General features: G+C 65.6%; 45 protein-coding genes, 1 rRNA gene and 2 pseudogenes (1 of these 48 running past the window's edge). 17 read left to right on the forward strand and 31 right to left on the reverse strand.

Annotation, left to right across the window (positions count from 1 at the left end):
* Positions 1–253 precede the first annotated feature (253 nt).
* A 5S ribosomal RNA gene (gene rrf / locus BTE28158_RS04940) occupies positions 254–366 on the forward strand.
* A gap of 420 nt (positions 367–786) precedes the next feature.
* A complete protein-coding gene (locus BTE28158_RS04945; RefSeq protein WP_151050759.1) occupies positions 787–2,211 on the forward strand; it encodes a DHA2 family efflux MFS transporter permease subunit in 1,425 nt (474 codons plus the stop codon).
* 261 nt (positions 2,212–2,472) lie between these two features.
* Here BTE28158_RS04945 and BTE28158_RS04950 read toward each other — a convergent pair whose 3' ends face one another.
* The 3 genes from BTE28158_RS04950 to BTE28158_RS04960 all read right to left on the reverse strand — a co-directional run bounded on the left by BTE28158_RS04950 (position 2,473) and on the right by BTE28158_RS04960 (position 6,231).
* A complete protein-coding gene (locus BTE28158_RS04950; RefSeq protein ID WP_124629506.1) occupies positions 2,473–3,216 on the reverse strand; it encodes a 2OG-Fe(II) oxygenase in 744 nt (247 codons plus the stop codon).
* 290 nt (positions 3,217–3,506) lie between these two features.
* Positions 3,507–5,099, reverse strand: a complete 1,593-nt coding sequence (locus BTE28158_RS04955; protein WP_151050761.1) for an inorganic phosphate transporter — start codon at positions 5,097–5,099, stop codon at positions 3,507–3,509.
* Positions 5,100–5,322: 223 nt separating this feature from the next.
* A complete protein-coding gene (locus BTE28158_RS04960; protein WP_151050763.1) occupies positions 5,323–6,231 on the reverse strand; it encodes a LysR family transcriptional regulator in 909 nt (302 codons plus the stop codon).
* A gap of 127 nt (positions 6,232–6,358) precedes the next feature.
* Between BTE28158_RS04960 and metE the strand changes: the two genes are divergently transcribed.
* Complete coding sequence (gene metE, locus BTE28158_RS04965; RefSeq protein WP_151050765.1) at positions 6,359–8,653, forward strand: 5-methyltetrahydropteroyltriglutamate--homocysteine S-methyltransferase; 2,295 nt, start codon at positions 6,359–6,361, stop codon at positions 8,651–8,653.
* Positions 8,654–8,814: 161 nt separating this feature from the next.
* Here metE and BTE28158_RS04970 read toward each other — a convergent pair whose 3' ends face one another.
* Both BTE28158_RS04970 and speB read right to left on the reverse strand, forming a co-directional pair.
* The gene (locus BTE28158_RS04970) at positions 8,815–10,140 is read right to left on the reverse strand and encodes an MFS transporter (RefSeq protein ID WP_059464556.1); all 1,326 of its coding nucleotides are present in this window, start codon (positions 10,138–10,140) and stop codon (positions 8,815–8,817) included.
* A 53-nt stretch (positions 10,141–10,193) separates the two neighbouring features.
* Positions 10,194–11,150: an agmatinase gene (speB, locus tag BTE28158_RS04975; protein WP_124629501.1), complete on the reverse strand. Its 957-nt coding sequence runs from the start codon at positions 11,148–11,150 to the stop codon at positions 10,194–10,196.
* Positions 11,151–11,289: 139 nt separating this feature from the next.
* On the opposite strand from speB, the gene BTE28158_RS04980 reads away from it, so the two are divergent.
* Positions 11,290–12,201 carry a LysR family transcriptional regulator gene (locus BTE28158_RS04980; protein ID WP_059598734.1) on the forward strand — a complete coding sequence of 304 codons (912 nt, stop codon included), beginning with the start codon at positions 11,290–11,292 and terminating at the stop codon, positions 12,199–12,201.
* Positions 12,202–12,269: 68 nt separating this feature from the next.
* On the opposite strand, the gene BTE28158_RS04985 is transcribed toward BTE28158_RS04980, so the two are convergent.
* Positions 12,270–12,734 (reverse strand): Lrp/AsnC family transcriptional regulator, encoded by a 465-nt coding sequence (locus tag BTE28158_RS04985; RefSeq protein ID WP_044848788.1) that lies wholly within the window; start codon positions 12,732–12,734, stop codon positions 12,270–12,272.
* Positions 12,735–12,868: 134 nt separating this feature from the next.
* On the opposite strand from BTE28158_RS04985, the gene BTE28158_RS04990 reads away from it, so the two are divergent.
* The 3 genes from BTE28158_RS04990 (at position 12,869) to BTE28158_RS05000 (ending at position 17,082) form a co-directional block, all read left to right on the forward strand.
* On the forward strand, positions 12,869–13,492 hold the full coding sequence (locus tag BTE28158_RS04990; protein WP_059598733.1) for a LysE family translocator: 624 nt from the start codon (positions 12,869–12,871) through the stop codon (positions 13,490–13,492).
* A gap of 242 nt (positions 13,493–13,734) precedes the next feature.
* Positions 13,735–15,330, forward strand: a complete 1,596-nt coding sequence (locus BTE28158_RS04995) for a S53 family peptidase (RefSeq protein ID WP_151050767.1) — start codon at positions 13,735–13,737, stop codon at positions 15,328–15,330.
* Between the two features lie 75 nt (positions 15,331–15,405).
* Positions 15,406–17,082: a S10 family peptidase gene (locus BTE28158_RS05000; RefSeq protein WP_124629498.1), complete on the forward strand. Its 1,677-nt coding sequence runs from the start codon at positions 15,406–15,408 to the stop codon at positions 17,080–17,082.
* Between the two features lie 79 nt (positions 17,083–17,161).
* Here BTE28158_RS05000 and nadE read toward each other — a convergent pair whose 3' ends face one another.
* From nadE to BTE28158_RS05015, 3 genes are all read right to left on the reverse strand, one after another.
* Entirely contained in the window at positions 17,162–18,010 is an 849-nt protein-coding gene (nadE, locus tag BTE28158_RS05005) for an NAD(+) synthase (RefSeq protein WP_151050769.1), read from the reverse strand.
* Positions 18,011–18,241: 231 nt separating this feature from the next.
* Positions 18,242–19,111: a DMT family transporter gene (locus BTE28158_RS05010; protein ID WP_174919728.1), complete on the reverse strand. Its 870-nt coding sequence runs from the start codon at positions 19,109–19,111 to the stop codon at positions 18,242–18,244.
* Between the two features lie 253 nt (positions 19,112–19,364).
* Positions 19,365–19,550 carry a hypothetical protein gene (locus BTE28158_RS05015; protein WP_006752380.1) on the reverse strand — a complete coding sequence of 62 codons (186 nt, stop codon included), beginning with the start codon at positions 19,548–19,550 and terminating at the stop codon, positions 19,365–19,367.
* A 205-nt stretch (positions 19,551–19,755) separates the two neighbouring features.
* Between BTE28158_RS05015 and BTE28158_RS05020 the strand changes: the two genes are divergently transcribed.
* Both BTE28158_RS05020 and BTE28158_RS05025 read left to right on the forward strand, forming a co-directional pair.
* Entirely contained in the window at positions 19,756–20,514 is a 759-nt protein-coding gene (locus tag BTE28158_RS05020) for a DeoR/GlpR family DNA-binding transcription regulator (protein WP_059598728.1), read from the forward strand.
* Between the two features lie 104 nt (positions 20,515–20,618).
* Positions 20,619–22,445, forward strand: a complete 1,827-nt coding sequence (locus tag BTE28158_RS05025) for a phospholipase D-like domain-containing protein (protein WP_151050624.1) — start codon at positions 20,619–20,621, stop codon at positions 22,443–22,445.
* Positions 22,446–22,568: 123 nt separating this feature from the next.
* On the opposite strand, the gene BTE28158_RS05030 is transcribed toward BTE28158_RS05025, so the two are convergent.
* The 3 genes from BTE28158_RS05030 to BTE28158_RS05040 all read right to left on the reverse strand — a co-directional run bounded on the left by BTE28158_RS05030 (position 22,569) and on the right by BTE28158_RS05040 (position 26,343).
* Complete coding sequence (locus tag BTE28158_RS05030; protein WP_059464545.1) at positions 22,569–23,243, reverse strand: TetR/AcrR family transcriptional regulator; 675 nt, start codon at positions 23,241–23,243, stop codon at positions 22,569–22,571.
* Between the two features lie 115 nt (positions 23,244–23,358).
* Entirely contained in the window at positions 23,359–24,627 is a 1,269-nt protein-coding gene (locus tag BTE28158_RS05035) for an NAD(P)/FAD-dependent oxidoreductase (protein WP_151050622.1), read from the reverse strand.
* A gap of 135 nt (positions 24,628–24,762) precedes the next feature.
* The gene (locus BTE28158_RS05040; RefSeq protein ID WP_151050620.1) at positions 24,763–26,343 is read right to left on the reverse strand and encodes an amino acid permease; all 1,581 of its coding nucleotides are present in this window, start codon (positions 26,341–26,343) and stop codon (positions 24,763–24,765) included.
* Between the two features lie 653 nt (positions 26,344–26,996).
* On the opposite strand from BTE28158_RS05040, the gene amaB reads away from it, so the two are divergent.
* Positions 26,997–28,508, forward strand: a complete 1,512-nt coding sequence (gene amaB / locus BTE28158_RS05045; protein WP_151050619.1) for an L-piperidine-6-carboxylate dehydrogenase — start codon at positions 26,997–26,999, stop codon at positions 28,506–28,508.
* A 132-nt stretch (positions 28,509–28,640) separates the two neighbouring features.
* Here amaB and BTE28158_RS05050 read toward each other — a convergent pair whose 3' ends face one another.
* Positions 28,641–31,100 carry a DUF3772 domain-containing protein gene (locus tag BTE28158_RS05050; protein ID WP_151050617.1) on the reverse strand — a complete coding sequence of 820 codons (2,460 nt, stop codon included), beginning with the start codon at positions 31,098–31,100 and terminating at the stop codon, positions 28,641–28,643.
* 419 nt (positions 31,101–31,519) lie between these two features.
* Between BTE28158_RS05050 and BTE28158_RS05055 the strand changes: the two genes are divergently transcribed.
* On the forward strand, positions 31,520–32,938 hold the full coding sequence (locus tag BTE28158_RS05055) for an MFS transporter (RefSeq protein ID WP_124905556.1): 1,419 nt from the start codon (positions 31,520–31,522) through the stop codon (positions 32,936–32,938).
* A gap of 327 nt (positions 32,939–33,265) precedes the next feature.
* Positions 33,266–34,501 carry a hypothetical protein gene (locus BTE28158_RS05060; RefSeq protein ID WP_174919730.1) on the forward strand — a complete coding sequence of 412 codons (1,236 nt, stop codon included), beginning with the start codon at positions 33,266–33,268 and terminating at the stop codon, positions 34,499–34,501.
* Positions 34,502–34,579: 78 nt separating this feature from the next.
* Here the strand turns inward: BTE28158_RS05060 and BTE28158_RS05065 are convergent, their stop codons facing one another.
* Together BTE28158_RS05065 and pdxR are read right to left on the reverse strand one after the other, a co-directional pair.
* On the reverse strand, positions 34,580–36,778 hold the full coding sequence (locus BTE28158_RS05065; RefSeq protein ID WP_151050613.1) for a penicillin-binding protein 1A: 2,199 nt from the start codon (positions 36,776–36,778) through the stop codon (positions 34,580–34,582).
* Positions 36,779–36,875: 97 nt separating this feature from the next.
* The gene (pdxR, locus tag BTE28158_RS05070; RefSeq protein ID WP_174919732.1) at positions 36,876–38,429 is read right to left on the reverse strand and encodes a MocR-like pyridoxine biosynthesis transcription factor PdxR; all 1,554 of its coding nucleotides are present in this window, start codon (positions 38,427–38,429) and stop codon (positions 36,876–36,878) included.
* 123 nt (positions 38,430–38,552) lie between these two features.
* Between pdxR and BTE28158_RS05075 the strand changes: the two genes are divergently transcribed.
* Positions 38,553–39,191, forward strand: coding sequence for an FMN-binding negative transcriptional regulator (locus BTE28158_RS05075; protein ID WP_124905548.1), 639 nt, complete (start codon positions 38,553–38,555; stop codon positions 39,189–39,191).
* A 28-nt stretch (positions 39,192–39,219) separates the two neighbouring features.
* Here BTE28158_RS05075 and BTE28158_RS05080 read toward each other — a convergent pair whose 3' ends face one another.
* Positions 39,220–39,801, reverse strand: coding sequence for a thioredoxin family protein (locus BTE28158_RS05080; RefSeq protein WP_059598717.1), 582 nt, complete (start codon positions 39,799–39,801; stop codon positions 39,220–39,222).
* 228 nt (positions 39,802–40,029) lie between these two features.
* Here BTE28158_RS05080 and BTE28158_RS05085 point away from each other — a divergent pair, with 228 nt between their 5' ends.
* Both BTE28158_RS05085 and BTE28158_RS05090 read left to right on the forward strand, forming a co-directional pair.
* On the forward strand, positions 40,030–40,770 hold the full coding sequence (locus tag BTE28158_RS05085) for a response regulator (RefSeq protein WP_059532572.1): 741 nt from the start codon (positions 40,030–40,032) through the stop codon (positions 40,768–40,770).
* Positions 40,767–42,089, forward strand: coding sequence for an ATP-binding protein (locus BTE28158_RS05090; RefSeq protein ID WP_151050777.1), 1,323 nt, complete (start codon positions 40,767–40,769; stop codon positions 42,087–42,089). Before BTE28158_RS05085 ends, BTE28158_RS05090 begins: the two co-directional genes overlap by 4 nt.
* A gap of 45 nt (positions 42,090–42,134) precedes the next feature.
* Here the strand turns inward: BTE28158_RS05090 and BTE28158_RS05095 are convergent, their stop codons facing one another.
* The 4 genes from BTE28158_RS05095 to BTE28158_RS05110 form a co-directional block, all read right to left on the reverse strand.
* Positions 42,135–42,746: an alpha/beta fold hydrolase gene (locus BTE28158_RS05095; RefSeq protein WP_059598715.1), complete on the reverse strand. Its 612-nt coding sequence runs from the start codon at positions 42,744–42,746 to the stop codon at positions 42,135–42,137.
* Positions 42,747–42,799: 53 nt separating this feature from the next.
* On the reverse strand, positions 42,800–43,534 hold the full coding sequence (locus BTE28158_RS05100) for a metallophosphoesterase family protein (RefSeq protein WP_151050779.1): 735 nt from the start codon (positions 43,532–43,534) through the stop codon (positions 42,800–42,802).
* Positions 43,535–43,631: 97 nt separating this feature from the next.
* Positions 43,632–44,168, reverse strand: a complete 537-nt coding sequence (locus BTE28158_RS05105; protein ID WP_151050781.1) for a GNAT family N-acetyltransferase — start codon at positions 44,166–44,168, stop codon at positions 43,632–43,634.
* Positions 44,169–44,210: 42 nt separating this feature from the next.
* Positions 44,211–44,843 carry a LysE family translocator gene (locus BTE28158_RS05110; protein ID WP_151050782.1) on the reverse strand — a complete coding sequence of 211 codons (633 nt, stop codon included), beginning with the start codon at positions 44,841–44,843 and terminating at the stop codon, positions 44,211–44,213.
* Positions 44,844–45,157: 314 nt separating this feature from the next.
* On the opposite strand from BTE28158_RS05110, the gene BTE28158_RS05115 reads away from it, so the two are divergent.
* Both BTE28158_RS05115 and BTE28158_RS05120 read left to right on the forward strand, forming a co-directional pair.
* Positions 45,158–46,351: a porin gene (locus tag BTE28158_RS05115; RefSeq protein WP_151050784.1), complete on the forward strand. Its 1,194-nt coding sequence runs from the start codon at positions 45,158–45,160 to the stop codon at positions 46,349–46,351.
* 678 nt (positions 46,352–47,029) lie between these two features.
* Complete coding sequence (locus BTE28158_RS05120) at positions 47,030–48,952, forward strand: SMP-30/gluconolactonase/LRE family protein (protein WP_151050786.1); 1,923 nt, start codon at positions 47,030–47,032, stop codon at positions 48,950–48,952.
* Between the two features lie 34 nt (positions 48,953–48,986).
* Here the strand turns inward: BTE28158_RS05120 and BTE28158_RS05125 are convergent.
* From BTE28158_RS05125 to BTE28158_RS05175, 11 genes and pseudogenes are all read right to left on the reverse strand, one after another.
* Positions 48,987–49,322, reverse strand: a pseudogene (locus BTE28158_RS05125) (c-type cytochrome); the annotation flags it as partial.
* 246 nt (positions 49,323–49,568) lie between these two features.
* Positions 49,569–49,823: pseudogene (locus tag BTE28158_RS32885) on the reverse strand (RHS repeat domain-containing protein); the annotation flags it as partial.
* Positions 49,736–50,245: a hypothetical protein gene (locus tag BTE28158_RS05135; RefSeq protein ID WP_203249558.1), complete on the reverse strand. Its 510-nt coding sequence runs from the start codon at positions 50,243–50,245 to the stop codon at positions 49,736–49,738. The pseudogene BTE28158_RS32885 and the gene BTE28158_RS05135, both read right to left, overlap by 88 nt.
* Positions 50,246–50,272: 27 nt before the next feature.
* Positions 50,273–50,599, reverse strand: a complete 327-nt coding sequence (locus BTE28158_RS05140; protein ID WP_059598709.1) for an Imm58 family immunity protein — start codon at positions 50,597–50,599, stop codon at positions 50,273–50,275.
* A 7-nt stretch (positions 50,600–50,606) separates the two neighbouring features.
* Positions 50,607–51,167, reverse strand: a complete 561-nt coding sequence (locus tag BTE28158_RS33065) for a hypothetical protein (RefSeq protein ID WP_437340726.1) — start codon at positions 51,165–51,167, stop codon at positions 50,607–50,609.
* Between the two features lie 58 nt (positions 51,168–51,225).
* Positions 51,226–51,741, reverse strand: a complete 516-nt coding sequence (locus tag BTE28158_RS05145) for a hypothetical protein (RefSeq protein ID WP_151050788.1) — start codon at positions 51,739–51,741, stop codon at positions 51,226–51,228.
* 126 nt (positions 51,742–51,867) lie between these two features.
* Complete coding sequence (locus BTE28158_RS05155) at positions 51,868–52,188, reverse strand: hypothetical protein (protein ID WP_151050790.1); 321 nt, start codon at positions 52,186–52,188, stop codon at positions 51,868–51,870.
* Between the two features lie 18 nt (positions 52,189–52,206).
* Positions 52,207–52,683 (reverse strand): polymorphic toxin type 37 domain-containing protein, encoded by a 477-nt coding sequence (locus BTE28158_RS32895; protein WP_151050792.1) that lies wholly within the window; start codon positions 52,681–52,683, stop codon positions 52,207–52,209.
* A 228-nt stretch (positions 52,684–52,911) separates the two neighbouring features.
* Positions 52,912–53,259 carry a pentapeptide repeat-containing protein gene (locus BTE28158_RS32900; protein WP_151050794.1) on the reverse strand — a complete coding sequence of 116 codons (348 nt, stop codon included), beginning with the start codon at positions 53,257–53,259 and terminating at the stop codon, positions 52,912–52,914.
* A 297-nt stretch (positions 53,260–53,556) separates the two neighbouring features.
* Positions 53,557–54,030, reverse strand: a complete 474-nt coding sequence (locus BTE28158_RS05170; RefSeq protein ID WP_151050796.1) for a hypothetical protein — start codon at positions 54,028–54,030, stop codon at positions 53,557–53,559.
* Positions 54,031–54,038: 8 nt separating this feature from the next.
* Positions 54,039–57,671, reverse strand: the 3' portion of a protein-coding gene (locus BTE28158_RS05175; protein ID WP_174919734.1) for an RHS repeat-associated core domain-containing protein. It continues 1,191 nt past the right edge of the window; 3,633 of the gene's 4,824 nt are visible here — the last part of the coding sequence; its start codon lies off the right edge, out of view; the stop codon is at positions 54,039–54,041.

The raw sequence follows: 57,671 nt of genomic DNA on the forward strand, positions 1-57,671 counted from the left end.
CAGGTGTGTAAGCGCAGTAATGCGTTCAGCTAACTGATACTAATTGCCCGTAAGGCTTGATCCTATAACAAGTCTGTTTCGACAGTCGTTAGCGCTTCAGCGCTTTACGAATGTCGAACGTCGAGTGCAAGGCACTCGACGTACAGCGGTTGAACTACCGCGTATGTGTGAGATACAACCTCACAACCCAACGAAATTACTGCTTCTTCCAAGATTGGTTCTGTTGGCCACGCCAGCAGAACAACCCTCTTTGCCTGATGACCATAGCGAGTCGGTCCCACCCCTTCCCATCCCGAACAGGACCGTGAAACGACTCTACGCCGATGATAGTGCGGATTCCCGTGTGAAAGTAGGTAATCGTCAGGCTCCCTAAGCCAGAAACCCCCGCCCGAAAAGGCGGGGGTTTTTGCATTTCGGCGTCGAAAATGAATACGAGCGAAACGACGAGTGCAAGGCGGTTGGAGCTGGCATCCAGCCATGGTGCTGTGATGGCCGATGATGAGCGACATTGATCGATGATCGTCGAAAAATGTCACTTTCGAGCAAAATGCGCCCGAATTGATGTTTCCGTCCCTCGACGTGTCGTGCCGACCTGATCGCGTACGCCATTCGGTGACTGCAGCACGATATCGTCATAAAAATCTATGCGCATAAAGTCCATTCGCGCATGCCCGGCAGAGCAGACCAGCAGCCCATCAGGGTAATATCACCATTCATCCCGATTCCTGGCGTTCATCTGCATAGCCGGCACTCGGTGTCCTTCGTATTTCGTTTCCCGCACCATTCATGATTAATAGCCCTGCCCACCGTGGTAGGACGACCGACTTCTTGCCGTATCTGGTCGCTGCAACGTTCTTCATGGAGTATCTCGACACGACCGTGATCGCGACCGCGCTGCCTCAGATGGCACGCTCGTTCGGCGTCGGTCCGAACGCGCTCAGCCTCGGGATAACGGCCTATATGCTGGCGCTCGCGGTGTTCATCCCGATCAGCGGCTGGATTGCGGATCGTTACGGCTCGCGCACGGTGTTTGCCACCGCCATCTTCGTATTTACCGGCGCGTCGGTGCTGTGCGGGCTGTCCGAGGGCGTGATGACGTTTACGGCCGCGCGCCTGCTGCAGGGCGTCGGCGGGGCGATGATGGTGCCGGTCGGACGGCTGATCGTCGTTCGCAGCACCGAGAAGGCCGAGCTGATGCGCGCAATCGCGACGATCACGTGGCCGGGCATCGTCGCGCCAGTCGTCGGGCCGCCCATCGGCGGCTTCATCACGACCTACGCGTCATGGCGATGGATCTTCCTGCTGAATGTCCCGTTCGGCATTGTTGCGCTCGTCTGTACCTGGCTGATCGTCCGGAACACACGTGCTGACGAGCAACGGCCGCTCGATTGGGTCGGCTTCGTGCTGGGAGGCGCTGCGCTGACCTGTCTGCTGATCGGTACCGAAGCGGCTGGCCAGCAGGACGTCGACTTCACGCGCGCGGGTATTCTGGTGGGCGCGAGCGTGCTGTTCGGCATCGCCGTGTGGATGCACGGGCAACGCTGTGCGCATCCGCTGCTCGATTTCTCGACGCTGAAAGTGCCGACATTCTCGGTGACGGTGATCACCGGCTCCATCACGCGGATGGCGATCAACGCCGTGCCGTATCTGCTGCCGCTGCTGTTCCAGATCGGCTTCGGGCTGTCGCCATTCCAGTCCGGCCTACTGTTGCTCGCGAGCGCGCTTGGCAATCTTGGGATGAAGGCGGGAACGTCGCGGATCCTCGACCGATTCGGGTTCCGGCGCGTTGCGCTCGTCGACGTGACGATCGCAGGTCTCTTCACGATCGCGTGTGGCTGGCTGACAGCGTCGACGCCGCTGGCGGTCACGCTGTTCGTCGTATTCGTCTACGGGCTCACGCGGTCGATGCAGTTCACGACGCTCGCGACGTTGGCATATGCGGACATTCCTGCTCGACAGACGAGCGCGGCCAGCACGCTGTGGAGCGCGGCGCAGCAGATGACGATCGGGATGGGGATTGCATTCGGTGCGTTGTCGCTGCGGTTGGCGGCGTTGGTGCGTGGCGACGCGGCCGGCATGCATTACGTGCTCGACGATTTTCGCTGGGCGTTCGTTGCGGCGGGCGTGCTCGCGCTGCTGACGTTGCCCGGCTATGCCCGGCTGGCTTCCAATGCTGGCGATCACCTCCGGGCAAATGCGGCCCGCGGGTAAGCAGGATTTCTCATTGCATTGGCGTCGCGACGGGTGTGGGCTTCAGATTATTGAAGCTCACTCGAAACGTCGATCCGTCATGGCGACGATCGTCTGAAGTGCAGTGCGCCCCGTCGCCCGTTACCACCAATGATGCGCAGACCGTGCGGTGGCGGCACGGCACAACACAACGATCCTTGCGCAATGATGCGCGGTGCCTGTTGCGCCAACTCATCCGCATGCCGAATGGCGAGACAACATCACGTTGCACCCCGCAGGCCGTCACTGTGCGTCATGGAAGATGATGCCGACCGTGTGGCGGTGGCCGCTTCGGATTCTGCTCACGCCATGGCGCAGGTTGACGCGATAGACGCCGCGCGTTCCCTGCACGGGCCTGCCGTGGACGGCGAAGAACACCGCATCGCCTTGCGTCAGCGGCACCACTTCCGCGCGTGACTGCATGCGTGGTCGCTGTTCCGTCAACACGAACTCGCCGCCCGTGAAATCCCGACCAGGTACCGACAGCAGGATGGCGACCTGAAGCGGAAAGACATGCTCGCCGTACAGGTCCTGATGGAGGCAATTGTAGTCGTCGGGACCGTATTGCAGGATCAGCGGCGTCGGTCGTGTCTGTCCCGCCGCGTGGCAGCGATCGAGGAATGTCCGGTGCTCTTTCGGATAGCGGACGTCGATCCCGAGTGCCTGGTTCCAGCGATTGGCGATCGGCGCAAGATGCGGGTAGAGCGTCATGCGTAGCGCGGCGACGACGCCAGGCAGCGGATACGCGAAGTACTTGTATTCGCCGCGCCCGAAGCCGTGCCGTGCCATCACGATGCGCGAACGATAGAGCGCATCCCGCGGATAGAGCGAGGCGAGCGCGTCGCACTCGCTTGCGGAGATCAGGCCCGGTACTCGCGCACATCCGTAGCGACCGAGCTCGACATCGACGGTCGGCCAGTCGATTGTATCGACGCGTTGCGCGATGTCCGTCGATTCGACGGCAGGTTGCAGATTGGCGATATTCACGGGCGTACCTCGGTTCGTCAGCGATGTGGCGCCGTACGCTCGCACGGAATATTCGCAAGCGTCGCATGCACGGTTGAAGCCACGATGAAAGTTGATGAACCCAGTCTAGCGGCGTCCGTGTGCCGGCGCGCTCCAGATCTTGCGCTTCAATCTGGAAAGGCCGAAAAGGCAAGGACGTGGCACGAACCCATCGAATGCCGAGAAGTGTCGAAGCGGAAAAGCGGAGAAGCGACGGCGAAATCTTCCACGGCAGGCGACCGGCTCTCACCGGCCACCCACCGTTTGCCCGATCACGCCACTGACCGGAACAACCAGTAGAGCCCGCCTGCCAGCACGATCGACGCGGGCAGCGTCAGCACCCACGCGAGCACGAGGCTGCGCACCGTGCTCCACTGCAGCCCTGATCCGTTCGCGGCCATCGTGCCCGCAACGCCCGACGACAGCACGTGCGTCGTCGACACGGGTAGCCCGTACACGTCGGCGGCACCGATCGTCAGCATCGCGACGAGTTCGGCCGACGCACCCTGCCCATACGTCAAATGCTGCTTGCCGATCTTCTCGCCGACGGTCACGACGATCCGCTTCCAGCCGACCATCGTGCCGAGGCCAAGTGCGATCGCGACGGCGACTTTCACCCACGTCGGAATGAACTTGGTCGCGTGGTCGAGTTGCTTGCGATAGTTGTCGATGGCGAGTTTGTCGTCGGCGGCGAGCGCGGGCTGCCCCGACTTCTCGATCAGGCGAATCGCTTCGGATACCAGATACATCGTGTTGCGCACGTTGTCGACGTCGCGTTGCGGCACCGCCGCCATCGACCCCGACGTGCCGACCGCGGTCGCGAGCATCGTGGACAGCTGTTGCACGGCAGGCAGCACGGCGGGCGTCAGTTCACGATGCTGCACGTAGTGTTCGACGTCGGCGCGCGGGTTCGCGGACGGCGCGACGCCGTTCGTATACTTCCCGAACGTCGCGGCAGCCTGGTTCGCGACGGCGACGAACGTCTGCGTTTCGGCTGGCGTGACGGCCTTGTTCAGCGCATACGCGGTCGGCACGGTGCCGATCAGGATCAGCATGATGAGGCCCATCCCTTTCTGCCCGTCGTTCGATCCGTGCGCGAACGATACGCCTGTGCAGGTCAAGATCAGCAGGCAGCGAATCCAGAACGGCGGCGGCTGATCCTTCGGCGGCTCCTTGTACAGATCGGGAATCCGCACGAGCGCCTTCAGCACGAGCAGCAGCAGTGCCGCGCACAGGAAGCCCACGATCGGCGAGAACAGCAGCGACTTGCCGACACCGAGCGCCTGGCCCCAGTCGACGCCGCTTGTGCCGGACGGTCCGTGCATCAACTGGTTCATCAGACCGACGCCGATGATCGACCCAATCAGCGTATGCGAGCTCGACGACGGTAGCCCGAAATACCAGGTCGCGAGATTCCACATGATCGCGGCGATCAGCAGCGCGAACACCATCGCGAAGCCCGCGCCGCTACCGACCTGCAGGATCAGTTCGACCGGCAGCAACTGCAGGATGCCGAACGCGACGACCCCACTCGAGACCATCACGCCGAGGAAGTTCCACATGCCGGACCAGATCACCGCGACGTTGGGCGTCAGCGAGTGGGTATAGATCACGGTGGCCACCGCGTTCGCGGTGTCGTGGAAGCCGTTGACGAATTCGAAGCCGAGCGCGATCAGCAGCGCGGCGCCGAGCATGAGGTACGGGAACAGCGACCCTTCGCGGACCGGCGACAGATCGGCGATCAGGTGCGTGGCGATATAGGCGGCGCCGAATGCGAGCACCAGCAGGAACACGGCATAGCCGACCTGCCTGGTGCGTTCGACTGAACCCGAATTGTTCGGCGCGGACGAAGCAGGATGATTCATGACGGCATCTCGTAAAGGAACCGCGTCCGATCCTAGCTTTCGCTAGCAGTCAGTTTGATGACAGTACGGACGGCGAATCATGGTCTTACGGATGTGTAAGGGGGCGGTGCCGTAACGTCGTGACGCAACATGTCGTGCACGGCTCGCGTCGTCGTCCATATAGTGAACACGAGCCTGCGCACCGACATGCGGACTGCCGACAGTGCATAGTGTGCGAACGCGGCTAGCGCAGCATGCGTGGCGCACTCCACGTCGATTCGCGCGCCAGCGCGACGAATGCGGCCAAATAGTCGATCGACGCATCCGCCTCGCGGATGCCGAGGAAGATCTGTTTCGCAATGCCCTTCTTGCCGAGCTTGACCGGCACCACCGGCATCCGGTCCGCGTATTCATCCGCAAGCCACCTCGGCAGCGCGGCCACGCCCCGGCCGCTCGCCACCATCTGCAGCATGATGTCGGTCGTCTCGATCGACTTGTGGCGCCGCGGCACGATGCCGGCTGGCGTCAGGAACTGGTTGTAGATGTCGAGCCGGTCGGTTTCGACCGGGTAGGTGATCAGGACCTCGTCGGTCAGCTGCTCGGGCGTCACGTAGTCGGCGTTCGCAAACCGATGCGCATCCGCGACCACGAGCACCTGCTCGTAATCGAACACGGGATCGAAGCGCAGCCCCGGCTTGTTGAGCGGGTCGGGCGTCACGAGCACGTCGATGTCATGGCCGAACAGCGCGCCGATGCCGCCGAACTGGAAGCGCTGCTTCACGTCCACGTCGACGTCCGGCCAGCGCGACAGGTACGGCGACACGACCTTCAGCAGCCACTGGTAGCACGGATGGCACTCCATCCCGATGCGCAGCGCGCCGCGCTCGCCCTTCGCGTACTGCTTCATCCGCTCCTCGGCGAGTTCGAACTGCGGCAGCAGCCGGTTCGCCAGCTTCAGCAGATACTGCCCGCCCTGCGTGAGCCGAAGGCCGCGTCCTTCCCGGTCCCAGATCGGCGTACCGAGCTGCTGCTCGATTTTCCGGACGGTATGGCTGAGCGCCGATTGCGTGAGATGCAGCGCATTGGCGGCCGCGGTCAGCGAGCCTTGGCGCTCGACTTCGCGGATCACGACGAGATGGAATCGTTCCAGCATGGAGATCGTTCACCCAACAGATACATGAACAACTTTAATGGATGAATGAAATAATGCCATTTTATTTCATGGGATGAAATCCCTATGATGGCTGCCGGATCTTCAATTTCTTCTGGATGGCAGCTTCATGGTTACGACACACAACCTCGGTTTTCCGCGCATCGGCGCGAAGCGCGAACTCAAGTTCGGTCTCGAACGCTACTGGAAGGGCGAATCGTCGCGCGATGAACTGAAGGCCCTCGGCGCCGAACTTCGCCAACGCCACTGGAACGACCAGCGCGACCTCGATCTCGTACCGATCGGCGATTTCGCGTTCTACGATCAGGTGCTCGACATGAGTTTCACGCTCGGCAACTTGCCGAAGCGCGTGCAGGACTTCCATGGCGACGCGCTCGACAACTATTTCCGCGTCGCGCGCGGCCGTTCGGCGCAGTCGGCGGAAGAACACGCGGCATGCTGCGGCGGTGTCGCCGCCGGTGAAATGACGAAGTGGTTCGACACGAACTATCACTACATCGTGCCGGAGTTCCACGCGGACACGAACTTCTCGCTCGATCCGTCGCGCCTGCTCCAGCAACTGGCGCAAGCGCAGGCGCAGGGCGTGGCCGCGAAGCCCGTGATTCTCGGCCCCGTCACGTATCTGTGGCTCGGCAAGGCGAAGGACGATTCCGATCGCCTTGCGCTGCTGCCGAAGCTGCTGCCGGTATATGGCGCGCTGCTCGATACGCTGACCGCGCAGGGTGTCGAATGGGTGCAGATCGACGAACCGATCCTCGTCACCGAGCTCGACGCCGAATGGCGCCTGGCACTGCGCACCGCGTACGACACGCTCGAGACGCGCCGCATCAAGCTGCTGCTCGCGACGTACTTCGGCCAGCTTCAGGACAACCTGACGCTCGCGGCCTCGCTGCCGGTCGACGGCCTGCATATCGATGCGATCAACGCCCGCGACGAAATCGACGCGCTCGTGCGCGAACTGCCGGCCGACCGCATCCTGTCGGTGGGCGTGATCAACGGCCGCAACATCTGGAAGACGGACCTGAACGCGACGCTCGACTGGCTCGAACCGCTCGCGAAGCAACTGGGCGACCGCTTGTGGCTCGCACCGTCGTGCTCGCTGCTGCATGTGCCGGTCGATCTCGCGAGCGAGGAGAAGCTCGACGCGGAGATCCGTGCATGGCTTGCGTTCGCGCTGCAGAAACTCGACGAACTGAAGGTGCTCGCGACCGCGCTGAACGAAGGCCGCGACAAGGTGGCCGACGCGCTCACCGCGAACGCCGCCGCGATCGAAGCGCGCCGTCGCTCGCCGCGGGTGAACAACCCGGCGGTGAAGGCCGCGATCGCACGCATCGACGCGCAACTCGGCAACCGCGCGAGCCCATACACGCAGCGCGCGCCGAAACAGTCGGCGCGCCTGAGTCTGCCGGCGTTCCCGACGACGACGATTGGCTCGTTTCCACAGACCGCCGAGATTCGCCTGGCGCGTAGCCAGTTCAAGGCGGGCGCGCTGGATGAAGCCGGCTACCGCAAGGCGATGCAGGCGGAAATCGAGCGCAGCGTGCGCGAGCAGGAGTCGCTCGAGCTCGACGTGCTGGTGCACGGTGAAGCCGAACGCAACGACATGGTCGAATACTTCGGCGAGCAGCTCGACGGCTATGTATTCAGCCAGTTCGGCTGGGTGCAGTCGTACGGTTCGCGCTGCGTGAAGCCGCCGATCCTGTTCGGCGACATCAGCCGCCCGAAGGCGATGACGGTCGAATGGATCGCGTATGCGCAGTCGCTGACGAGCAAGCCGATGAAGGGCATGCTGACCGGCCCGGTGACGATCCTGAACTGGTCGTTCGTGCGCGACGACCAGCCGCGTTCGGTGTCGTGCTACCAGCTCGCGCTGGCGATCCGCGACGAAGTGCTCGATCTCGAGAAGGCCGGCGTGCGCGTGATCCAGATCGACGAGGCCGCGCTGCGCGAAGGGCTGCCGCTGCGCCGCGCGCAATGGGGCGAGTACCTGCAGTGGGCGGTCGAGTCGTTCCGCATCGCCGCGAACGGCGTGCAGGACGATACGCAGATCCATACGCACATGTGCTATTCGGAGTTCAACGACATCATCGCGTCGATCGCCGACATGGACGCGGACGTGATCACGATCGAGACGTCGCGCTCGGACATGGAGCTGCTCGACGCGTTCGACAGCTTCAGGTATCCGAACGAGATCGGGCCGGGCGTGTACGACATCCACTCGCCGAATATCCCGACGCAGGATCACATCGTCGGCCTGATGAAGAAGGCGGCCGAGCGGATTCCGGCGGAGCGCCTGTGGGTGAACCCGGACTGCGGGCTGAAGACGCGCCAGTGGGCGGAAGTGATTCCGGCGCTGACGAACATGGTCGCCGCCGCAAAGACGCTGCGCAGCCAGGTGCGATAACGCGCGAACGCTGGGTGTACGCCGTCGCGATCGACGATCGGATGGCAACAAGCGGCCCGCATGTGTGGGCCGCTTGTTCGGCGGGGGGGGGGGACATTGCGGCGTACCGCGGTACGCGCACCGCAAGCGGGCAGGCGATGCCGCCTGCCCGCTGCGTGAGGTTACGCGGTGCGTGCGCCGCGCGGCAGCGCTTCGTCCGCCTTGCCGGGCGCGCCGGCATCGTCGATGCTGACGCGGCGCGAGATCAGCCACACGCACACCGACGACAACACGGCGGCGCTCGTATACTGGATCGCGAGCGGCCACCATTGCGGCGCGGTGTTTTGTGCGATCAGCGTGGCGACGAGCGGCGTGAGGCCGCCGGCGATCGCGCCGCACACTTGGTACGCGATGGAGATCGCCGTGTAGCGGATGCGCGCGATGAAGATGCCGCTGACGAAACCAGCGACCACCGAGTAGTAGCCCGATTCCGCGAGCGTCGCGAGGCCGACGCCGACGGTGATCGACAGCGGCGTGCCCATGTGCACGAGGGGCAGCATCACGAACGGTACGATCGCGGCCCAGGCGCCGGTGATCAGCAGCACGCGGGTCGTGCCGAAGCGCTGCGCGATGAACGCGGCCGCGAGCTGCACGACGAACTGCAGCACGGCGACGATCGTCATGCAATGCAGCACCATCGACCGGTCGAGCGACAGGAACTGCGTCGCGTAGCTGATCATGAAGATGTTGCTGAAATACACGCCGGCGATCCCGTACACGTTCGCGCCGATCGCGAGCAGCAGCAGCGGCCAGTACTTGAGTGCCTCGCGCACCGGGTTCTGCGCGGTGTTGCCGCTCTTCCTGACTTCCTCGAACTCGGGCGACTCGGACACGCTCGCGCGGATCACGAAGCCGACCGCCAGCAGCACGGCGCTCGCGAGGAACGGCACGCGCCAGCCCCAGCTCATCATGTCGTCCTTCGACAGCGTGCTGATCGCGCCGAACGCGAGCATCGACAGGATCAGGCCGCTCGCGCTGCCGAGCTGCGCGAACGACGCGAAGAACGTGCGCTTGCCTTCGGGTGCATGCTCGCCGGCGAGCAGCACCGCGCCGCCCCATTCGCCGCCGACCGCGATACCTTGCAGCACGCGCATCAGAACCAGCAGGATCGGTGCGATCACGCCGGCTTGCGCATGGGTCGGCAGCAGGCCGATCGCGACCGTCGACACGGCCATCAGCATCAGCGTCGCGAGCAGCGAGCGCTTGCGGCCGAAGCGGTCTCCGAGATAGCCGAACATCACGCCGCCGAGCGGCCGCGCGAAGAAGCCGACCGCGAACGAGCCGAACGACGCGAGCAGGCTGACGAAACGGCTTTCGCCGGGAAAGAACAGCGGCCCGAACACGATGGCGGCGGCGGTCGCGTAGCTATAGAAGTCGTACCATTCGATCGTGGTGCCGACGAACGAAGCGAGCGCAGCCCGCTTCGGTTGCTTGATGGCAGTCCCCATCTGTTATGTGCTCCTCTGGAATCCTCTGATTTTGAATAGGTTGTGCGCCGGGATCAGTCGCGGTACGCGACGCCGGGCAGCACGCACAGCAACTCGTAGGCGAGGTTCGCGCCGAGCAGGGCGGTGGTGCCGAATGGGTCGTAGGGCGGCGCGACTTCGACGAGATCACAACCGACGATATTCAGCCCCTTCGCGCCGCGGATGATCTCGAGCGCCTGCGGCACCGTGAGGCCGGCGATTTCCGGCGTGCCGGTGCCCGGTGCGTAGGCCGGGTCGATGCCGTCGATGTCGAAGGTGATGTAGACGGGCGTGTCGCCGATGCGCGCGCGCACTTCTTCCATCAGCGGCGCGAGCGACTTGTTCCAGCACTCCTCGGCCTGGACCACGCGGAAGCCCTGCTCGCGGCACCAGTCGAAATCCTCGGCGGCGTAGCCGGTGCCGCGCAGGCCGATCTGCGTGACCTTGTCGCCATGCAGCAGGCCTTCCTCGACCGCGCGGCGGAACGGCGTGCCGTGCGCGATCTTTTCGCCCATCATCGTATCGTTCACGTCGGCGTGTGCATCGACGTGGATCAATGCAACCTTGCCGTGCTTGCGGTGGATCGCGCGCAGGATCGGCAGCGCGATCGTGTGGTCGCCGCCGAGCGTGATCGGCTTGCAGTCGTGCGCGAGAATCGCGTCGTACGCGGTCTCGATGCGCGCGATGGAATCGTGCAGGTTGTACGGGTTGATCGCGACGTCGCCGATGTCGGCGATCTGCAGCGAATCGAACGGCGCGGCGCGCGTGGCCATGTTGTAAGGGCGCAGCAGCACGGATTCCGTGCGGATCTGGCGCGGGCCGAAGCGTGCGCCGGTGCGATTGGAGGTGCCGAGGTCGAACGGCACGCCGACGAAACACGCGTCGAGGCCGGCAGCGCTCGTCACGTGCGGCAGGCGCATCATCGTCGCGATGCCGCCGCTGCGCGGCATTTCATTGCCGCCGAGCGGCTGGAAATGGGTGTGGTCGTTCATGGGCTTGTCTCTTCCGATGTGGGGTTGCCGTATCATTCGACGCGGCTTGGCGCATAGTTTTACGCGTCCGGCGGGAAAGAAGAATGCGAAGATATCGACGTAAACATCGATTTTCATCGATGTATGGAAGGGGAATAGCGTGCTGGGGAATCTGTCGACCCTCGATCTGCGGTTGATCCGCGTGTTTCTCGCGGTCACGGACGCGGGCGGCGTGTCGGCGGCGCAGGCGATGCTGAACGTCGGCCAGTCGACCATCAGCGCGCAACTGTCGTCGCTCGAGACGCGGCTCGGCTACCGGCTCTGCGAGCGCGGCCGCAGCGGCTTCCGGCTCACGCCGAAGGGCGAGCGGTTCCACGCGATGAGCCGCAAGCTGCTCGCCGCGCTCGACGAATTCGGGATGGCCGCGCGGCACATGGACCGCCAGCTGGTCGGTACGCTGAGTATCGGCCTGATCGGCCATACGCCGGTCAGCCAGAACGCGCGGATCGCGGAGGCGATCGCCGCGTTCCGCACACGCGACGAGGCCGTGCGCTTCTCGATCTCGGTGCGTGCGCCGGGCGATCTCGAGGAGAAACTGCTGAACGGCGAGATCCAGATCGCGGTTGGCTACTTCTGGCATCGCGTGCCGACGCTGCACTACACGCCGCTGTTCATCGAGCGGCAGGTCGCGTACTGCGGTCGCGGCCATCCGCTGTTCGAACGCGCTGGCGCGCTGACGCCGGCCGACGTCGCGGGATTCGAATGGGCCTGGCGCTCGTATCCGCTGCCGGAGGCGCAGATGTCGACGACGCCCGATCGCGTGAGCGCGACCGCAGACAACATGGAGGCGGTCGCGCTGCTGATCCTGTCAGGCCATCACCTCGGCTACCTGCCGCAGCACTTCGCGGCGCCGTATGTCGCGCAGGGGCTCCTCGCGCCGCTCAACCCGGATCGGCTGCATTACGAGGTCACGTTCCACATGGTCGTGGCGCGCGACGGGCGCGGCGATCCGCTCGTCGAGGCGTTCCTCGAGGATCTCGAGCGCGCGCACCAGTCGCCCGACGTCGTGTGAGGCCGCGTGAGGTCGGACAACGCCGGCAATGTGGACGAGTGTCACGCCGGAGCGAGCCGCTGTCTGCATCACGGCACCGGCAACCCCGCATCGTGTTTCACCTCCCGCAACGACAGCGCCGATTCGATCGACGTGACGCCAGGCAGCATCCGCAGCGAGTCGCGCAGGAACGTGCCGTAGTCGTCGAGATCGCGCGCGACCACTTGCAGCAGGTAGTCGGCCGTGCCCGCGACGTTGTGGCACGCGAGGATCCGCTCGATGCCGAGCACTTCCCGTTCGAACCGGTCGGCGACCTTGCGATCGTGCGTCGCGAACCGAACCAGCACGAACGCGACGACGCCGAAGCCGAGCGCCTGGCGTGACAACTGCGCGCGGTAGCGCTCGATGTAGCCGTCGTTTTCGAGACGTTTCAGGCGCCGCGCGCACGGCGTTTCGGACAGGCCGACGGAATCGGCGAGACGCGCGATCGGCAGGCGGCCGTCGCGCTGCACCGCGGCGAGAATCGCGCGATCGGTTTTGTCGAGTTCGGTCATGTTGGCGGAATCCTTGTCTGGATTCCGTGATTGTGGCGGATTCCGCTATGGATCGCCAATTCTGAGCCAAAGATGGCCAGTAATCCCTCTACCTTCAGCGGCAACATATCGTCATTGAAGGACGGGGGCAGACCATGATTTCCACGCATTTGCTGTTGATTTATCTCGCCGCGCTGGCGGCCATCTACGCGGTGCCCGGGCCCGACATGGCGCTCGTGCTGCAGACCAGCATCGGCCGCGGCGTGCGCCCGGGCATGGCGGCGGCGGCCGGCCTTTCGCTGTCGCGCACCGCGCACGTGACGCTCTCCGCGTGCGGCGTCGCGGCGCTGATCCGCAGCGCGCCGTGGCTGTACGAGGCGATCCGTTACGGCGGCGCGCTTTATCTCGCGTACGTCGCGATCCAGGTGTTCCGCTCCCCGGTGTTCACACTCGGCGACGGCGACGAGGCGGCCCCGGGCGAGCTGCGGCAGTCGTTCTTCAAGGGGCTGCTGACGAACTTGCTGAATCCGAAGGCGCTGCTGTTCTGCTCGGTGTTGCTACCGCAGTTCGTGCGCCCCGAGGCCGGGCCCGTCGTGTGGCAGATGTTCGAGCTCGGCGCGCTGCTGGTCGCGGCCGGCGTGTGCTTCGACCTCGCATGCGTGCTCGGCGCGTCGCGCATCGCGGCGTGGATGCGCGCGCATCCGCTCGCGCAGACGGTCCAGCGCTGGACGTTTTCCGCTGCGCTCATCGGGTTCGCGCTGCGGCTGTCGATGGATTGAGCCGCATCGTCACATCGCTGCCGCTCGGCAGCGATGTGACGATCGACAGAGGCCGCGTGCAATGCCGGCCTTCGTGGCCATGTCCCGCCGCAGAAGGGCGTGCGCGCAAATCGTCTGACTGATCTAAACTCCCTTCAACTTCGCGCATTCGCGAACCGACTGACCGAACGGAACCGACTTCCGCCGGCCATGTCCGATTTCCTGGCTGTTCCGTGCAACGCGGTACCAAGGAGGGTCTGAACATGGCAAGGCATCTTCACGCCGACCGTGAACCCCGAATCGTCGCCGAGTCCAAGTGCCTCGGCCCGTGCGATCCGGCAGAACGCATCCACGTCACGATCATGTTGCGGCGGCAGGAAGAAGGGCAACTCGATACGTTGGTTCACCAGCTCGCCGCCGGCGACGCGCAAGCGAAACCGGTGTCGCGCGAAACCTTCGCGCAACGCTTTTCCGCCAATCCCGACGACATTCGCAAGGCCGAGGACTTCGCGCGTCACCACCAGCTGACGGTCGATCGCGTCGATCCCGTTGAAAGCGTCGTCGTCCTGTCCGGCACGATCCAGCAGTTCGAAGCCGCGTTCAGCGTCAAGCTCGAGCGCTTCGAGCATCAGTCGATCGGCCAGTATCGCGGCCGCTCCGGCCCGATCGCGCTGCCCGACGATCTCGGCGATGTCGTCACGGCCGTGCTCGGCCTCGACAGCCGCCCCCAGGCGCGGCCGCACTTCCGGCTGCGACCGCCGTTCAAGCCCGCACGCGGCGGCGCGGCGGGCGTCACGTTCACCCCGATCCAGCTGGCGTCGCTGTACGGCTTCCCGGCCGGCGACGGTGCCGGGCAGTGCATCGCGATCATCGAGCTCGGCGGTGGCTACCGCGCGGCCGACATCCAGCAGTATTTCCACGGGCTCGGCATCAAGACGCCGCCGACGCTCGTCGACGTGAACGTCGGCACCGGCCGCAACACACCGACCGGCGACCCGAGCGGCCCGGACGGCGAAGTCGCGCTCGACATCGAGATTGCCGGCGCAATCGCGCCGGCCGCGAAGATCGCCGTCTACTTCGCGCCGAACAGCGACGCGGGCTTCGTCCAGGCCGTCAACGCGGCCGTCAGCGACAGGACCAACAAACCGTCGGTGATCTCGATCAGCTGGGGCGGCCCGGAGGCGATCTGGCAGGCGCAATCCGCGCAGGCGTTCAACCGCGTGCTGCAGGCAGCGGCCGCGCAGGGCATCACGGTGTGCGCGGCATCCGGTGACAGCGGCTCGGGCGACGGGCTGCAGGACGGCGCCGATCACGTCGACTTCCCCGCATCGAGCCCGTATGTGCTCGGCTGCGGCGGCACGCAGCTCGATGCATTGCCGGGGCAGGGCATTCGCAGCGAGGTCACGTGGAACGACGAGGCGGCCGGCGGCGGCGCGGGCGGGGGCGGTGTCAGCACGCTGTTCGACCTGCCGGCGTGGCAGCAGGGGCTGACCGTCACGCGCGCCGATGGCAGCAGCGCACCGCTCGCGAAGCGCGGCGTGCCGGACGTCGCCGGCGATGCGTCGCCGCAGACGGGCTACGAAGTGTCGATCGCGGGCACGGCCACGGTAATGGGCGGCACGAGCGCGGTCGCGCCACTGTGGGCCGCGCTGATCGCACGGATCAATGCGGCGGCGGGCGGTGCGGCCGTCGGCTGGGTCAACCCGGTGCTTTACAAGAACCCGGGTGCGCTGCGCGACATCACGCAGGGCTCGAACGGAGCGTATGCGGCCGCGCAGGGCTGGGATGCGTGCACGGGCCTCGGCAGCCCGAACGGCGCGCAGCTCGCGGCGATCCTGACGCGCAAGCCATCGAGCTGACGGCTGCGGTACACGGCTTTTCGTATGGCGCGGGCTTCCGGCCCGCGCCTTTTTCTCACCTCCAGGAGCAGCACGATGGGCATCGATTCCGCATCTTCCGGCGGCGTGTATCCGCTGCATCACGGCGACCACAATTCGCATGGCGTGCCGCCGACCATCAATCCGGTCGCGCTGAGCCACGGCCGCGACCAGCCGTTCTTCGATCCGGTCGCTTACGGCAATGGCCCCGACGACTCGGTCACCGACACGACCGAAGCGGCTGCGATCACGCACCACACGATCCTGATCGACGGCAAGCGCCTCGCGTACACGGCGACAGCCGGCCATCTCGTGACGGTCGATCCGAGCAGTTCGCAGCCGGCCGCGAAGATCTTCTACGTCGCGTTCACGGCCGACGGCGCGAAGGAGGAAACGCGGCCCGTCACGTTCTTCTACAACGGCGGTCCCGGGTCGTCGTCGGTGTTCGTGCTGCTCGGCTCGTTCGCGCCGAAGCGCATCAAGACCTCGATGCCGGGGTTCACGCCGCCTGCGCCGTACCAGATGGAAGACAATCCGGACAGCATGATCGACCACAGCGACCTGGTGTTCATCAACCCCGTCGGCACCGGCTATTCGGCGGCCGTCGCGCCGAACAAGAACCGCAACTTCTGGGGCGTCGACCAGGACGCGAATTCGCTGAAGCAGTTCATCAAGCGCTACCTGACGAAGAACAACCGCTGGAATTCGCCGAAATACCTGTTCGGCGAGTCGTACGGCACCGCGCGCAGCTGCGTGCTCGCGTACAAGCTGCACGAGGACGGCGTCGACCTGAACGGCATCACGCTGCAGTCGTCGATCCTCGACTACCGGCAGGCCGGCAACCCGGTCGGCGCGCTGCCGACCGCAGCGGCCGACGCGTGGTATCACAAGAAGCTCGGCGTCACGCCCGCGCCGACCGATCTCGGCACGTTCGTCGAGGAAGTCGCACAGTTCGCGCGTACCGACTACCTGAGCGCACTGCGCAACGTGCCGCATGCCGATCCGGCCGCCGTGCGGAAGCTGTCGGACTACACGGGCATCGACACCGCGACGCTGCAGACCTGGGGGCTCGACATCGCGGGCTACGACGCGCGTGGCAATTCGTTGTTCCTGACGACGCTGCTGCACGCGCAGGGGCTCGCGCTCGGTTCGTACGACGGCCGCGTGACCGGGATCTCGTCGGGCATCGCCGGCAAGATCGATCCGAACTCGGGCGGCAACGACCCGACGATGACGGCCGTGACGGGGGTCTACACGGCGATGTGGAACAGCTACCTGAACGAGCAGTTGAAGTTCACGTCGAATTCCGCGTTCACGGACCTGAACGACCAGGCGTTCCAGAACTGGGACTTCAGCCATATCGATCCGACCGGCGCGCAGCAGGGCATCGATGCGAAGGGGAACGTGATCCTCTATACGGCCGGCGATCTCGCCGCGGTGATGGCGCTGAACGTCGACCTGAAGGTGCTGTCGGCGAACGGCCTCTACGATTTCGTCACGCCGTTCTACCAGACCGTGATCGACCTGCAGCAGATGCCGCTCGAGGATCAGAAGGTGCGGCAGAACCTGTCCGCGCGCTTTTATCCGTCGGGGCACATGGTGTATCTCGACGGCGGTTCGCGCACCGCGCTCAAACGCGATCTCGCGACGATGTACGACGCGACGGTCAGCGATACGGGCGCGCGGATGCGGATTCGCGCACTCCAAGCGAAGAAGACGGGCGGGCACGCGTAGCGTTGCCCGTCGTGCATGTGCCGCGCGTAACCGCCAGGTTCCGCGCGGCGCGGCATGGTGTTGCGGCGACGGCGCCGGCTTACGCGGCCGGCCAGTCGAACGGCGTATACGGCAGCGCGCGCTTGTGGCGCGAGCCGTCGTAGAAGCGCAGCACCGTTTCGTACACGCTGTCGGCCACGGGTTTGCCTTCGAGGAAATCGTCGATCTCGTCATAGGTGACGCCATACGCGTGCTCGTCGGGGCGCAGCGGACGCAGTTCCTCGAGGTCGGCCGTCGGCACCTTCATCACGATCAGTTCGTCACCGCCAAGCGCGCGGGCGACCGCACGCACACGGCGCTTGCTCAGGCCGGCGAGCGGCAGCACGTCCGCGCCGCCATCGCCGAATTTCGTGAAGAAACCCATCAGCGATTCGGCCGCGTGGTCGGTGCCGATCACGATGCCGCGTCGCGCGCCGGCGACCGCGTACTGCGCGATCATGCGTTCGCGTGCCTTGATGTTGCCGTGCACGAAGTCCTGCTGTGCCGGGTTTTCGAACGCATGGCCGGAGGCGACGAGCGATGCGAGCATCGCGTCGGCGGCCGGCTTCACGTCGACCGTGAACGTCTCGTCCGCGTGCACGAACGCGAGCGCGCGCTGTGCATCGGCTTCGTCGTTCTGCACGCCGTTCGGCAAGCGCATCGCGATGAAGCGGGCGTCGTAGCCGTCGGCGCGCAGCCGTTCGACCGCCAGCTGCGCGAGCCGTCCGGCCGTCGAGGAATCGACGCCGCCGCTGATGCCGAGCACGTAGGTCCGCAAGCCGGTCGAACGAAGGTACTGCGCGAGGAAGTCGACGCGCCGGGCGATCTCGGCATCGACGTCGAAGTGCGGGGTGACGTTCAGTTCGGCGATGATCGCGCGTTGGCGGCTGGCGTAATCGGCGGATGTCATGGAGGGTGGTTCCGGAACGAAATGCAAGGCGCCCATCATAAGCGCAATCGCGGTCCGGCGCCGCGCCGGGCATGCGATCCGGCGACCGCGCGTTGCATTGGCGAGACGCGCTGCATCGTCATGGGGCAGCGCGCGGGGCGCGTCGACTCCGGCGTGCACGCGGATGCTTCGTTTCGATGCATGGAAGGGGCGCGGTGACGGACGCTTCCTGCTTTCGCTCGCTCGCCCGCGTCAGCGCCGCGCGAGCACGACGCCCGCCAGCGCGAGCCCGAAGCCGGCGAGCTGGACGGCCGCGAGCGTTTCGCCAAACAGCAGATAGCCCTGCAGGGCGGCGAGCGGCGGCGCGAGGAACAGCAACGACGTCGCGCGCGCGGCGTTGCCGCGCCGCAGCATCCACATCAGCATCGTGACCGCGCCGCCGGACAGGAACACGACGCCCCACACGAGCGATATCCACAGCGCCGGCGCGCCGATCCAGCGCGTTTCGTGCAGCAACGCGACGAAGACGGCCGCGACGATCGCCGCGCCGAGGTTCTGCACGGCGACGGCCGTGCGCAGGTCGTTCTGCGCGAGCTTGCCCTTCTGATACAGCGAGCCGGCGGTGATCGAGCCGACCGACAGGATCGACACGGCCACGACGAACCACGCGGGCGCGGCGCACGGTGGCGGCGCGACGCCGCCCGCGACCTTTGGCGCGAGCACGAGCGCGACGCCGGCGAGCCCGAGTGCCATCCCGAGCCAGCCGCGCGCGGGCAGGCGCTCGTTGAACAGCGGCACTGCGAGCACGGCGGTGGCGAGCGGCTGCAGCGCGCCGAGCAACGCCATCACGCCCGCATTCAGTCCCTGCGCGACGGCCCAGTAGCTGGCGCCGAGATAGACGCCTTGCAGCAGCGCGCCCGCGATCAGGTGGCGCGGCCATTCGCGGCGGGCCGGCCACGGCGCGCGCGCGGCGAGCGCCACCGCGCCGAACAGCACGGCCGTGCCGGCGAAACGTGCGAGCAGGAACAGGTTCGGATCGGCGTAGGGCTTGATTGCCCGTGCGACGATGAAGCCGGTGGACCACAGCGCGACGAACGCCGCGGCGACGAGCGAGGTAAACATGCGTGGCGGGCCGCGATACGGCCGGACGAATCGTGAAGTCGGCCAGTATCGGTCGAACCGGTGCCGCCGTCTTGTCGGATTCTGCACTTGCTCGTGGCGCGTGCGCGCTGCATGCGGTTGCCGTGCGCGGCGCGTTGGCCGTGGGCGTGACGTGCCGCGAGCGCGGCGGCGCGCCGGCCATTCCGTTACCGGCCAGCCGGATGAAGGTGCTGCGGCATGAAAGCGCGCCGTGGTGCGCGGACAGGACGGGCGATCAGTCGAGCGAGAACGTGTCGAGCGGCTGGTTCGCGCGCGCGTCGGTCGCGAAGCGCGCAGCGAGCTGTTCGTAAAGCCGGCGCGCCTCGTCGAGCGTCAGGTCGATCCAGTATGGATCGCCCGCTCCGTCGTTGAGTCGTTCTGGCGAAAACTGGATTTCGAGCACACTGCCTTTGCGATACATTCCCCAAGCCCCTTTATGGTTTGTCGTTCGGCGAAACGCAAAGTGTAGCAACCGCTTGCCGTGCCGATTCGCGCGCATCGGGCAATACAGAATTTCGCTTTCGTGAAACGCGACGACCGCCAGCCGCACCGCCGTCAAATGGCGGTCAAGCGGCCGTAATACAATGCTCGGCTTACCCATTACCAGTCGCCTCGGGCGCATTGCGATGCTGGCGGAACAACGTCATCAATACATTCTGTCGGAGCTCGGACGATCGGGCGCGCTGTCGGTAGCCGAACTCGTGCGCTCGCTCGACGTGTCGCGCGAGACGATCCGGCGCGACCTGAATGCGCTCGCGGCGCGCGGTCTGCTCGTGATGACGCATGGCGGCGCGCTGGCAGCGGACCGCCGCGAGCCGAGCCTGTCCGAGCGTGAAGCGGCGAACGCCGAAGCGAAGCGCACGATCGGGCGACGCGCGGCCGAATTCGTGCCCGACGACGCATCGGTGCTGATCGACTCGGGCAGCACGCCGCACGCGGTCGCGCTCGCGCTGGCCGACCGGCACCGGCTGTCGATCTACACGAACGACTGGCGCACGGCGTTCGTGCTCGCGCGGCGCAACGGCAATCGTGTGACGCTGCTCGGCGGCGAACTGTCCGACGACGAGGACGCGACGTTCGGGCTCGATACGATCCAGCAACTCGCGCAATACCATGTCGATTTCGCGTTCGTCGGCGCGGGCGGCATCACGGCCGACGGCGACTGCACCGACTACTCGCGGCTCGCGGCCGAAGTGCGCAGCCGGATGATCGCGGCCGCCGGCACGGCGATCATCGTTGCCGACCATTCGAAGTTCGGCCGCGTGACGCCGGTGCGGATCAACGGCACGTCGGCCGCGCGCTACCTCGTCACCGAGCGCGCGCCGGACAAGGCCGTGCGCCGCGCGCTGACCGCACGCGGCATCGAGCTGCTCGTGTGCGATTGACGCGCGTCCGACATACAAGGTTCATCGAACCGTCATCGCACGGGAAGAACCACCGTCAACACTGACTCATTCATCTCGACCGGGCCGCCCGGCAGGAGCAACGAATGACCGTCAGCGTACGCAGCTATCTTTCTCCGACCCTGGTCCTGCTGGCCTTCGACTGGCCCGACGCGGCGTCGCGCACCGACTTCCTCGGCTTCGCGATCCGGCGCACGCCCGGTTTCTGGGCGGCCGACGGCAAGACGCGGGCGCCGTACAGCTGGCTGCCGAACCGGCTCACGTTCGACGGCCCGGCCGCCGACACGCAGGGCGACGCACCGACCGACCAGGCGCCGATCCAGAAATTCATGTGGTGGGACGCGCGCATCGATCCGCAGGACCGCGATGCGTCATTCCGCTATGACGTCTATCCGGTCGTCGGCACGCCGGAGCACCTGCAGGTGCTCGATGCGGAGGCCGGCGTGTGCGAGGTCGAGTTGCCCGCTCATGTCGTGGATGGCGTCGGTACGTGGTTCAACCGTGCGGTCGTCAGCTCGCAGGCGTTCGCGAAGCAGGTCGCGGCACTGGGTCTCGCGCCGGATGCTGCGCCGAGCGCGGACCAGGCACTGAAGCTGCGCACGTGGCTCGCGAACGACATGGAACAGGTGTTCGCGGCGATGCTCGACCCCGCGTCGCGCGCGGTGTCGGCCGTCTATCATCTGACGGACACGCTGTGGGCGCTGCCCGCATTCGAGGCGTTCGGACGGCAACATGGCGAAGCGTCGCTCGCGATCGTCTACGACGCGCACGAGACTGCGCGCAAGGGCAAGCCGCCGCTGCCGTCGCCGAACCAGCCGGCCGTCGACGCGCTGCAGGGCCTCGCGACGCTCGCGCCGCGCGACCGGACGCACATCATGCACGACAAGTTCATCGTGACCGACGCACCGGCGAATGCGACGACCGCGGTGACGCCCACGCGCGTGCTGACCGGTTCCGCGAACTTCACGACCGAAGGACTGACGGAGCAGGCGAACGTGCTGCACGCATTCGATTCGCCGGCGCTCGCGGCGCTGTACAACGCGCGTGCGCACGCGCTGGCTGCGAATCCGCCGATCGCGGAGACGGCGAAATTGTCGGCGGGCTGGTCGGCGCCGATGACGATCGGCAGCGCGCAGGTGCGCGTCGCGTTTTCGCCGGAGCCGGCGGGGCAGCGCACCGAGATCGATACGATCGTCGCCGCGATCGCGGCCGCGAAGCATTCGGTGTCGTTCTGCCTGTTCATGCCGACCGACGCTGCGCTGCGCGACGCATGCTTTGCAGCCGGCGACCGCGGCCTGATGATGTTCGGCCTGGTGAACCGCATCAACGTCGGTAGCGCGACGAAGGCTGATGCCGCGCAGCACGACGGGCAGTCGCTCGATGCGGCGACGCTCGCGAACCTCGAGCTTTACCATCGCCAGCGCGATCGGCGCGACGTGATCGATGCCGCCTATTTTTCGCCGGCAACGGTGCCGCAGGGTTTCGAACCGGAGCTGCGCCTCTTTCCGGGCGAGCCGGCGCCGATGTATCCGCCGGTCGTGATCCACCACAAGTTCATCGTGATCGATGCGGAAGGCGCGAACCCGATCGTCTATACGGGCTCGGCGAACATGAGCCGCAACTCCGAGCAGTACAACGACGAGAACCTGCTCGAGATTCACGACACGCGGATCGCGGCGATCTATCTCGCGGAGTTCCTGCGGCTCTACGAGCACTACCGCGCGCGCGCCCTGTCGATCGAAACGAAACGGCATGGCGCCGGTGTGCAGCGGCAGCTCGCGCTCGCACCGGATTCGAGCTGGGCGAAGAAATATTACGTGGCGGGAAGCCCGGAAGAGAAGGCGCGGATCGCGCTGGCGTCGACCGTGTCGACGGACTCGCCCGCGACGCACGCGCGGCGTGAGGCGGCATGAAGAAGTGCGCGGCGTGCGTTCGGCTCGTGCCGGTTGCAGGCGGCGCGGCGAGGTTCGGGAGGTGTGCCGGGCGGCGAGTGGAATGCTCGCCGGCCAGCCTTCGGGCGGAATCGCGCGGTGCGCCTATGCGGCGACGTAGCGCAGCACGGAGTCGGTGATCGTCTCGCGATGTCGCGCGCGCAGCCGCGGCGCCGACGGATCGCGGCCGAACGCGGCGCCGAACGTATAACGGTTCGACACGCGGTGGAAGCAGAACGAGCTGATCAGCAGATGCAGGTCGAACGCGTCGATGTCCTTGCGGAAGGCACCGCTCGCCGCACCGCGCTCGAGCAGTTCCTCGAGCGTCTTGATGATGCTGACGTTGCGGTTCTTGAACGACTTCAGCTGTTCGAGATACTTCGCGCCGTGGATGTTCTCGATCGACACGAGGCGGACGAAGTCGCGGTGCTTGTCGTGATAGTCGAACGTGAATTCGACGAGCCGGCGCATGCCTTCGCGCGGCTCCATGTCGCCGACGTGCAGTTCCTGCTCGAGTGCGCGGATGTCGCCGTACACCTTCTCCAGCACGGCCTCGTACAGGCCTTCCTTGCTTTCGAAGTAGTAGTACAGCATCCGCTTCGTCGTGTTCGTACGCTCGGCGATCGCGTCGACGCGCGCACCGGCGAGGCCCATCGCGGAAAACTCCTGCGTGGCGACGTCGAGGATGTTGCGCTTGGTTTGCTCGGGATCGTATTTGCGCCGCGCATCGGTCGCAAGTGCGCGGCTTTCGGACGTGGCGGCCTTGCTTCCAGCTTTCATGTGACTTTGTTGTGGGTTCGCGGCGGCATGAAAAATCCATTCTAGCATGCGGGAAATGCCGGCCCGGCCGACCTTTCGTTCTAATCGGCCGTGCGGTTTCGGCTGCTGCCGCCGCTCAGCGCCGGCACGACGCGAGCGCGTCGCGGGCCTGGTACGCGGTGTACGTGAGCTGCGCGGCGGCGAGTCCCGCGAGCCCGAACGTGCGTGTGAGCCCGAACGCGGCGAAGCCCTCCGGCACGGGCCGCTCCCCGGCCAGCGCGGCGGCGAGCGCTTCGCCGGCGACGGTGGTGGGCGCCATCCCGTGACCGCCGAATGCGATCGCGTGCCACACGCCGTCCGTGTCGCGGCCGATCTGCGGCATCTTGTGCCGCGCGTAGCTCATCAGCCCGCCCCAGGCGTATTCGACCTTCACGCCTTCGAGCTGCGGATACACGCGCAGCAGGTCGCGTCGCAGCAGTCGCGCGATCGCGTCGGGGCCGCGGTCGAGCACGGAGATCCGGCCGCCCCACAGAATGCGCGTGTCCTTCAGCGGGCGGTAGTAGTCGAACGCGAAACGCGTATCGTAGATCGCGTACGGCGCGTCGATCGCGTCGGGCAGGCGCGTGCCGAGCGGTTCGGTCGCGATCACGTAGGTCGCGATCGGCAGCACCGCGCGCTCGATGCGCGGCGACACGCCGCGCGCATAGCCGCCGCCGGCGAACACGACGTCCTTCGCGCGCACCGTGCCCTGCGCCGTGCGCACGACGTAGCCGGCGCCTTCGCGCGCGATGCCGAGCGCGGCCGAGCGTTCGTACACGCGCGCGCCGCCGCGCGATGCGGCCGCCGCGACGCCGAGCACGTACTTGAGCGGATGGAAGTGAAACGCGTTCGGCTCGAACAGGCCGCCGTAATAGCGCTGTGTCTTCAGCCGCGCGCGCAGCGCGTCCGTCGAAACGGGTTCCCAGTCGACGTTGAATTCCTGCTTCATCAGCGTGCGCACGCCGTCGAGCCGCGATGGATCGTCGAACCAGTTCGCGAGCATCACGCCCTCGTCGACGATGTCGCAGTCGATCCCGTAGCGGGCGATCCGCGCGCGGATCAGGTCGACCGCATCGACGGTGAGCCGGTACAGGCATCGGCCTTCGTCGCGGCCGAGCGTGCGTAGCAGGTCTGCGTTATCGAGGCTGTAGCCGCCGAACACGAAGCCGCCGTTGCGGCCCGATGCGCCGAAGCCGACCCGCTCTCCGTCGAGCACGACGACGTCCTGCACGCCGCGCTCGACGAGGCCGAGCGCCGTGCACAGGCCGGCGAGGCCGCCGCCGACGATGCAGACCTGCGTGTCGATGGTGCCGGTCAGTTGCGGGTAGGGCTGGCGGGTAACGGTGGCTTCGTAGAAGTTCTGCATGCGTTTTCGGTGATTCGTCACGACGGAAAAACGGACGGCGCGCGTCGATCTTGCCTGAACGCGCGCGTCGCGTCGAATGGGTTTTTCAGTGCAACGGCCGCGGCGGTCGGGCGGCGGCCGTTGCTCGACCGGGCGTCAGGCGCCCGGCGTCGGGTTGGGCGGGGCGGCAACGTAGGCCGGATAGCCGGTACTGGCCTTTACCGTCGCTTCGGGCGTCGCGTTGCGCTCGATCCACGGCGCGATCTCCATGTCCTCGTAGCGGACGAGGCGGCATTTGCGCACCAGCGCGTAGCCGAGCCAGATCGCGAGGAAGAACGGCAGGCCGATGTAGGTCGCGGCGATGCCGGCCCAGTCGATCCTGTCGGCGAGGAACGCCTGGTAGTCCTGGCCGAGTGCGACGACCGCGCACAACGCGAATGCGAACAGCGGGCCGAACGGAAACCACTTCGACCGGTATGACAGCTGGTCGAGCCGATAGCCCTGCTTGAGGAAGCCCTTGCGGAACCGGTAGTGGCTGACCGCGATGCCGAGCCAGGTGATGAAGCCGGCCATGCCCGACGTGTTCAGCAGCCACAGGTAGACGGTCTTGTCGCCAAACAGCGACGTGAGGAAGCACAGCGCGCCGACGGCGGTCGTCGCATACAGCGCGTTGCGCGGCACGCCGCCCGGCGACAGCTTCGCGAACAGCTTCGGCGCGCGGCCTTCGACCGAGAGGTTATAGAGCATCCGCGTCGACGCGTACATGCCCGAGTTGCCGGCCGACAGCACGGCCGTCAGGATCACCGCGTTCATCACGCCGGCCGCGAACGCGAGGCCCGCGTGGCGGAACACGAGCGTAAACGGGCTCACGCCCACGTCGGTGACGTCGCTCTTCAGCAGGCTCGGGTCGGTGTACGGAATCAGCACGCCGATCACGAAGATCGCGAACACGTAGAACAGCAGGATGCGCCAGAAGATCTGGCTGACCGCGCGCGGGATCGTCGTGCGCGGGTTCTCCGATTCGCCGGCCGCGACGCCGATCATTTCGGTGCCCTGGAACGAGAAGCCCGCGATCATCGCGACGCCGAGCATCGTTGCCCAACCGCCCACGAAGGGCGCGTCGCCGATCGTGAAGTTGCCCCAGCCCGCGCTCGGGCCGCCTTGCATGATCCCGAAGATCATCAGCAGGCCGACGCCAACGAACGCGAGCACCGTCAGCACCTTGATCAGCGCGAACCAGTATTCGGCTTCCCCGAAGCCGCGCACCGACAGCGCGTTGAGCGCGAAGATCAGCGCGAGGAAGATCGCGCTCCACCAGACGCCTGGCACGTGCGGAAACCAGTAGTGCATCACGAGCTGCGCGGCGACGAGCTCGACCGCGAGCGTCACGGCCCAGCTGTACCAGTAGTTCCAGCCGAGCGCGAAGCCGAAGCCATCGTCGACGAATTTCGCGCCGTAGGTCGCGAACGAGCCCGACACCGGCATGAACGCGGCCATTTCGCCGAGGCTCGTCATCAGGAAGTAGACCATCAGGCCGATCACCATGTACGCGAGCATCGCGCCACCGGGGCCGGCTTGCGAGATCGACGCGCCGGACGCGACGAACAGGCCCGTGCCGATCGAGCCGCCGATCGCGATCATCCGCAGATGGCGCGCCTGCAGTGCGCGGTGGAGGGACGGCTTCGCGGGCGGCGAGCCGGACGGACGGGGCGAGTCGGGGCGGGCATCTGAATGCATGGCGGGTGCTGGGCGCTGTCTCCAGGATTGTTTTTTTGGCTGCGAAGCGTGACGCGTCGCCGGCCGCCACGGCGGGCAGCGGCACTGCTGCGCGGGCTTGATCCGGATCGACTGGAACGACCGGTGCACCGGGCAGCGACGCGTGTCGCCTTCGTCTGTCGTCCGGCCGCTGATCGGCGGCGCGTCGGGGCGCCGGGTGCGGTGCACCTCGACGCCGCACCGATCGTATGTGCCGGCCGCATGCGCGGCAAACGATATTTCCGCACAGGGTGATGCAACTTTGTCATCAACTTGTCGCGCATCGAAACCGGCCCGGCGGCCCGGCCACCGGCCCCGGACAGGTCCCGTGACCGTACCGAATCAAGCGGTCTCGTCCTGCCCGGGTGTTGCGTTTTGGGAATGAAGTCGTGAGTTAATATCAATAGCGGCCCGACTTGTGGCCACCGACAATGTGTCTCATGGATCGTGCCTCGCGAGGCCGGGGCGTGCCGTCCGGCCGGGTTTCCGGTGGCGGCGCCGCGCGATGCGCCACGCGGCGCACCGGGCCTGCCGAGCTGCGCATCCGCTTGCACAGGGCGCGCGAACGCGCTCCAATCGAATCACGCGGGCGGCGTTGCCGCCGCACCGATCAATCTGTCCCTGAAGAGGAAGTGATGCAATTCAACGACATTCTTGCTGCGCTCGACATCGATCTCGCCCAGTGGAAAGGCAATGCGCTGACCGCGCGTTCGCCGCTCGACGGCGCGACGCTCGCGACGCTGGCGGTTGACTCGCCCGCCGACGCCGAGCGCAAGATCGACGCCGCGCACGACGCATTCCTCAAGTGGCGCACGGTGCCGGCGCCGGTGCGCGGCGAGCTCGTGCGCGTGTTCGGCAACGTGCTGCGCAAGCACAAGGCCGAACTCGGCCGCCTCGTCACGCTCGAAGCCGGCAAGATCACGTCGGAAGGGCTCGGCGAAGTTCAGGAAATGATCGACATCTGCGACTTCGCGGTCGGCCTGTCGCGCCAGCTTTACGGCCTGACGATCGCGTCCGAGCGCCCGGGTCACCGGATGATGGAGACGTGGCACCCGATCGGCGTGTGCGGCGTGATCTCGGCGTTCAACTTCCCGGTCGCGGTGTGGGCCTGGAATGCGGCGCTCGCGTTCGTGTGCGGCGATTCGGTCGTGTGGAAGCCGTCGGAGAAGACGCCGCTCACCGCGATTGCGTGCCACGTGCTGCTCGAGAAGGCGATCCGCGAATTCGAGAAGACCCACCCGGGCGTCGCGCCGAAGGGCCTGAGCCAGCTGGTGCTCGGCATGCGCGATGTCGGCGAGGTGCTGACGTCGTCGAAGAAGGTGCCGGTCGTCAGCGCGACGGGCAGTGTGCGGATGGGCCAGGAAGTCGCGAAGGTGCTGAGCCAGCGTCTCGCACGCGGCATCCTCGAGCTCGGCGGCAACAACGGGATGATCGTCGCGCCGAGCGCCGACCTCGACCTCGTGGTGCGCGCCGTCACGTTCGCGGCGGTCGGCACGGCCGGCCAGCGCTGCACGACGCTGCGCCGCCTGATCGTGCATCGCAGCGTCGTCGACCAGCTGCTGCCGCGCATCGAGAAGGCCTATGCGTCGGTGAAGGTCGGCAGCCCGCTCGAGGAAGGCACGCTCGTCGGCCCGCTGGTCGACCGTGCGTCGTTCGACGCGATGCAGAAGGCGCTGGCCGACGCACGCGAGCAGGGCGGCGAAGTGAAGGGCGGTGAGCGCGTCGATGTCGGTCACGCGGATGCGTACTACGTGCGTCCGGCCATCGTGCGGATGCCGAAGCAATCGGCGGTGGTCGAGCGCGAGACGTTCGCGCCGATTCTCTACGTGATGGTCTACGACAACTTCGAGGACGCGATCGACGTGCACAACGCGGTGCCGCAGGGCCTGTCGTCGGCGATCTTCACGAACGACATGCGCGAGGCCGAGCAGTTCATGTCGTCGGCGGGCAGCGATTGCGGGATCGTCAACGTGAACATCGGCACGAGCGGCGCGGAGATCGGCGGCGCGTTCGGCGGCGAGAAGGAAACGGGCGGCGGCCGCGAGTCGGGTTCGGATGCGTGGAAGGCATACATGCGCCGTGCGACGAACACGATCAACTACAGCCGTCAGCTGCCGTTGGCGCAGGGCGTGAAGTTCGACGTCTGACGGAGGGGCCCGCAAGGGCGCGTCGACGTTCGAATGACAAGGGCCGGTTGCCGCGAAGGCGGTAACCGGCCCTTGTCGTTTTCGGCGATGCGTGCGCGGCGATGCCCGATCTGCGCCCGCCCGATCATGTATTCATTTGTGAGTTGCGGATCCGTCGATTGCCGGCATGTTCTGCACGACCAGCATCTGCGGCGTCGACAGCGTGATCTGCGACGCCCGCAACTGCTTCAGGATCTCGAACAGCAGGTCGCTCTTTGTCGCGCTCGCGATCCGCGGGCTCGCCACGTAGCCCGTGACGCTCAGCGTGATCCCGTCGGGCGCCAGCTGGCTGAACGTGACCGACGGCGCCGGCTTGTCGAGAATCGCCGGATGCTCGCGATACGCGTCGAGCAGCAGGTCGCGCACCTGCTCGGGGTCGGTGTTCAGCGGGAACGTGAGCATCAGCGTCGCGACGCCCTGCGTGCTGTTGCCCATCGTCACGTTGCGCACGTTCTGCGAGATCAGTTGCGAGTTCGGCACGATCACGGTCGAGCGGTCGCTGAGCTGGATCTCGGTCGCGCGCACGTTGATGCGGCGGATGTCGCCTTCGACGCCCGCGATGCTGACCATGTCGCCCACCTTCACCGGCCGCTCGGTCAGCAGGATCAGCCCCGACACGAAGTTCTTCACGATCTCCTGCAGGCCGAAACCGATACCGACCGACAGCGCGCTGACGATCCACGCAAGGTTGCTCCATCTGACGCCGAGCAGCCCGAGCGCCATCAGCACGAGCAGCACGTAGCCGACGTTGGTGAACAGCGTGATCAGCGACACGCGCATTCCCGCATCCATGCCGAGTGCCGGCATGAACTCGCTGTCGAGCCAGCGGCGCACCGAGCGCAGCAGGTAGAAGCCGATCGCGAACCCGATCACCGCGTTCATGATCCGGTCGGGCATGATGTTCAGGCTCTGCAGCCGCTGGCCGCCGATCATCGCGACCGCGCTGTCGAGGAGGTCGCTCGGCGTCGTGCCGAAACCGCCCGTCAGCAACGCGATCGCCGCGACCAGCATCAGCAGGCTCGTGCCGAGGCCGGACACGACGGTATGGGCCTGGTCGAGATGACGGTCGTCGAGCGCGAACAGGTGCTTGATCTGCCTGCCGGTCGACAGGTTCGCGGAGAACAGGCTTTCGCTCGCGTCGCGCGTCAGCTGCGTCATGATGTAGACGCTGCACAGCACGATCTCGAACCACACAAGCTCGTAGGTGATGAAGCGTGCGACCGTGATGTAGCCGATCAGCAGCGCGCCGAGCGACACGACGATCGCCAGCGTGACGCCCGCATGGATCAGCCCCGCGAGCGTCGAGCGATCCTCGGGCGCCTCGCCGGATGCCGCAAGCGCGCTGCGTACGCGATTCGCGCGCAGGATCGACGCGCCGACGGTCAGCGCGACGACGAGCGAGACGATGCCGCGGCCGAACAGCGTGACGGACAGGCTGGTATCGACGATCCGGTTGATCGATTCGAGCGTGCCAGACATCAGCAGCAGCGCGGCCAGCACGCCGGGGAACGGCTTCATCGCGAGCGCGACGGGATCGGCGAGCGCGGGCAGCCGCCACGACGGATGCTTCGTGCAGAGCAACGCGCGGCCGAGGCCGGCGATCAGCGCGCAGGTCACGGCGAGCTTCGCGAACTGGTCCCACAGATCGGTCATCGACGACGTGAGCTCGGAGTGGCGGGCGAGCGCGAGATAGAGGATCTGGACGGCGACCGCGGTCGCGAGCAGCGTCGAGAACGCCGTGGCCAGCGCCAGCGCACTGCGGCGCAGCCGGGTGGGCGGCAGGCGGTTCAGGCAGAACCACGCGAGCCCGCGTTCGACGATGCGGCGGCCGCCGAGCCAGACCGCGAGCGCTGCGATCATCAGCACCGTGGTGAGCGCGCGCTGGCCGGGTGTCCAGGACGAGCGCAGCATGTCGCGCAGTTCGTCGTTGAAATCGTCGAGCCGCTGCACGTCGTCCGGCGACAGATGGAACAGCGGCAGCCAGAACTGCGCGCCGAAGATGCTGCCGGAACGGAACGCGAGCTGGTTCTTCAGCAGGCTGCGGTGCAGCTTCGAGAACTGGTCGTTCAGGTTCGCGAGGTTGGTCTTCTGGTCGGCGGCCTGCTTCAGCGCCGCGTCGATCTGCGCCTTGCGCGCGTTCAGCGTCGCCCGCTGCTGTGCGACGGCGGGTGTTTCGGGCGATGCGCCCGGGGCCGGCGGCGGGCCGAGCACGTCGAGCTGAGCCTGGACCTGCGTGCGCTGCGGCGCGAGCTGGCTCTGCAGCTTGTCGACGTCGGCGCTCAGTTCCTGGGTCGCGTCACCGAGCTCGTCGAGCTCCTTGCTGTTGGTCGCGTTCGACGTCTGCTGCTTGATGCGGTCCTGTTGCACCTGCATCTGCTTGAGTTGCGCAACGGCGTCGCTGAGCGAAATCGTCGGCACGGGGACGCCGACGCCGCTCGCGCCCGGTGCGGACGCGGCCGTCGGAAATGCCGACGCGGTCGCGATCGCCGCGAACTGCAGCAGTGCGAACAGCGCGATTCGGCGTGCGTACGTGGATAGTCGTTGTATGGACATGGAATGCTTACGTTTTGCCGACAATGCCGGGTGCCGCAAGGCGCCCGGAAGCCGGGAGTTGGCCCGGTAGCATGTTACCGGGGCATGGCGGCCGCGGCGCTGCCGATCGTGCGCCTTGCCTTTCGCGTACAGCGGTGCCCGCACGGGCATGCGATTGCCGCGCGGGCCCTTGCCGGCGGGGCCGTGACGGTCGCATTCGCAGTCCGGCAGCGCAACGTCGTGACGCCGGCGAACCTTACAGATCCGACAGAACGTTACGCAATTTACACAATAGCCGGCGCGAAAGTGGGGTGTCCGAACCGGTTGGCCATGCAACGCGGCCCGAGCGGCGTGCCGGTACAATGCAGCGAATCGCCCGACGGCGGCCCGCTGGCCGCCGGACAACAAAACACACGACACGATCAGGAGACACGACCAAGATGGTCTCAACGGACAGCTTTCCACAGGCAGCCGCCTCGTCCTCTTCCATCGACGCCGGCTCGATTTCGGCCCGCCTCGATCGCCTGCCGCCGACCCGCAGCGTCTGGAAGCTCGTCGTGCTGCTGAGCCTCGGCTTCTTCTTCGAACTCTACGATCTGCTGTACAGCGGCTATGTCGCGCCGGGCCTCGTGAAAAGCGGGATTCTGTCCGCGACGACGCACGGCCTGTTCGGCACCACGGGCGTCGCGAGCTTCATCGCCGCGCTGTTCTCCGGCCTTTTCATCGGCACGATCGCATGCGGCTTCCTCGCGGATCGCTTCGGCCGCCGCGCGATCTTCACGTGGTCGCTGCTGTGGTACACCGCCGCCAACGTCGTGATGGCGTTCCAGGATACGGCAGGCGGATTGAACTTCTGGCGCTTCGTCGTCGGTCTCGGCCTCGGCGTCGAGATGGTGACGATCGGCACGTACATCTCCGAACTCGTGCCGAAGCAGATCCGTGGCCGCGCGTTCGCGTGCGAGCAGGCGGTCGGGTTCGTCGCGGTGCCGGTGGTCGCATTCCTCGCGTACCTGCTCGTGCCGCACGCACCGCTCGGCCTCGACGGCTGGCGCTGGGTCGTGCTGATTGGCGCGCACGGCGCGCTGTTCGTGTGGTGGATTCGCCGCGAGCTACCGGAGAGCCCGCGCTGGCTCGCGCAGCAGGGTCGCGTCGACGAAGCCGATCGCATCATGCGCGCGCTCGAGGCGAAGGTCGAAGCCGAATACGGCCGGCCGCTGCCGCCGCCCGCGCCGGCCGAGCCGGTGCCGCCGCGCGGCAGCTTCCGCGACATGTGGGTGCCGCCGTATCGCAGCCGCACGATCATGATGACGATCTTCAACGTGTTTCAGACGGTCGGCTTCTACGGCTTCGCGAACTGGGTGCCGACGCTGCTGATCAAGCAGGGCATCACGATCACGTCGAGCCTCATGTATTCGAGCGTGATCGCCCTCGCCGCACCGCTCGGCCCGCTGATCGGCCTCGTGATCGCCGACCGCTTCGAGCGCAAGTCGGTGATCGTTGCGATGGCGGCGGCGATCGTCGTCTGCGGGCTGCTGTTCAGCCAGACGACGGTGGGCGCGTTCCTGATCGTGCTCGGCATCGGCCTCACGCTCGCGAGCAACATCATGTCGTACAGCTTCCACGCCTATCAGGCCGAGCTGTTCCCGACGTCGATCCGCGCGCGCGCGGTGGGCTTCGTCTACTCATGGAGCCGCTTCTCGGCGATCTTCTCGTCGTTCGTGATCGCGGCCGTGCTGAAGGGCTTCGGCACGTTCGGCGTGTTCGCGTTCATTGCCGGCGCGATGGTGATCGTGATGGCCGCGATCGGATTCATGGGGCCGCGTACCAAAGGCATCGCGCTCGAAGCCATTTCGAAGTAGGCGCGGGTTGCGCACGCACGTGCCGCATGCGGCACGCGCGTGAATTTCCGGCGCTTCGAGTTGCCGGAAACGCCCAGCGAAGCAACCTGCCATGCAGCGGCGAAGCAAGCGGCAACGAGTTGAAACAAAGCGTGACGAAGCGCAAAACCGCCACGAAACCGGGGGTTCGGCCCTGCCGATTCGTGTCCGAGCGGGTAGAATGAAAGACCTGACGACTCATTAGCCGCCATTGGACCGAACGCGTTGTACTGCGAACGACTCCACCGGGAAGAGGCGTCGGCGCCGGGCGCACGCGTGCCCCCGGCTTGTCGATGGCTCGCGCGGGAGATGCGCCGTTTGCAACGTGCGGCGGCCGGATCGGCCGATGGCTTCGATCGCATGATGCTCTCCGACCTGACGCGGCGGTTGTCCAGGCCGCGTTGCCGTACCCTGGCGGTCGCCACGTATGTGTGGCTTGCAGCCGCTCTCCCGATCTCCGTTCTCGTCGCGCGGCCAGCCTTCGCTGCGTCCGACGTGCCGTCGGCCACTGCTACGTTTTCCTCATCATCTGCTTCGGCCGCGCATCCGGCTTCGCCAGCGCATGTGTCGTCGGAGGCTGGGCCCGCGTCTGCGGCGTCCGCCGTGCATCATGCGTTACCCGCCAGCGGGGCATCGCCGGCATCCGCTGCGTCCGCGGCCTCTCCCGCTTCCGCGGCATCGGCAGCATCCGGCACACCGGCAAGCGGAGCCGAAGCACCCGCACCGACGCCGCCGCGCCGGCACCCGCCGCTGTCGGCCGAGGAGGCGAAGAACGCAACCGCGCGTGCGATCGACATGCGCAAGCGCTTCACGCAGGAAGTCAAGCGACGCCTGAACGTGCCCGCGAGCGAGCAGCGCGCGTATGGCGATCGCCTTCAGAACGCGCTCGCCGATGCGGATCTCGGCGACCTGGCCGGCGAATACGTTGCGCTCGTCGACCGTGCACCGAACGTGCAGGCGCTGTTCATCTACTTCCGCGCGACGCCGTCCGATGCGTGGCTGTTGATCGGCGCGTCGCCGGTCGCCACCGGCTGGCCCGGCCAATACGATCACTTCCTGACGCCGCTCGGCGTGTTCCACCATTCACCCGACAACATGGACTTCCGCGCGGAAGGCACGACGAACGACAACGGCATTCGCGGCTACGGCATGCGCGACATGCGCATCTACGACTTCGGCTGGGTGGACGGCGAGCGGGGCTGGGGCAAGGGCGGCAAGTCGCCGATGCGCTTCCAGATGCACGCGACCGACCCCGATCGCCTCGAGCCGCTGCTCGGCATCCGGCACTCGAAAGGCTGTGTGCGCATTCCTGCTTCGCTGAACACGTTCCTGGACCGGCACGGCATTCTCGACGACGACTATCAGGCGCGCGTCGATGCTGGCAAGTCGTTGTGGGTGCTGCGCCGCGATCGCGACATCACGCCGATCGCCGGCCGCTATCTGGTCGTGATCGACAGCGCGCGCAAGACGCGTCCGGCATGGTCGCCGGCGCCGGGACGCAACGCTTGGTCGAAGCTGCCGAAGAGCGGCGACACGGCGGACTGACGACGGCCGCTCCGACGAAGGTGGTGCATGCCGGGATCGCTTCGTCCGGGAGGACGAGGCGTCGTTGCCGAGCAGTGCTCAGCGGAAGATTTTCAGCCAGTCGAACAGGCCGGGATGCGGACGCCGCCTCGGTGCGGGCGCCGGTGCACTGCGCGGACGGAAGTCTGGCGAAAACTGCGCGTGCGGATCGATCGCGCGCGCACGCAGCGCCGCATCGTAGAACGAGCCGACGATCGGCAGCGCGCTGTGCGCGCCCGCGCCCCAGTAGTCGCTGCGCAGCGTCACGCTGCCGTCGTCGAAGCCGACCCATGCACCAGCCACCAGTTGCGGATGCATCAGGATGAACCAGCCGTCCGTGTTGTCCTGCGTCGTGCCGGTCTTGCCCGCGACGTCGACGCGAATCCCGTAGCGCGAGCGGATGTCGGCACCGGTCCCGTAATCGACGACGCCGCGCATCACGTCGACCAGCGTCTGTGCCGCGGCCACCGGCAGCGCGCGTTCGGGCGGCGCGCTGCCGAACGCGGCGAGCACCTTGCCGTCGCGGTCCTCGATGCGCGTGATCATCTGCGGTGCGACGTACACGCCACGGTTCGCGATCGTCCCGTACGCGGACACCATTTCCTTCAGCGTGACGGGGCTCGTGCCGAGCGCGAGCGACGGCACCGCGTCGAGCGCGCTGTCGCGCACGCCCATCGCGCGCGCGAGCTGCGCGACCCTGGCCGCGCCTTCGCGCTGCATCACCTGCGCGGTGATGCGATTGCGCGACAGCGCAAGCGCGTCGCGCAGCGTCATCGGTGCGTCGGTCGGCGGCTCGGCATCGGTCGGATGCCACACCGCGTGCGCGCCGATCGGGATTGCGACGGGGCGATCGACGAACGTATCGCCGGGCTGCATGCCGTCCGCGAACGCGGCGCCATAGACGAACGGTTTGAACGTCGAGCCCGGCTGGCGCCGCGCCTGCACGACGTGATCGAACGGCTCGCTGCCGAAATCGGGGCTGCCGACCCACGCGCGAATCGCGCCGTTGCGCGGATCGATCGCGACGAAGCCCGCCTGCACCTGCGTCTTGCGCTCGCACAACGCGCGGATGAACGCGCGATTCGCGCCGAGCTGCTTCAGCGCCGCCACATCGGCGAGCCCCGCATCACGCGCGGCGCGATAGTCGGGCGTCTGCCGGATGAAGCCGCGGAACAGGTCGTTGCGCAGCCCGCAGCCGGACGGGTTGTGCCACGCGCTGTCGGCGATCGCCTGCAGGCGATCGGTCTGCTGCGTCAGCGCTTGCGTCGCCATGGCCTGCAGCTGCGCATCGAGCGTCGTGCGCACGACGAGGCCGTCGGCGTAGAGATCGTAGTTGTTGCGGTCGGCCCATGCGATCAGCCACTTGCGCAGTTGCACCGCGAAGTGGGGCGCGGGGCCGGGTTGCGCGGTCTGCGGCTCGAAGTCGACGCGTAGCGGCCGGCGCTGCAACTGCGCGAGCTGCCGCTGCGACAGCATGCCCATCGCCGCCATCCGGGCGAGCACGATGTTGCGGCGCTGTACCGCGCGCTCCGGGTTCAGCACCGGGTTGTAGTAGCTGTTGCCCTTCAGCATCCCGACGAGCGTCGCGCTTTCGACGATGTCGAGCTGGTCCGCCGACTTGCCGAAATAGGTGCGCGCGGCCATCTCGACGCCGTACGCGTTGTACAGGAACGGCACCGTGTTCAGGTAGGTCTCGAGAATTTCGTCCTTGCTGTACACCGTCTCGATCTTGAATGCCGTGATCAGCTCCTTCACCTTGCGCGTGAGCGTCGGCGCGCGGCCGACTTCGTCCGGATACAGGTTGCGCGCGAGCTGCTGCGTGATCGTCGAGCCGCCCTGGCGGCTGCCCGAGAACGTGTGCAGCCCGGCCGCGAGCGTGCGGCGCCAGTCGATGCCGTGATGCGCGTAGAAGCGGTGGTCCTCGGTCGCGATCAGCGCGTCGACCATGTGCGGCGAGATCTGCTTGAGCGGCACCCATTCGCGATTGACGGGCCGAAACTCGGCGATCAGCTGACCGTCGGCCGACAGCACGCGCGCAGGGCGGTCGATGCGTGCCTTGCGGATGTCGCCGATGCTCGGCGTGAACGGGACGAACGCGAGCAGGACCAGCAGGCCGAGCACCGGTATCGCGGCGAGCGTCAGGGCGACACCGCGGCGCGTCGGATGGCGCAGGCGATGCCAGGCGCCGGCGCCCAGCAAGCGGGCGCCGGTGCGGCAGCGAAGACACAGGTCTCGAAGAAACGGCACGAAGCGATTCACGGCGGCAGGAGCGCGAGCGGAAAAGGCGCGATCCTAGCAAACCGCGAACCGTTGTCCGTGGCCAAACAGCCCGTTTTCTTGCAGGATTTACAGACGATTACGTTTGTTTCCCGCGGACAACCTTTGGTCGTACGCGTTGCCGCGATTCTTCCGATGAAACGGTGCCGGCCGCTTCGCCGACCACATCCGCTAGGCGCTGCGCGGCCGCTTCCATCCGTGCGCGATCGAACCCGCCGAAGCCGAGCACGAGGCCCGGGCGCGCGGTGCCCGGCGCGAACATCGGCGATACCGCGCGCACCGCGACGCCCGCCTGCGCGGCGCGCGCCACCACGTCGAGATCGTCGATCCCTTCCGCGAGCCACAGCACGACGTGCATCCCCTGATCGCCAGGCTGCACCCACGCGCGCTCGCGCGGCAGCCGCGCGCCGAGCGTGTCGATCAGCAACGCGCGCTGTTCCGCATAGACGCCGCGCACACGGCGAATGTGGCGGTCGAGATGTCCTTTCGCGATGAAGGCGGCGAGCACGTGCTGATCGGCGGTCGGCGCGTGCCGATCCATCAGCACGCGCGCACCGCAGAACGCGGGCACGAGATCGCCGGGCGCGATCACGTAGCCGAGCCGCAGCGACGGGAACAGGATCTTGCTGAACGTGCCGAGATAGATCACGTGTTCTGGATCCAGCCCTTGCAGCGACGGAAACGGATAGCCTTCGTAGCGCAGCTCGCTGTCGTAGTCGTCCTCGACCACCCACGCGCGATGCGCGCGCGCCCAGCCGAGCAGCGCGTTGCGCCGCGCCATGCTCATCGGCATCCCGAGCGGGTACTGGTGCGACGGCGTGACGAACGCCGCGCGCGCGTTCGGCGCGAGACGGATGCCGGCCTCGACGTCGATGCCGTCCGCGTCGACCGGCACGCGGACCATCGCCTCACGCCGCCCGGTGCTCTCGAGCAGTGCGGTGATGCCGCGATAGGCGGGATTCTCGACCCACGCGCGATCGGTCGGGCCGAGCAGGACCTGGCTCGCGAGGTGCAGCCCCTGTTGCGTGCCGCTCGTGATCACGACCTGATCGGCGCTGCAGCGCACCGAGCGCGAGCGGCGCACGTAATCGGCGATCGCTTCGCGCAGCGGCAGCGCGCCTTGCGGATCCGCATAACCGGACGGCGCACCGGCGCCGCGGGCGCGCAGGCGGTTGCCGAGCCGGCGCCAGATGTCGTCGGGTGCGGTGAGCCCGACCGGCACCGAGATCGCGAACGGCACGGCCGGCAACGGACGGAACTCGCGGGCGATCCGCGCGAACGTCGCGGCCGGTTCGGGCAGCCCGACGTGTGCGGCACGCCGCCGGGCGGCGGGCGGTTCGACGGCCGGCGGAGAGGGCTCGGCGAGCGCGTTCGCGACGCGCGTGCCGGCGCCGCCGCGCGCCGCCAGGAAGCCTTCGGCGACGAGCTGCGCATACGCGTCGACGACGGTGCCGCGCGCGACCTGGAGCGACGTCGCGAGCAGCCGCGTCGACGGCAGCGTGTCGCCGGGCCGCACGTCGCCGCGCCGCACCGCTTCCCGCAACGCCTGCGCGAGCTGGCGGCTCAGGTCGCCGGCCGCGCGGTCGAGCACGCCGAGCGACGGGATTTCGACGATCCGGGCGGTTCTGGCCATGATTCTGGTCTGCTGAAATTGTTCGAAACCGGCTCTACAGAATAAACCAGTTAGCGGTCACAATCTGCGCATGACGGGCCAGTGCCCGAGCCATTTCAATCCCTGCACGACCGTGGAGCCGACATGTACGTCCCTGCCGATTTCAACGAGCCCAACCCCGACGCATTGCGCGAACTGATCGTGCAGCATCCGTTCGGCAGCCTGGTCACGCACGGGAAGAGCGGGCTCGACGCGAACCACCTCCCGTTCGAGTTGCTGCCGGGCGACGGCGGCCTCGGCGAACTGCATGCGCACGTCGCGCGTGCGAATCCGGTCTGGCAGGAGGTCGCGAACGGCGACGACGTGCTCGTGATCTTCCGCGCCGGCGACGCGTACATTTCGCCGAACTGGTACCCGAGCAAGCATGCCGCGCATCGGCAGGTGCCGACGTGGAACTACGTGGTCGTGCATGCGCACGGCCGCATCACGGTGCGCGACGACGAGAAGTTCGTGCGCGGCGTGGTCGCGCGGCTGACGCGCACGCACGAGGCGTCGCAGCCGGTGCCCTGGAAGATGGCCGACGCGCCGAAGGACTATCTCGACACGATGCTGCAGTCGATCGTCGGGCTGCAGATCGAGATCACGCGGCTCGTCGGCAAGCGCAAGCTCGGGCAGAACAAGGCGGTCGACGATATCCGCGGCGCGGGCGACGCGCTGATCGCGGACGGGAATCTCGCGATCGGGGAGGCGATGCTGGCGGAGGCGGATGCGAAGCGGGGGTAGGTCACGGTGAATCGCATGGGGGCGCATGCTACTGCGTATGCGTTGCGCCCTTCGCCCCTTCTCCCGCCTGCGCCAGCGCCCCCCGGATCGCCGCTTCCGTCTTGTCATACCCGCCCTCGCCATACCGCGTATAGACGACCTTCCCGTTGGCGTCGATCAGGTACAGCGCGGGCCAGTACTGGTTTCCGTACGCACGCCACGTGTCGTAGCGGTTGTCCTGCGCGACCGGATACTGGATGCCGAAGCGCTTGATCGCATCGGCGACGTTCTTCGCGTCGCGTTCGAACGGATACTCGGGCGTATGCACGCCGACCACGACGAGCCCCTGGTCGCGATACTTCCGGTACCAGTCGTTCACGTACGGGATCGTATGAATGCAGTTGATGCACGAGTACGTCCAGAAATCGACCAGCACGACCTTGCCGCGCAACTGGTCGAGCTTGAGCGGCGCGCTGTTGTGCCAGCGCTCGATGCCGGTGAAGTCGGGCGCCGGCGTGCCGGCCAGCGAGGTGGTCGTGCCCGCGTCGTCGCGGGTGCCGGCGAATGCGGCGAGCCCTGCCGTGGCGGCGAGGGCGATCACGAGGGCGGCGGTCCTGAATCTGGGCAGCATGGCGGTTCTCCGGTTCGGCCGGCCGCCGCGCAAGTGCGCGGGCCGGACAGGTTTCGACAGCCGTCATTGGGCCGCGCCGACGTATCTGCGGTGTGTCCGGCAAGCCGCGCCTGTGCAATGTTGTGTGTCGTCGCGGCGGCGCGATACATTGGGATACAAACGCGCGCCTGCGATGCGGTATAAAAGCGGACATCGCCAGCCGGAACATCACGCCAACGACATCGACTCATGGACAAGATCGACCACGTACTGATCGTCGACGACGATCGCGCGATCCGCGAACTGATCGCGGACTATCTGGAGAAGAACGGCATGCGCGTGTCGCTTGCCGCGAACGGCCGCGAGATGCGCAACGCGCTCGACGACGGCGCGCCCGACCTGATCGTGCTCGATCTGATGATGCCCGGCGAGGACGGCCTCACGCTGTGTCGCGACCTGCGCGCGGGCAAGTTCCGGACGGTGCCGGTGCTGATGCTGACCGCGCGCGGCGAGGAAACCGATCGCATCATCGGCCTCGAGATGGGCGCCGACGACTATCTCGCGAAGCCGTTCGCGGTGCGCGAACTGCTCGCGCGGATCCGCTCGGTGCTGCGCCGCGCGCGCATGCTGCCGCCCGGCATGCAGGTGACGGAGACGGCCGCGATGCTGGCGTTCGGCGAATGGCGGCTCGACACGACGGGGCGTCACCTCCTCGACACGGAAGGCACGCTGGTCGCGTTGAGCGGCGCGGAGTATCGGCTGCTGCGGGTGTTCCTCGACAATCCGCAGCGCGTGCTGACGCGCGACCAGTTGCTCAACCTCACGCAGGGCCGGCAGTCCGATCCGTTCGACCGGTCGATCGACCTGCTCGTGAGCCGGCTGCGGCAGCGCCTGCGCGACGGCGCGCGCGAGCCGCGCTACATCAAGACGCTGCGCAACGAGGGCTACGTGTTCTCGTCGGCGGTGACCGCGGTCGAAGGCGACGCATGAACACACGCACGCTGTGGCACTGGCCGCGCTCGCTGTTCGCGCGGCTCGCGCTGATCCTGTGCGTGGGCCTCGTGCTCGCGCAGACGCTGTCGTTCTGGCTCACCGTGACCGAGCGCGACCAGGCGACCACCAACCTGATGATGGGCTACATCGAGCGCGAGGTCGCGAGCTCGGTCGCGCTGCTCGATCACCTGCCGCCCGACCAGCGCGCCGCGTGGCTGCCGCGTCTCGCGCGGCGCAGCTACGCGTTCATCCTCGGGCCGGGCCAGACGGGCACGCCTCCGGAGGCGCGGCTCTCGGCGCGCGTCGAGCGCTCGATCTCGGACGGCATCGGCGGCGATTACCCGTTGACCGCGAACGCGCTCCCCGGCGATCGCGAGCATCTGCAGGTGCATCTGCGCCTGACCGACGGCTCGCCGCTGACGATCGACATCCACCCGATGTCGACGGTGCCGCTGTCGGGCTGGCTGCCGGTCGTGCTCGCGCTGCAGCTCGCGGTGCTGGCCGCGTGCTGCTGGCTCGCGGTGCGGCTCGCGACGCGGCCGCTGAAGCAGCTCGCGCAGGCGGCCGACGCGCTCGGCCCCGACCTGAAGGGAGAACGCCTGAACGAGGACGGCCCGTCCGAAGTCGCGCGCGCAGCCCGCGCGTTCAACGCGATGCAGGACCGCATCGCGCAGTACATGGCCGAGCGCATGCAGATTCTCGCGTCGATCTCGCACGACTTGCAGACACCCATCACGCGGATGCGGCTGCGCGTCGACGTGATGGACGACGACGCGCAGGGCGCGAAGCTGCGCCAGGATCTGCTCGAGATGGAGCATCTGGTGAAGGAAGGCGTCGCGTATGCGCGCACGCTGCACGGCACGGAAGAGGCCGCGCGCCGCATCGATCTCGACGCACTGCTCGACAGCATCGTGTGCGACTACACGGATGCGGGGCAGGACGTCGCGCTGCACAGCGGCGGGCCGCTCGCGCTCGTCACGCGGCCGAAGGCGCTGCGCCGGATCGTCGGCAACCTCGTCGACAACGCGCTGAAGTTCGCGGGCGCGGCCGAGATCGACGTGCAGCCGGCAGCGGGCGGCGGCGCGGTCATTGCGGTGCTCGATCGCGGCCCCGGCATTCCGGACGATCAGCTCGACGCGGTGTTCGAACCGTTCCGGCGCGTGGAGACGTCGCGCAATCGCGAGACGGGCGGCACGGGCCTCGGCCTCGCGATCGCGCGTCAGCTCGCGCTCGCGATGGGCGGCACGCTCACGTTGCGCAACCGGCCGGACGGCGGCGGGCTCGAAGCGCGGCTGACGCTGGCGAACGCCGCGTGATGCGGCGCCAAGGGCATTGCGGGTTTCGAATCGAAGCGGCCCGCGTCACACGCGCTGCAAATGCGCGTCGACAAGCGGCGCAAGCGTATCCGCATGCATCGCCGCGAGATCGTGGCGGCCGCCCGGCACGACATGCAGCTGCGCATCGGGCAGCCGTTCGAGCAGGCGCCGGCCGGCCGCGACCGGACTGATCGGATCGTCATCACCCCACAGCAGGAGCGTCGGCTGCGCGATGCGGCCGAGGTCATGCGACAGGTCGGCGCGAAACGTCAGGAACCAGTCGGGCAACTGGGGGTTCGCTTCCGCGAAGGCGGCGCGCCAGTCCTGCGCGCCGAGCCCCTGCATGTCGAGGCCGCCGGACGTGACCGTCAGCACCAGGTGCGTGACGAGCGCCGAACGTTCGAGCGCCGCGCGCATCGCGATCACGCCGCCCATCGATTGCGCGATCACGGCGGTCGGCCGGTCGATCGCGGTCAGCACATGGCGCACGAGGCCGTCGAAGTCGTCGACGGTCGAATCGCGCGGCGTGTCGCCGAAGCCCGGATAGCCGACGATCCGTCGCGCGGCCGGATGCGCGAGGCGGCTCGCGAGCGGTTGCCAGAACGCGGTGCTGCCCGACGCGCCGGGCAGGAAGAGCAGTTGCGATGGAACGGGCATGACGGGATGGTTTTCCGGGAAGCGAAGTGGGTTGAACAAGGCGTGACGCTGCGTCAGCACCGGCCGGTGCGCAGCGCCACGGTCCAGTCGTCGCGGCCGCGCGATGCCGCGGTGACTGCGGCCGTATGCCAGTCGTATTCGACCGCATGGAACTCGGCGTGCCAGCCGGCCGACGTGCGCGACACCATGGCATAGCGCGCATGCGGCGAACCGGTTTCGATCCGGTGCGGATGCGGTAGATCGTCCATGTACGCCTGCAGCCCGACGCTGCCCGGGTTGACGATCACACGGCCGTCGTCGAGCGTCGCGATGCGCGGCACATGCGTGTGGCCGCACAGGATCAGCGACGCCGGCGCGTCGCCCGCGCGCTGCGCGATTTCATCGGGCGTCGCCGCGCGGCAGCCATCGGGCGTCACCGTTTCGAGGAAATAGACGAGGTCGCTGGCGGGCGTACCGTGCACCATCAGCACGTCTTCGTCGAGCGTCAGGCGCTCGGGCAGCGCGGCGATCCACGCGCGATGCTCGTCGCGCAGCGCATCGTGCGCCCAGCGATCGGACAGCCGCATCGTGTCGCGATCGCCGGTCAGCAGTTGCCGTTCGTGATTGCCCTTGATGGTTGGCAGGTCGAGCGCGATCAGGCGGTCGGCCGTTTCGGCCGGATGGAGCGCGCCCGACACGATGTCGCCGAGGTTGACGATCACGTCGGCGCCGCGGCGACGCACGTCGTCGAGCACCGCGTCGAGCGCGGCGAGGTTGCCGTGGATGTCGGACAGCGCGGCGATTTTCATGGTGAGCAAGTCGAGGCGGGGAACGGCGATTGTCGCGAATTCGGCGCGGTTCGTCCAATCGCGTCGGTGACGCGACACGCGCGACGCGCGACGAGTTTCAGTCGGTCGCGATGCGCGCGTACATCGCGAAATCGCCCGGCACGCCGCGCACCATCCGGTACGCGCGCAACAACCCTTCGTACCGGTAGCCGCATTTCTGCAGGACGCGCGCGGAGGCGGCGTTGCTGCTCAGCACGACGCCCTGGATGCGCATGAAGCCACCTTCGGCGAACGCCCACGCGGTGACGCTCGCGCACAGCGCGCTCGCGATGCCGCGCCCCCAGTGCGACGGTGCGAGGTCGTACGCGATCTCGGCCGAACGGTTCGCGGTGGACACCGTATGCAATCCGATCGTCCCCGTGAGCGCGCCCGACGCGTCGTCGACGATTGCGAGACGGCGGATCGAATCCGGATGAGTCGACTCGATATCGTCGAACAGCGGCAGCAGATCGTCGCGCGCATGCAGGTTCCAGCTCGTGTGGCGGACGACGTCGCGCCTCGACAGGTACGCGTACCACGCGTCGAGATCCGAGCGGTCGAGCTGCCGGAGCGACAGACCGGGGAAACCGGAACGGGGCGGCGTGGCGATCCTCATCGCGCGCTCATCACGCACGATGCGGCGCGCATGCCGACGCGCCTATGCGGCATGACGCCGGTACAGCGCGAGCGAACCGGCCAGTGCGAGCAGCATCGCGCCGCACGTGCGTTCGAGCCACAGCGCGCCCGAGCGCTTCAGCAGCCGCACCGCACGAGCGCCGAGCAGCGCGTAGCCGAACATCACCGCCCCGTCGAGCAGCGCGAACGTGACCGCGAGCGCGACGTATTGCGGCGCGAGCGGCGCGGACGGATCGAGGAACTGCGGCAGGAATGCGGAGAAGAACAGATAGCCCTTGGGATTGGTCACCGCGGTCAGGAAGCTCTTCGCGAAGATCGACGCGTTGCGTCCGTGCGCCGTGCCGCCATGCCCGACGGTGACGTCGAGCGAGCCCTTCGACGTGAGCAGCCGGATGCCGACATACGCGAGATAGGCGGCGCCCAGCCATTTCACCACCGAGAACCACCATGCCGACGCCATCAGCAGGGCGCCGAGGCCGAGCGCGACCGCGACGATCAGCACGAAGTCGGACAGCATCGCGCCGGCGAAACCGTAGGCCGCGCGGCGCACGCCGTAGCGTGAGCCGTTGGTCAGTGCGAGCAGCACGGTCGGGCCTGGCGTCGCGATTCCGACGAACGCGACGGCGGCGAAGATCAGCAAGGTCGTTTGATGCATGCCGATGGCTCCATGTGGAACGCGGGTGCTCGATTATCGGGCGCGCGTTGTCGCGCTGTACAGCGGCGTTCGCTGCACGGCCGATTATCTCGATTCTGGCAAGAAGTTGTTTTCATTATTGCGCTGTCGATGGGAACCGGTTCCAACTACCATGGCGGCCGTGGCGGGCATGCTCGCCGCGACGTCGCGCGCGCGTATCGCACGCGCGCGTTCCCGTGTGCGGACGCGACTGGCGTCGCATGCCGGCGGGGCTCCCGGCCGCACGCGCTACTCGCATAGAACAACGGGCTCACCGCCCGGAGACGCTAAAAACCATGAACAAGCAACTGATCGCAGCACCGCTGCTGCTCTCGCTCGCGGGCATCGCATCCGCGCAAAGCTCCGTCACGCTGTACGGCATCGTCGACGCGGGCGTGACCTATCGCAGCAACGAACGGGTCGGCTCGCCGGGCGCCTATACCGGGCATTCGAACGTCGGGCTGACCACCGGCAACCTGTCCGGCAGCCGCTGGGGCATCAAGGGTTCCGAGGATCTCGGCGGCGGGATGCGCGCGCTGTTCGTGCTCGAGAACGGCTTCGACATCACCAACGGCACGTCGGGGCAGGGCGGTCGCCAGTTCGGCCGGCAGGCCTTCGTCGGCGTCGGCAGCAACCGTTACGGCACGGTCACGCTCGGCCGCCAGTACACGTCGCTCGACGACTTCGTGAGCCCGGTCGGCCCGTCGTCGTACATCGGCGGCTTCGGTGCGCACCCGGGCGACATCGACGATCTCGACCAGACCGCGCGCGTCGACAGTTCGATCAAGTACACGAGCGCGAACTACGCGGGCTTCACGTTCGGCGCGCTGTACGGCTTCGGCAGCCAGCCGGGCAGCATGAAGCAGCGCAACACGTGGAGCATCGGCGCGGCATACGCGGCGGGGCCGCTGCGCGTGGGCGTCGGCTACGAGCGTTCGGACAACAGCAAGACGGGCGCGACCGACCCGACGGTCGGCAAGTGGCAGAGCACCGACGACGGCCTGTTCAACTCGTCGATCAACGAAGGCTATGCGAGCGCGCAGTCGCAGCAGATCATCGCGACCGGCGCGACGTACGACTTCGGCCCGGCCGTGGTCGGCGTGAACTACAGCAACGTGCAGTACCGCAGCGGTGCCCAGTCGCTGTTCAACGGCCACGCGACCTTCAACGTCGCGGGCGTGTTCACGCGCTGGAACGTGCAGCCGCAGACGCAACTGTTCGCGGGCTACAGCTACACGCGCGGCAGCGACGTCGACGGCATCGACAACCGCGCGCAGTATCACAACGTCACGCTTGGCGCGGTCTACGACCTGTCGAAGCGCACCAGCGTGTACCTGCTCGGCGCGTACCAGCATGCGTCCGGCACGACGCTCGACGCGCTCGGCCGGCCGGTGGCCGCGACCGCATCGGTGTCGGACAAGGCGAACGGCCACTCGTCCGACTCGCGGTCGCAGGCGATCGTCAGCCTCGGCCTGCGCCAGAAGTTCTGACGTCACGCGCATGACCGGCGGCTCGCGTTCGATGCGGGCCGCCGGTTGCGTGGCCCGCTGCTGATCGATGTCTGTTCCACCGCCAGCGCGTGATCGACGTCGTCGATGCGCTGCCCAGGACCTCGACGGTTGGGGCGGCGCGACGCTCGGCAGCGCGCGCTGACCTGAACCGGCTGCACGCCCGGCCGGGGCGCTGCCTTCCTCATCATCGCTGTCCACCTCTCCTTCGCCGCACGCGCGGTACATCCCGCTCCTCATCCGCATCTTCATTGGCAACGGCAACCCGCCGCACGTCGCCTTATTTCATGTATTCACGATTTTCCCGGCAATGCAGCGCGCGCGGGACAATATTTTTTCTCTTTCATTTTAATTTCGATTTGTAATCATTTAACCGATTAGTCGGCAATGGAAGTTCAATGCGCGCGAATCAGAAAAAATGACGCGTTATGGTCAGGTGTTTCGGAATAAAGTGCCGGAAAAAGCGGCTCGCAAGAGCGCTGTCGGGCGGGGCTGCGATACGAAGCCCGGAACGATGCGTCTTCGGTCAGGCGGCATCGCGCGGTAAAGGAACGTAATGAATCATTCGCAGCGCAATTGAACCTGTTTTTGAAAAAATCACCGATATTTCATACGTGGCGAATTAGAGTGTCGAAAAACGATCGTCCGGGAGCATCATTCATGTTATCGAAACAAATTCGCGCTGCATTGCTTGGGCTGTGCATGGCAATGCTGGCGCCGGCCGGTCACGCCCAAGCGCAATACACGACGGACTGGCTCGCGAACACGTTCGGCACGCTCGCCGCGCACGTCGGCAACGGTGCGCGCTCGCTTTGGGTCGCGCCCGAGGGCGTGATCTATACGGCGTCGCGCTGGGACGAGAACGCGGGCGGTGTCGCGATCTACCAGAACGGGCAGACGCTCGGCACGATCGGCATCCATGACGAATTCCAGGGTGGCGCGATCACCGGCAACGCGAACTCGCTGTTCGTCGCGCTCGGCTACAACCGCACGTTCGGCAGCGGCTCGGTCGGCCGCTACAACCGCAGCACGAACCAGCGCGACCTGCGCATTCCCGTCAGCACGTGGACGGGCATCCAGTACGCGGACGTGATCACGGGCCTCGCGACGACCGGCAACCTGCTGTACGTGAGCGACTTCTACGGTAACCGCGTGCGCGTCTACACGACGGACGGCGTGTGGCAGCGCGATATCGGCGTATCGGGCCCCGGTGCGCTGGCGCTCGATGCGGCCGGCAACCTGTGGGTCGCGCGCAAGAGTGCGGGTGTCGTCGCGCAGTTCAGCCCGACGGGCACGGCGATGAGCACGATCCAGATGGCGGCCCGCGCGCGGCCGGCGTCGCTGTATTTCGATGCGCCGAGCGGGCAGTTGCTGGTGGGCGACGAAGGCCCCGACATGAACATCAAGATCTACGCGCTCGTGGGCCAGCCCGTGCAGCGCGGCACGTTCGGCGTGCTCGGCGGGTATCTCGACACGACTTCGGGCATCAAGGGGCAGGTCGGCGACAAGCGCTTCACGCGCGTCGCCGGCATGGGCAAGGACGCGGCAGGCAACCTGTACGTGCTGAACAACGCGTGGGGCGGCGGCTGGGATCTCGGGCGCAATGGCAGCACCGACCTCCATTCGTACAGCCCGACGGGCGTGCTGCAATGGAAGCTGCAGGCACTGAACTTCGAGGCTGCCGCCGCGCCCGATCCCGCCACCGACGGCGCGTTCTTCTACAGCGGCAACAACGTGTACACCGGCACCGCGGGCGGCACGTTCGTCGCGAACACGATCGATCCGTTCACCTATCCGAAGGACCCGCGCCTCGACATGAACGACTACCAGCGCGGTCAACATTTCGGCCAGCTCGCGCTCGTGAACGGCACGCGGATGCTGGTCGCGACCGGACAGAATCCGGGCAACTACAACATCTATCACTTCAACGGCGCGAGCGGCTACATCGCGATTCCGGACGGCTCGATCCCCGGCAAGCCGTTCAACACGACGCTGCAGGTGACGGCCGGCTTCTCGCTCGACGACAACGGCGACGTGTGGGCCGGGCTCGATCGCACGAACAACATTTCGCATTATCCGATGACGGGTTTCGACGCGACCGGGAAACCGACATGGGGCAAGCCGGTGCAGATTCCGATTCCGCGCACCGTGCTGCCGCTCACACGAATCATCTACCAGGCCGACAGCGACACGATGATCCTCGCGCAGGGCATCTCGGGCAGCTGGGACTGGACAGCGATGAACGGGCACATCGAGGTCTATCGCGGCTGGAAGGCCGGCAACACGAGCACGCCGAACGTCGCGATCAACCTGACGAGCGCGAATCCGAAATCGATGGCGGCGGCAGGCCACTACCTGTTCGTCGGCTACGTGCACACGGTGCCGAACGTCGACGTGTTCGACCTGAACACCGGCAGCCTCGTGACCACGCTGACGAATTCGAACACGTCGGCGATGGACGTCGGCAACGACGTCGACTCGATGTATGGCATCCGTGCGTACCTGCGCTCGACCGGCGAATACGTGATCACGAAGGACAACTACAACGGGTCGAGCCTCGTCGTGTATCGCTGGCATCCGTGATCAGGTATGCCGCGCCGCTTGGGCAAGCAGGGTTTCATGGCGCGCCGGGCACGCGGCCGTTCACCTCGCGTCCGTACATCGAGTCGGGCGTGTCGTGGCATTTCGCGCGCGTGTCCTGCAGCGAGCCGGTGAAACGGGGGGCTTGCGGGCGCTCGTGATTGTCCATGAAGGTCGCGACGTCCCACGCTTGCTGATCGGTCAGCGTGCCGCCGAGCCCGAGCGGCATGTTGGCCTTCACGAAGCCGGCCGCGTTGCGGATGTCGCCCATGCCTGCGTCCCAGTTGAACGAGCGTGCACCCTAGAGCGCCCTAAAGACCGGCTTGCCGCCGCTCGATTGCACCTGGCCGTCCGCGCCGTGGCACAGCGTGCAGGCCTCGGGCGCGCGGCGGCGAGCAGCGCGGTGCCGGCCACGAGGCCGAGTGTCTTGAGCTCGCCTCGGCACGCATGCCGGTCGGACATGGCTCATCTCCCGGAATCGTTTGTGTGAGGGCGTGTCGCGTTGCCGTACGACGATGCTGCGTCGAGAATGCGTCGCCAGTCTAGCCACGCGCGCTCGATACGGAAAATCGCGATATCGGATCGGAGATATTCGGGGGCTAGCGCCGTGCGGCTCATAGTACCGATACCGGTTGTAGTGCAGTCCCGTCTCGTGGTCGTGGTACTGCCCCTGGAACCGGATAGGGTTAGCGATCGGCACCTTCCCCGAGGTCTTTCTGATTGCCTCCTGCGCAACACCCCACGCACGGTACTCCGCACTCCACGCAATCTCGCTGTGCTCATCAGTCAGCTCCTGCAGCGTGCCGAGGTGAGCGCACTGATACCACGCCAGGCAGTTGATGGCTGGTGCGGGCGGCGGCGGCAGGGCAGCCATAGCGGGTCTTCATCCTGCCGGTAGTAATCGCCGTACTCGGGCTGGTCGAGCAATTCGACGGCTTCCTCGCGCACCGCCTGCGCTACCGGCACAAAGCTGCTGGGCTCGTAGACGTAGTGGGTGGTGCGCGCACCAAAGCCGTCTTCGTCGGCGATCTTGCTCTCCCACGCCAGCGTATCGCCATCCCAGCCATACAACGTGAAACCGCATTGCAGCTCGCGGTTGTGCTTCACGCGCTCGGCGCGGTTCCAGTGTGGCCCCGCTTCCCTTCTTTCCTCGTAGTGCGCCTGGCTGTGCTTGTATAGGCGCCGGCCGAGCGCGTCGTAGGTATAGTTGACCTTCAGGCGATCATCTTCGTAGTGGGTGAGGCGGTCGAACAGATCTCTGACTTTTCCTAGAGCTGCGAGGAAGGGGAGAGGCACGCTTACGGTCAGTTTGGGCCTGATGCGTCAATTTCCAATATTTTTCAAAAATCCATTCTCAATATTAAAGCGGACGTCGCCAAACCAGATGACATTCTTCTCCTCTTTAACAAGGATGGAATCGGCTGGTCGAGCCGCCGCCTCTGCCTGCAAGCGCTTAACAAGGGTGTCTCTCTCCATTCCCTTCCAGGCATCTCCAAGAAGATTCTCTATGCTGTTTAACGCGGCATTGCTCTCGCTGAGGCTTTGGTTGGCGTAGCTTAGACTGATGGAACGATCTACCAACAGGTATGCGAATATTGCGCATAATGTCGACAATGTGAATACTATAGAATGGTAAATGATTGATTTCATGGTTCGCCTAATTCCTTCCTGCATTGAATACATCCCTTGGGAAGGTTCTGCAGTGATTTGTATTCCATGGTGTCCAGCTATATGATTTTCGATCTACATTATTGGCAATGTCTATAGCGTATTCGGCAGCTTTTTTCTCATCCACCGTAACATTGCATTTGAGTTCGGTTTTAGTGCCTTTTCCTGCCTTCCTTGATAAGGCTTCACTTAGCACATCAAGTGACTTTTGAGTGGATTGACCGTCCGCGCCGAGAGACAGATTGGGGGTGCTTACCCGTCGTACGTTGCCGGAATTCGCTGGAAGTTTGGCCCCGATGATGCCTGGGTTATTTGGATTGTATCGACCGTACTCATAGTATTGCGTGACTTCGGTAGTGCTGTATACCAAAATGCCGGCATGTCCGCCAAGCCAAGTACTTGTTTTCCCATTCGCATACTCGATTGGATAATCAGGCTCCGGCTGCCGGCGGGGCTGCGGCGCGCACGCTGACCCCGGCTCAACCGCGCTGGATGCGCAGGCTTGGCAGGCTACTAGCCGCGAGTTGGGGCATGAGCGAGCGCAGATCATGGCGGTGTATCTTGGAAGATAGGGTTGACTATTGCGGCGATAGTTCGTTAATCGATGATTATTTCTCTTTTTGCACCATTTCCAAACCGAATTTGCGAAGCTTGTTGCGCTCCGGTCCTTCTTTGGGTAGCACTAAAGACAAGACGTCCGCACCAAATTGAGCAATGGTCTGGGAATGTTTTTCACCGGAGAACCACATTCGGCGGAAAGCATCCAGTGCAACTTGGACAGGGTACTTTCTCGCGATCATATCCCCAACAGAGAATCGCAATTTCTCGTTATTATATTCTTTTGAGTTATTGACTATGGATTCTAATAGGGTGCTTTCTTGGTCGGAGGTGAGCTTCTCGAATTCGTTATAAATTGCAGAAATTAAGTTATCTATGCCATTCTTGGAAAAAACCAGAGGGTCTGATAGCACCTCCAGATACAGTGAGAATATGTCCTTGGGAAGCGGTGAAACTAATAACGAAAGGTACTCTAACTCAAACGCAATCTCGGCTACCTCTTTTCGTCTGGGGTTAGCCGGTAAAGCGCGTATCCGAAGTCGGAGGTCGTTAACAGTAGTCGTCATGGTACAGCCACGTTAGCAGGGAGAGTCCACCATAGAGGTGGCACCAAGGATGCCAATCGCCGCAGCTCACGAATAGCGCTACGAACTCGAAGCGCCGCAAGATTTTGCGGCCATTCGCTCATCGCTTCACCTGCCAGTCTGGGTTTCTGTCTGCTCCTTCCCGGCAAACATACTCTTGTACCAAACCCCTTTTGGATTGTTCAGCCAGTCAAATCTCTTATTCCCCGCGAGCGGACGAAAGGGTGAAAGGGGTATCCTATAGCGCCACAAAAGCACAATCAGTTCACGCATTGAATCGCTACTTAAATCTCTAATCGAGATATCCAATAATAAATCTCTTCCATCCCCCTTGATGCTGCGGATGGCGGAAATGCCATTAAATCCATCGAACAACCTGCTTTCGTCGCATTTTGAATAAAAAGAACCTAGTCTAATTCTGATCAGCATATTAAAGCCTCAATAAATTCACCGCCTGTGACCGCCGGGATAGATATTGTCATAACGCTCTGGATATTGAACATCCCAGTGCGGTCCTCCATGAGCATCACCACCAGGCCCCGTAGGGACCCAAACGCCGCCTTTCTTGTCGCGCCACCCCCACCCTTTAGGTGATTTAACCCAGTCATCGCCGCCTTTGGGTGAGCAAAAACCTTCGGCCTTTCCTGGCTTTCCCGGAGCTTTCGGCACGTCTGGATCGTAAGCATTACTTCGTTCTTCCGGTAGGAGTCGTCGTACTCGGGTTGGTCGAGAAACTCGATAATAGGCGAGCAATCTGACGCGGTGTCGGTCCGGGCGCACGGTGGCGATGCGCTGGTTGAGCGCGTCGTACTCGTGCTGGAGCACGCTCACGAGCGGCTGGCTCAGGCGAGTGTAGTGCTGCTGCTCGCGCATCTTTTGGTGGTCGGTATGTAATCCATAATATCGTTGGTCCCTATCAACCATCCTTGACCTTCTCAGCTAAAGCGGTAGCAGATATACCGTCAGTCAAAGCTTGAGAGTACTGGTTACGACATGCCAACCCAGGATTCCTTAAGAGATAACAGCCTGGGGGGATAACTAGCCAAGAGAGGAATCTCCAGGTCGAATGTACCCAGAAGTTTTATCAGTTCGGCTGTCTTTTTGTGAAACTCTAGCCATGACCTAGAGGTCGAGCGTTGAGGGGCGATGTGCTCAGCGGCTTGGGGACGGGGCTGGGAACGCGTATTCCGGCAATCCCTTGCACCTAGCTGCCTTGCCGCCAAACCATTGGGTGCCATCAAAGCTACATGGCGAATGAAAATTGTCCTCCTCAAATCGACAGTCTGAAAATTCACAATTCAGGAAGCGGCAATAAGCGAAGTTAGATCCACGGAATACACAGCCAATGAATTTGGTGTCGACAAAAAGGCAGTGATTGAATAGCCCCCAATACCAATTCAAATCCTCCAAGGAGCACGACAAAAAAACAGAATCAACATTTTTTCCGTCAAGCGAAAAATTTTTGAGTGTGCAATATCTGAGAACCGATCCTTCCAGCATCTTCGATAGCGACGATTCGTCGCTGAACTCTACATATTAGATTGGCATGTCAACCTCATTTTCTTTTAGGTCAGGAGCGAGTGGAACGGGCACTAGCTCTTCGCGAGTCCGTCGAGAAATTACGGCACCGGAATCAAGTTGCGTGGCGGGAACAGAACTCGTAGGATTTCACTTATTATCCAATAAACGATCCCAATTAACGCCATCGCATCGACAATTTTTGACTCGGTGTTATCCGAGGGGCGGGAGTGCCAGCGCACCGCATGCACAACGCAGCTTCAGCGTCACTTGTGTCGGCTATCGAGGTGCTGCACCAGTCAATTTTTCTTCATAGTCAGCAAGCATGGCACCTATCTTTTCGCTCTCGTCAGAGAGGGTGGGGAGTTCTCCACTATCATCAATTCCCTTGAGAAAATAGTATTCGAGATCAGATTTGATAGAACCCCGCCTAAGAATTTGCAGATACCTTCTGGAGTAACGACGCCTAACCTCACTCAAGGTGAAGGCGCCACGACTAGAAAATTTCGCATCTGCTTCAGCGACTTTCTGGGGAGACCAGTCGGCCGTCATCTCGACCACATCGTTGACAGCCATCTGTAACCCTCTTTTTGCATCTGAAGTTGACTTCTTCTCCAGATTCTCAAGGAATGCTATAGGCTGATCTTCCGGGTTTTGGCTTTTTTCCCCAACGGGCACAAACCAATCCACATAACACACAAAGAAGATTTTCAACTTCTCATAAGCGCTAGGTGACGGCTTTTTGGATCTCATGGTAATCATTATTTGCAAGTGCATTGGCCGGCTGGTACTGGCTTTCCAAATTGAGCTAGCGCGGCAGGCAGGTATAGCAATGGCCCCGCTGGATTGATAGGCGAGATACCATTGATTAAATTTCTAGAGATTCCACCACTACTTTGAGCCTTTCCATTCAACTCAATCAATTGCTGCTCACGCCCACGAATGGCGCGGTAGCTCGTTGAAGACCTGTCCAGGACGGGTGGCAAGAAGCCTTCAGCCGTCAAGTACGCTTGACCGTAAGATCTATTTTTCACGTTGGTTTCCGGATCCTCATAACCCGACGTTCTTCCGCTATAACACTGCCCAGTTGTAGGGTTGTATCGGGTATAAGTTTGATAAGTTTTTTCGCGGGTCAGCTTATCCAGCGATTTTTTTGTCGCAGTTGCCAACCTATCCGCTAGCAACTTTCCATCGGGAATCGCAGACCCCAGAATCGGGCCAACAGGCACCGGAATGGGATAAGCCTGCAGCCCTCTCGGATCGATGTTGCTCAGCGGGTTGCCGGCCACATAACTGTAAGCATTCAGTCCACCTTGCAGCCCGATTGGATCCTTGCTGACGTAGCGCCCCACCTCCGGGTCGTAGTACCGATACCGGTTGTAGTGCAGCCCCGATTCATGGTCATGGTACTGCCCCTGGAAGCGGATGGGGTTGGCGATCGGTGCCTTCCCCGAGGTCTTTCTGATTGCCTCCTGCGCGACTCCCCAGGCGCGGTACTCCGCGCTCCACGCAATCTCGCTGTGCTCGTCGGTCAGTTCCTGCGGCGTGCCGAGGTGATCACACTGGTACCAGGCCAGGCTGTTGATCGGCGGCGCGGGCGGCGGCGCGCCCCACAGCGGGTCTTCATCCTGCCGGTAGTAATCGCCGTACTCCGGCTGGTCGAGCAATTCGATGGCGTCGTCGCGCACCGCCTGCGCCACCGGCACAAAGCTGCCGGGCTCGTACACATAGTGTGTGGTGCGCGCACCGAAGCCATCCTCGTCGGCGATCTTGCTCTCCCAGGCCAGCGTGTCGCCGTCCCAGCCATATAGCGTGAAACCGCATTGCAGCTCGCGGTTGCGCTTGACCCGCTCGGCGCGGTTCCAGTGTGGCTCCGCTTCCCTTCTTTCCTCGTAGTGCGCCTGGCTGTGCTTGGACAAGCGCCGCCCAAGCGCGTCGTAGGTGTAGTCGACCTTCAGGCGCTCGTCTTCGTAGTGCGTCAGGCGGTCAAACAGGTCCCAGGTGAAGCGGCCTTCCTTACCGTTGTGCCAACGCTGCGTGAGGTTGCCGCGCGCATCGTACTGGTAGTGGGTGCCGGCGTATTGCTTGAGCAGGTTATCCAGCGCCTTGATGCGCGGCATGCGCTGGCGCTCGGCTTCGCGCTGCTCGGCCGGGTCGATCAGGTTGCTGGCCGGGTCGAAGTCGAAGGTCTCGTGGCCCAGCCGGCTGTGCGCTTCGAGCAGGCGGCCCACGGGGTCGTAGCGGTAGGCAAGCTGGCCGCGCCGCGTATCGTTGATGTCGGTGAGCTGGCCGCCGGCGTCGTAGCGGTAACGGCGCACCAGCAGGCGGTTGCCGCCCGCAGTTTGCCCGGGCGGCCCCTTGGCTTCATGAGCAAGCACCTGCTCGTTGAGCCGCCCCATGGCGTCCCACTGCTGCGTTTGCAGCAGGCGGTTGCCTTGCAGCCGCGCGACTTCGCGATGCAGGTCGTCGCGCTCGTAGCTGACCAGTTCTCGTTCATCCAACTGGAGAGCCAGCAGGTGGCCGCTGCCGTAGGTGAGCCAGCTGACGCGGTGACCATCCGGGCGCACGGTGGCGATGCGCTGGTTCAGCGCATCGTATTCGTGCAGCCACACACCCACCAGCGGCTGGCCCAGGCGGGTGTAGTGCTGGTGCTCACGCACCAGGTTGCCGGCCGGGTCGTGGAACCATTGCAGGCGGCTGTCTGCGTTAGTCGCCAGCGCCAGGTTGCCGTTGAGGTCGTAGGCAAAGGTCTCGACCTGCCAGCCCTGCTTGCGCGGGCTCCCGTCGCCGGTTTGCAGCGCAGCGCGCCGCTCGGTGAGGCGGCCCATCGGGTCGAACGTGTAGGCAGTGATGCGCTGCCCGTCGATGGCACGCGCCAGCTTGCCGGTCGCCTCTTCGTACTCGTAGCGCGTGATGGCACCGTCGAAGCCGGTTTCCGCCAGCAGACGGCCCACCGGGTCGTAGTGGAACTCGGCATCGCGCCCGTTCTCGTTGCGCAGCGCGGTGAGTTGGCCGAGCTTGTCCCACTGATAGCGTAGGGACTGGCCGGCGGCGTCCACCCGCTTGGCCAGCAGGCCGGCCTCGGTGTAGTCCCATTCGGTGCGCCGGCCCAGCGCATCGATGTGGGTTAGCAGCCGGCCCTCTGCGTCGCGCTCGAAGTGCTCTTCGGTATCGTCCGGGTAGCGGATCGCGGCGAGCTGGCCGGCCTCGTGGCGGTAGCGGGTGACCTGGCCCGCTGCGTCGGTGAACTGCACAAGCTGGCCGTGCGCGTCGTAGGCCCATTCGCTGGCCTTGGCCGAGCAGTCCACGTAGCGAGTGAGCTGGCCGCTGCTGTTGTACTCGAGCTGCCTGGTCTTGCCGCTGGCATCGGTGATGCCGATCGGCAGGCCCATCAGGTTGTAGGCGTACTCGGTCTTGTTGCCCAGCGGGTCGATGGCCTCCGTGAGCCGACCGCGGGTGTCGTAGTCGCGCAGCCAGAGGCCGCCCTCGGCGTCGCTGATCTTGATGAGCTGGTCTTTGCTATCCCACGCGTAATGCACGGTGGTGCCGTCCGCACGGATGTGCTCCAGCAGGTTGCCGTTCTCGTCATAGGCGTAGCAGTCCTCGCTGCCGTCCGGGTGGATATGCTGGACGACGTTCTTCGCCCCATCGCGGAACAGCCATTCCTCACGCTGATCGGGGTGGATGATGCGGTACGTGTAGCCCAGGTGGTCGTAGTAGTGCCAGGTCTCCTGGCCATGGGCATCGGTGACGTAGGTGAGGCGGATGTTCTCGTCCCATTCCAGGCGGGTGTCGAAGCTGCCGTCGTCGGCCCATTCGCGCACCGCTTTGGCATCCGCGCCCTCTCCCTGCCACACCAGGTTCATGCCGCGCCCGGTGCGGTCCGTGTAACGGGTGATCAGGTGGTGCTGGTACTGGTAGGTCCACGCGGCAGCATTCTCGTCTTGTGCCAGCGTGAGGTCGCCCGCTTCGTCATAGCGGTACAGACTCAGACGGCGCAGGGGTTCGTGCTCGCCCATCAGCCACAGGCCGGTGATGCGGCCAGCCTCGTCCACCAGGGTGCCGAGGCGGGTGTGTACCTGGCTGAGATCGTCCTGGTAGGTGATCAGGTCCGACAGCACCGCGCGATTGCCAACGCGGTGGTCGTAGCCGAGCAGCATGCCGGCGCCGCCGCGCAGTTCGATCCGCACCAGCAGGTAGCGGTCGCCGTGGCGCTGGTAGGTCTCGCGGCGTTCGTAGCCACGACACAGCACCAACTCGTGATCGCGTACACGAACCAGGGTGAGGTCTTCGATGCGATCTTCATGGAACTGTCCGACCTTGGGCAGCGGGTAGTCGTGGCTGCGCCCGTCGGCGCCGTGGTAGCGCAGGCCTTCGCCCCGCACGTCGAAGCG

The organism is Burkholderia diffusa (assembly GCF_902499115.1).
Lineage (GTDB): Bacteria > Pseudomonadota > Gammaproteobacteria > Burkholderiales > Burkholderiaceae > Burkholderia > Burkholderia diffusa.

What these genes read in the sequence shown, in the direction of transcription:
- BTE28158_RS05050 (WP_151050617.1), bottom strand. Translation starts at nt 31,100, where the DNA reads ATGTCCATACAACGACTATCCACGTACGCACGCCGAATCGCGCTGTTC.
- BTE28158_RS05110 (WP_151050782.1), bottom strand. Translation starts at nt 44,843, where the DNA reads ATGCATCAAACGACCTTGCTGATCTTCGCCGCCGTCGCGTTCGTCGGA.
- BTE28158_RS04945 (WP_151050759.1), top strand. Translation starts at nt 787, where the DNA reads ATGATTAATAGCCCTGCCCACCGTGGTAGGACGACCGACTTCTTGCCG.
- BTE28158_RS04955 (WP_151050761.1), bottom strand. Translation starts at nt 5,099, where the DNA reads ATGAATCATCCTGCTTCGTCCGCGCCGAACAATTCGGGTTCAGTCGAA.
- BTE28158_RS05145 (WP_151050788.1), bottom strand. Translation starts at nt 51,741, where the DNA reads ATGACGACTACTGTTAACGACCTCCGACTTCGGATACGCGCTTTACCG.
- BTE28158_RS05075 (WP_124905548.1), top strand. Translation starts at nt 38,553, where the DNA reads ATGTACGTCCCTGCCGATTTCAACGAGCCCAACCCCGACGCATTGCGC.
- BTE28158_RS05025 (WP_151050624.1), top strand. Translation starts at nt 20,619, where the DNA reads ATGACCGTCAGCGTACGCAGCTATCTTTCTCCGACCCTGGTCCTGCTG.
- BTE28158_RS05080 (WP_059598717.1), bottom strand. Translation starts at nt 39,801, where the DNA reads ATGCTGCCCAGATTCAGGACCGCCGCCCTCGTGATCGCCCTCGCCGCC.
- BTE28158_RS05140 (WP_059598709.1), bottom strand. Translation starts at nt 50,599, where the DNA reads ATGAAATCAATCATTTACCATTCTATAGTATTCACATTGTCGACATTA.
- BTE28158_RS33065 (WP_437340726.1), bottom strand. Translation starts at nt 51,167, where the DNA reads ATGATCTGCGCTCGCTCATGCCCCAACTCGCGGCTAGTAGCCTGCCAA.
- BTE28158_RS05105 (WP_151050781.1), bottom strand. Translation starts at nt 44,168, where the DNA reads ATGAGGATCGCCACGCCGCCCCGTTCCGGTTTCCCCGGTCTGTCGCTC.
- BTE28158_RS05060 (WP_174919730.1), top strand. Translation starts at nt 33,266, where the DNA reads ATGCGCCGTTTGCAACGTGCGGCGGCCGGATCGGCCGATGGCTTCGAT.
- BTE28158_RS05100 (WP_151050779.1), bottom strand. Translation starts at nt 43,534, where the DNA reads ATGAAAATCGCCGCGCTGTCCGACATCCACGGCAACCTCGCCGCGCTC.
- BTE28158_RS05115 (WP_151050784.1), top strand. Translation starts at nt 45,158, where the DNA reads ATGAACAAGCAACTGATCGCAGCACCGCTGCTGCTCTCGCTCGCGGGC.
- BTE28158_RS05040 (WP_151050620.1), bottom strand. Translation starts at nt 26,343, where the DNA reads ATGCATTCAGATGCCCGCCCCGACTCGCCCCGTCCGTCCGGCTCGCCG.
- BTE28158_RS05090 (WP_151050777.1), top strand. Translation starts at nt 40,767, where the DNA reads ATGAACACACGCACGCTGTGGCACTGGCCGCGCTCGCTGTTCGCGCGG.
- BTE28158_RS04990 (WP_059598733.1), top strand. Translation starts at nt 12,869, where the DNA reads ATGATTTCCACGCATTTGCTGTTGATTTATCTCGCCGCGCTGGCGGCC.
- BTE28158_RS05055 (WP_124905556.1), top strand. Translation starts at nt 31,520, where the DNA reads ATGGTCTCAACGGACAGCTTTCCACAGGCAGCCGCCTCGTCCTCTTCC.
- speB (WP_124629501.1), bottom strand. Translation starts at nt 11,150, where the DNA reads ATGAACGACCACACCCATTTCCAGCCGCTCGGCGGCAATGAAATGCCG.
- BTE28158_RS05085 (WP_059532572.1), top strand. Translation starts at nt 40,030, where the DNA reads ATGGACAAGATCGACCACGTACTGATCGTCGACGACGATCGCGCGATC.
- BTE28158_RS05155 (WP_151050790.1), bottom strand. Translation starts at nt 52,188, where the DNA reads ATGCTGATCAGAATTAGACTAGGTTCTTTTTATTCAAAATGCGACGAA.
- BTE28158_RS05095 (WP_059598715.1), bottom strand. Translation starts at nt 42,746, where the DNA reads ATGCCCGTTCCATCGCAACTGCTCTTCCTGCCCGGCGCGTCGGGCAGC.
- BTE28158_RS04960 (WP_151050763.1), bottom strand. Translation starts at nt 6,231, where the DNA reads ATGCTGGAACGATTCCATCTCGTCGTGATCCGCGAAGTCGAGCGCCAA.
- BTE28158_RS05015 (WP_006752380.1), bottom strand. Translation starts at nt 19,550, where the DNA reads ATGTATCGCAAAGGCAGTGTGCTCGAAATCCAGTTTTCGCCAGAACGA.
- BTE28158_RS05020 (WP_059598728.1), top strand. Translation starts at nt 19,756, where the DNA reads ATGCTGGCGGAACAACGTCATCAATACATTCTGTCGGAGCTCGGACGA.
- metE (WP_151050765.1), top strand. Translation starts at nt 6,359, where the DNA reads ATGGTTACGACACACAACCTCGGTTTTCCGCGCATCGGCGCGAAGCGC.
- amaB (WP_151050619.1), top strand. Translation starts at nt 26,997, where the DNA reads ATGCAATTCAACGACATTCTTGCTGCGCTCGACATCGATCTCGCCCAG.
- BTE28158_RS05010 (WP_174919728.1), bottom strand. Translation starts at nt 19,111, where the DNA reads ATGTTTACCTCGCTCGTCGCCGCGGCGTTCGTCGCGCTGTGGTCCACC.
- BTE28158_RS05000 (WP_124629498.1), top strand. Translation starts at nt 15,406, where the DNA reads ATGGGCATCGATTCCGCATCTTCCGGCGGCGTGTATCCGCTGCATCAC.
- BTE28158_RS32900 (WP_151050794.1), bottom strand. Translation starts at nt 53,259, where the DNA reads ATGCTGGAAGGATCGGTTCTCAGATATTGCACACTCAAAAATTTTTCG.
- BTE28158_RS04985 (WP_044848788.1), bottom strand. Translation starts at nt 12,734, where the DNA reads ATGACCGAACTCGACAAAACCGATCGCGCGATTCTCGCCGCGGTGCAG.
- BTE28158_RS05170 (WP_151050796.1), bottom strand. Translation starts at nt 54,030, where the DNA reads ATGAGATCCAAAAAGCCGTCACCTAGCGCTTATGAGAAGTTGAAAATC.
- BTE28158_RS04970 (WP_059464556.1), bottom strand. Translation starts at nt 10,140, where the DNA reads ATGGGGACTGCCATCAAGCAACCGAAGCGGGCTGCGCTCGCTTCGTTC.
- BTE28158_RS04995 (WP_151050767.1), top strand. Translation starts at nt 13,735, where the DNA reads ATGGCAAGGCATCTTCACGCCGACCGTGAACCCCGAATCGTCGCCGAG.
- BTE28158_RS05035 (WP_151050622.1), bottom strand. Translation starts at nt 24,627, where the DNA reads ATGCAGAACTTCTACGAAGCCACCGTTACCCGCCAGCCCTACCCGCAA.
- BTE28158_RS05120 (WP_151050786.1), top strand. Translation starts at nt 47,030, where the DNA reads ATGTTATCGAAACAAATTCGCGCTGCATTGCTTGGGCTGTGCATGGCA.
- BTE28158_RS05030 (WP_059464545.1), bottom strand. Translation starts at nt 23,243, where the DNA reads ATGAAAGCTGGAAGCAAGGCCGCCACGTCCGAAAGCCGCGCACTTGCG.
- nadE (WP_151050769.1), bottom strand. Translation starts at nt 18,010, where the DNA reads ATGACATCCGCCGATTACGCCAGCCGCCAACGCGCGATCATCGCCGAA.
- BTE28158_RS32895 (WP_151050792.1), bottom strand. Translation starts at nt 52,683, where the DNA reads ATGGTTGATAGGGACCAACGATATTATGGATTACATACCGACCACCAA.
- pdxR (WP_174919732.1), bottom strand. Translation starts at nt 38,429, where the DNA reads ATGGCCAGAACCGCCCGGATCGTCGAAATCCCGTCGCTCGGCGTGCTC.